The sequence below is a fragment of the Streptomyces sp. NPDC093801 genome (genome assembly GCF_040701585.1).
Taxonomy (GTDB): Bacteria; Actinomycetota; Actinomycetes; order Streptomycetales; family Streptomycetaceae; genus Streptomyces.
In genome coordinates, this window is sequence record NZ_JBFBDP010000001.1 from 341,757 (window position 1) to 385,424 (window position 43,668).

Consider the following 43,668-nt stretch of genomic DNA (forward strand, 5'->3'; position numbering starts at 1 on the left):
GCCCGTCGGGGCCCTGCACGGTGAGGTTGACCTTGACCGGGGCGTTGGTGTTGACCGGCTTGGCGTGGGCGACGGCCGGGACGGCGGTGAGGCCGGTGAGGACGAGTCCCAGGGCGGCCGTGGTGACGACGGCGTGGCGGGCGGGGCTCAGGCGCATGGAGTGGCCTTTCTGACCGGTCCGGTCGGCCGATGCGGCTCCCGCGACCGGGACGTCCCACCCGCGGCAGGCGTACGAGCGCGCTGACGTGGTGTTCCGGCGGTACCGGGCTTCGCTCTGCAGACCGTGACAGTGGAAGCGGATGCTGCCGCGCGGCGGGCATCCCGACTCGCGGCGCAGGTCAGCGCGCCACACACGGTTGCAGGTCAGCGCCGGATTCCCACCGGCTTCCCCCGATCGCACAGCCATTCGGTTGTGGCCCGGCCGCAGCCGGGCAGTGGCATCGTACGGTGCGCGCCGTTCGCGGCCAAGTACCTTTTGCAGAAGGGGTACTGAACCGCTCACCGGGCCCAGGACGGTCCGGGCGGTCCGAGGTCCGGAGCTGTTTGGCTAGCCACGAGGGCCGATGACCGCGCGGGCGAAGGGGTGCGGCGGACACCACTCCGCCGCACCCCTTCCTCCACACGCTGCCGGGCCCCTCAGCCCGGCGGCAGCACCGGGTCCCTCAGCAGTCCCGGTCGTAGGTGTGGAACCCCCGGCCTGTCTTGCGGCCCAGCAGCCCTGCCTGCACCATCCGCATCAGCTGCGGCGGCGGGGCGTAAAGGGGTTCCTTGAACTCGTCGTAGAGCGACTCCGCGATGGCGGCGACCGTGTCGAGGCCGATGAGATCGGCCAGCTTCAGCGGGCCCATGGGGTGTGCGCAGCCGAGCTCCATGCCGGCGTCGACGTCGGCCGGGGTGGCGAAGCCGGACTCGGCCATCCGGATCGCCGACAGCAGGTACGGGACGAGAAGGGCGTTGACGACGAATCCGGCCCGGTCCTGGGAGCGGATCGTCGTCTTGCCCAGGGCCTCCCGGGCGAAGGCCTCAACCGTCTCCACGGTCTCCCGGGAGGTGTGCAGCGACGAGACCACCTCCACCAGCGGCAGCACGGGCACGGGGTTGAAGAAGTGCAGGCCGACCACCCGGTCGGCCCGCCCGGTGACCATGCCCAGGCGCATGACGGGAAAGGAGGAGGTGTTCGTCGCGAGGATTGCCTCGCGATCCTCGACGATCTTGTCCAGGGCTGCGAACGTCTCCGTCTTCACCTCCGCGTTCTCGGTGACGGCCTCGATGACGAGCTGCCGGTCGGCGAGGTCGTCGAGGCTGCCGGTGAAGACGAGGCGGGCGAGGGCGTCCTCGGCGGAGATCCGGTCGAGCTTGCCCCGCTGGACGGCGCGCTCGAGGGAGACGGCGACGCGTTCGCGGGCCGCCCGGGCGGCGGTGCCGTCGGCCTCGCAGACGACGGTGTCGAGTCCGGCGCGGGCACAGACTTCGGCGATTCCGGCGCCCATCTGACCGCCTCCGACGACCCCGACCCGGCGGATAACGGCGCTCATGACCGCACCTCCGCACGGCGGACCAGGTGACGGCTGTACGTGTCGGGGGTGAAGAAGGCCGGCAGGTCGCGCCCCAGGGCGGCCCGCTCCAGTACGGCCCTGGCCTCCGGTACGAGGGCGTACGGCCGCTCTGCGGTGAGCGCGTCGCATTCCTCTTCGAGCACGGCGAGCAGGTCGTCCCGGTCGATCCTGCGGTGCCGCAGCCATTGCCAGAGCTGGCCGCGGGCGATCTCGGCGGTGGCCGCGTCCTCCATGAGGCCGTACAAGGCGACCGCTCCCTGGCCGCGCAGCCAGGCCTCGAAGTAGCGCAGCGAGACGGCCAGGTTGGCCCGGACCCCTGCTGCCGTGGGCGGCGCGCTGATGCGGCGGACGGACAGCAGGTCGGCGGCTCGGACGTGGACGTCCTCGCGGGACCGGTCGAGCTGGTGCGGCCTGCCGTCGAGGACCGCGTCGAAGACCTCGCGGCAGACGGGGACGAGCGCCGGGTGGGCGACCCAGGAGCCGTCGAAGCCGTCCTCGGCCTCGCGTTCCTTGTCCAGCCGGACCTTGGCGAGGGCCGCCGTGTTGGCGTCGGGGTCCTTGGCCGGCACGTGGGCGGCCATGCCTCCGATGGCGTGCGCGCCGCGCTTGTGGCAGGTGCGGACGAGGAGTTCGGTGTAGGCGCGCATGAAGGGTGCGGTCATCGTGATCTGGGCGCGGTCGGGGAGCTGGAAGTCGGTGCGGTGGCCGAAGGTCTTGATGATGCTGAACAGGTAGTCCCAGCGGCCGGCGTTGAGGCCGGCACTGTGCTCGCGCAGGGCGTGGAGGATCTCCTCCATCTCGAAGGCCGCGGTGATGGTCTCGATGAGGACGGTGGCGCGGATGGTGCCGCGCGGGATCCCGAGGAGTTCCTGGGCGAGGACGAAGACGTCGTTCCACAGGCGGGCCTCGCCGGCGTTCTCCAGCTTGGGGAGGTAGAAGTACGGGCCGTGTCCGGCGTCGATCTGACGCTGCGCGCAGTGGAAGAAGTACAGGCCGAAGTCCACGAGCGACGCGGGGACGGGCCGTCCGTCGATCTCCAGGTGCTCTTCGAGGAGGTGCCAGCCCCGGGGCCGGACGACGATGGTCGCCAGGTCCTCGCCGAGGCGGTACTCCTTGCCCTCGAGCGTGGTGAAGTCGATGCGGCGCTCGATCGCGTCGAGCAGGTTGAGCTGGCCGCCGATGACGTTGTTCCAGGTGGGGGCGGTGGCGTCTTCGAAGTCGGCCATCCACACCTTGGCACCGGAGTTGAGCGCGTTGACCGTCATCCGGCGGTCCGGCGGGCCGGTGATCTCCACCCTGCGGTCCTCCAGGCCCGGGGCCGGTGGGGCCACGCGCCAGTGGGGGTCGGCGCGGACGGCGGCGGTGGCGATGGAGAAGTCCAGCGGGGAGCCTGAGATGAGGCGGTCCTTGCGGCGGAGCCGCTCTTTGAGGATGTCGGCGCGGCGGTGGGCGAAGGCCGCGTCGAGGCGGCCGATGAAGTCGAGCGCCTCCGGGGTGAGGATCTCGTCGTGGCGGTCGCCGGGTGCCGCAAGGACGCGGACCTGGTGCGTGGTGGCGGTGGTGGTCATGCGGTCTCCTGACGAGGCGACGAGGGTGGGGCGGGAGCCGGACGGAGACGGTCCTCCGGCTCCCGCTGAACACGGGCCTCCGGCCACGGCCGGGCCGGGAGGGGGCAGAGCGTCCTAGTGGAACTGCTCTACCTCCGTGGAGCCGGCGAGGGCGGTGGTGGAGGAGGCCGGGTTGACGGCGGTGGAGACCAGGTCGAAGTAGCCCGTGCCGACCTCGCGCTGGTGCTTGACGGCGGTGAAGCCGTGCTGCTGGGCGGCGAACTCGCGCTCCTGCAGGTCGACGTAGGCGGTCATGCCGTGTTCGGCGTACCCGCGGGCGAGGTCGAACATGCCGTGGTTCAGGGAGTGGAAGCCGGCCAGGGTGATGAACTGGAACTTGTAGCCCATCGCGCCGAGCTCCCGCTGGAACTTGGCGATCTGGTCGTCGTCCAGCGCGGCCTTCCAGTTGAAGGACGGCGAGCAGTTGTAGGCGAGCATCTGGTCCGGGTGCCGGGCGTGGATCGCCTCGGCGAACTCGCGGGCCTGGGCGAGGTCCGGGGTGCCGGTCTCGACCCAGATGAGGTCGGCGTACGGGGCGTAGGCGAGGCCGCGTGCGATGACGGGGGCCATACCGTTCTGCACCCGGTAGAAGCCCTCCGCGGTGCGCTCGCCGGTGCAGAACTGCGCGTCGCGGTCGTCGACGTCGCTGGTCAGCAGGTTCGCGGCGAGGGCGTCGGTGCGGGCGATGATCAGGGTCGGGGTGTCCGCGATGTCAGCGGCCAGACGTGCGGCGTTGAGGGTGCGGATGTGCTGGGACGTGGGGACGAGGACCTTGCCGCCGAGGTGGCCGCACTTCTTCTCCGAGGCCAACTGGTCCTCGTAGTGGATGCCCGCTGCACCGGCCGCGATCATCGCCTTGGTGAGCTCGAAGGCGTTCAGCGGGCCGCCGAAGCCGGCCTCCGCGTCGGCGACGATCGGCGCCAGCCAGTCCGTCGTGTCCGAGCCGCCTTCGGCGGTGGCGATCTGATCCGCCCGGAGCAGCGCGTTGTTGATCCGACGGACCACCTGGGGGACTGAGTTGACCGGGTAGAGGGACTGGTCGGGGTAGGTGTGTCCAGCCTGGTTGGCGTCGGCGGCGACCTGCCAGCCGGAGAGGTAGATCGCCTGAAGGCCGGCGCGGACCTGCTGGACGGCCTGTCCGCCGGTGAGCGCGCCCAGGGCGTGGACGTAGTCGAGGTCGTGGAGCTGCCGCCACAGCCGTTCGGCGCCTCGGCGGGCGAGGGTGTGCTCCTCGCGGACGCTGCCGGAGAGCCTGACGACGTCCTCGGCGGTGTAGGTCCGCTCGATGCCCGCCCAGCGCGGGTCCGTCGCCCACCGCTGCTTCAGCTGCTCGGCCGCCGCCGTCGTGTTCGTGTCTGCCATGACCGTCACCGTCTCCATGAATCGCTTGGTCTGCCAATGCCGCGTCCGTCGCGACGAGAGATTGGCACTGTGTGCCGTGTTCTTGGGTTTGCGGCCGCCGGCCCCCACCTGGGGAGGAGCTGGGCAATGCTGCAGGTCAGCCGGGGCGGACGGCCGGAATCTCCGACGTCAGGGCGCGAGTCGGGCTCCGTCCAGTCGGCCCGGCCGCCGGGGGTCCGGCGGGCCGCACGACAGACTCTGACAGCGGCACGCAGTGCCATCAATGCCGCACATCTGCCAACTTCTGCGAATCTTCTGCGGCCGAATTGCCAAGCTTGCAAAGGTTGGCGTGGGCAGGATCGTGCGTACGCTGAAGCCCTGGCGGGAGCGGCTGAAGGAGCCCAGGTGAGCAAGACGTACGCGGGAGCGCGGCTGCGGCGGCTGCGCGAGGAGCGCCGGATGAGCCAGGCCGAGCTGGCCCGGGTCCTGGCCATCTCCCCCAGCTACCTGAACCAGATGGAGCACGACTCCCGGCCATTGACCGTGCCTGTCCTGCTGCGGCTGACCGAGGCGTTCGGCGTGGACCCCGGCTTCTTCTCCGAACGCGACACCAGCCGGCTGGTGGCCGATCTGCGCGAGGCACTGGCGGGCGAGATCGCCGGGGCCCGCGTCTCTTCTTCGGACCTCGCCGAGCTCGCGACCCGGATGCCGGCGGTGGCCTCCGTCCTGCTGGACCTCGGTCGGCGCAGCCAACTCCTGGCCGAGCGGCTGGCCGACACCGCCGACGGCCGGGACGGTGGACCGGCCGCGCCGCGTTCACCGCACGAGGAGATCCGCGAGTTCTTCTACCGCCGCCAGAACTACCTCCACGACACCGACGTCGCCGCCGAGGGCCTCGCCCGGGAGATGGGCATCCGCCCGGGAGAGGTCGTCCGGCTGCTGTCGAAGCGCCTGGCCGACCACCACGGGATCCGGCTCACCTCGGACTCCGACCGCCTGCACCACTTCGATGCCGGAACGCGGGTCCTGCACCTGTCCGGTCGGCTCCGCCCCGGCCAGCAGGCGTTCCGCATAGCCACCCAGCTGGCGCTCCTGGAACACGGGGACGAGCTGGACCGGCTGGCCGCCGAGGACTTCGATCCGGGCTCCCCCGCCCACAGCCTGGCCCGCATCGGCATCGCCAACTACTTCGCCGCCGCACTGATCCTCCCGTACCGCGCCTTCCACACGGCCGCCGAAGAGTTCCGCTACGACATCGAACGCCTCACCGACCACTTCGGCCTCGGCTACGAGACCGTCTGCCACCGCCTGAGCACCCTGCAACGTCCCAGGCTGCGCGGGGTGCCGTTCTCCTTCGTGCGGGTCGACCGGGCCGGGAACATGTCCAAGAGGCAGTCGGCGACCGGGTTCCACTTCTCCCGCGCGGGCGGCACCTGTCCGCTGTGGAACGTGTACGAGGCCTTCGCCGCGCCCAGCCGGATCCACGTCCAGGTCGCCGCCATGCCCGACGGCCAGCGTTACCTGTGGACCGCCCGGGCCGTCACCCGGCACCGCGGCGGCTGGGGCGAGCCCGGCAAGACCTTCGCCATCGGGCTTGGCTGCGAGATCCGGCATGCGTCCCGGCTCGTCTACTCCGACGGCCTCGACCTGGACAACGCCTCCGCCGCCACCCCCATCGGCATGGGATGCCGGCTCTGCGAACGCCTCGACTGCCCCCAGCGCGCCGTCCCGCCCCTCGGCCGGACACTCACCGTTGACGAGAACAGCAGCACGTTCATCCCCTACCCCGTCGCCCGGGACCGGGGCTGAGGATCCGGCTCACCGCAGCCGCCGAGCCTCCGCCTCGGTCACCGGGTCCCCCGCCCGTACGCCGTGGAGCACGTGGGCGAGCACCTCGGCGCCGCGGACCACGCGGGGGCCCGGCCGGTTGAAGTACGCAGGTCCGTCCAGGACCCACACCTCGCCGGCCGCCACGGCGGGCAGTTCGTGCCAGCCCGGCTGGGCGGTGAGCAGGTCGAGCTCCGTCATGGTCCGCTCGGGCGGGAAACCGCACGGGAGCACGAGGATCACGTCCGGGCGGGCCTCGCGTACCGCCTCCCACGTCATCGGCTTGGTGTGCTCACCGGGCTCGGCCAGGAGCGCTTCGCCGCCGGCCGCGGCGATCTGCTCCGGTACCCAGTGGCCGGCGGGCCAGAGCGGGTCGAGCCACTCGATGGCGACGACCCGGGGCCGCGCTCGCCCCGCCGTGCGGCGCCGGACCTCGGCCAGGCGGCCACGCAACTCCGTGCGTCGCCGCTCGGCAGCCTCCCCCACCCCCAGCAGCTCGCCCACCGTGACCAGGCAGTCCAGTACGTCGTCCAACGTCCGCGGCTCCAGGCTCAGCACCCGGGGGCCGGCGTCCATGACGCGCACCGCGTGGGAGACCGCCTCGTAGGACACCGCGCAGACCTGGCAGAGGTCCTGGGTGAGCAGGACGTCCGGTGCGAGGGCGGCGAGCGCCTCCGTGTCCAGGGTGTAGAGCGAGGATCCACTGTGTGCCGCGCCGCCCACCGCGGTGGAGATCTCCCGGCTGGTGAGCACGTCCGCGTCGAATTCGGCCCGGGTCACGACGGGTACGGAGGCGACCGCTGCGGGCGGCCAGTCGCATTCGTGGGTGCGTCCGACCAGGTCGGAGACGAGTCCGAGGTCCGCCACGATGTCGGTGGCCGCCGGGAGCAGGGAGACGATGCGCATACGGCGACTCTAGGCCCGCCCGAGCGGTGAGTCTGGACTTACTAGGACGTCCAACTATATGTTCCTGGCACAAGGTCCGCGGTGCAGGGAAGCCGGTGTGAATCCGGCACGGTCCCGCCACTGTGACCGGGGAGTGTGCTGCCATCCACACGCCACTGACGAAGTCTGTCGGGAAGGCGGGCGGCGCGCGGGGATCCGGGAGTCAGGATACCGGCCGCGGATTGTTCCCGCGTTTGTCCACGAGGATGGAGCAGACACGCATGGCACCGGTTTGTACCCACGACCCTGGTGATCCGGCGGAGCGCACGCACACCACTTCCGTGCGCTCGTAGTTCCCACGGCTTTCCGCAGCGGCACACCCCCATCAGGGTGTCGTCCGCCGGTCTGCCGTGCCATCCCCGGATCCAACCTGACGAGAGCAGGCACCCATGGTCCGTGAACTCACCCATTTCATCGGCGGAAAGCACACCACCGGCACCTCCGGACTCTTCGCCGACGTGTACGACCCCAACACCGGCGCCGTCCAGGCGCGCGTGCCCCTGGCCGGGCGCGCCGACACCGAGGCCGCCATCGCCAACGCCGAGGAGGCGCAGGTCGATTGGGGGCAGTGGAACCCTCAGCGACGCGCCCGCGTGCTGCTGCGCTTCCTCCAGCTCGTCGAAGGCGAACGCGAGAGCCTGGCCAGGCTTCTGTCTTCCGAGCACGGCAAGACCGTGGCCGACGCCCACGGCGACCTGCAACGCGGCCTGGAGGTGGTCGAGTTCGCCGCCGGGATCCCGCACCTCCTCAAGGGGGAGTTCACCGACAACGCCGGAACCGGCATCGACGTGCACTCCCTGCGCAGCCCGCTCGGCGTGGTCGCCGGCATCACGCCGTTCAACTTCCCCGCGATGATCCCGCTGTGGCAGGCCGCGCCCGCGCTGGCCTGCGGGAACGCGTTCATCCTCAAGCCGTCCGAGCGCGATCCGTCGGTACCGCTGCGGCTCGCGGAGCTGTTCCTGGAGGCGGGACTGCCGCCGGGCGTGCTCAACGTGGTCAACGGCGGCAAGGAGTCCGTCGACACCCTCCTCGAAGACCCGCGCGTCCAGGCCCTCGGCTTCGTCGGCTCGACCCCGATCGCCGCGCACATCTACGCCACCGCCGCGTCCCACGGCAAGCGCGCCCAGTGCTTCGGCGGCGCCAAGAACCACATGATCGTGATGCCGGACGCGGACCTCGACCAGGCCGTCGACGCCCTCATCGGCGCCGGCTACGGCTCGGCGGGCGAGCGCTGCATGGCCATCTCCGTCGCCGTACCCGTCGGCGAGGAGACGGCCGACCGGCTGGTCGCCGCCCTCAAGGACCGCATCGCCACCCTGAAGATCGGCCGGTCCGACGACCCGGAGGCCGACTTCGGGCCGCTGGTCAGCCGGGACGCCCTCGACCGGGTCCGCCGCTACGTCGACATCGGCGTCAACGAGGGAGCCGAACTCGTCGTCGACGGCCGCGGGTTCACTCTGGAAGGCCACGAGAACGGCTACTTCGCCGGCGCCTCCCTCTTCGACCGGGTCACCCCGCAGATGCGCGTCTACCGCGAGGAGATCTTCGGCCCCGTCCTGTCGGTCGTCCGAGCCGCCGACTTCGAGGAGGCCCTGCGCCTGCCGAGCGAGCACCCGTACGGCAACGGAGTGGCGATCTTCACCCGCGACGGGGACACCGCCCGCGAGTTCACACGCCGCGTCAACACCGGCATGGTCGGCGTCAACGTCCCCATCCCGGTACCGGTCGCCTACCACACCTTCGGCGGCTGGAAGCGCTCCGGATTCGGCGACCTGAACCAGCACGGCCCGGACTCGATCCGCTTCTACACCCGCACCAAGACCGTCACCTCGCGCTGGCCCTCCGGGGTCAAGGAAGGCGCGAGCTTCACCATCCCGACGATGGGGTGAGCGCCGTGACCACCGCCCTCACCGAGGACCAGCTCGCCCTGGCCGAGGTCACCCTCGACTTCGCCCAGGAGCAACTGGCCCCCCATGCCCTGGCATGGGACCAGGACAAGCACTTCCCCGTCGACGTCATCCGACAGGCCGCCGCCCTCGGTCTCGCCGGTGTGTACGTCCGCGAGGAACACGGCGGCTCGGGCCTGTCACGCAGCGACGGCGTCCTCGTCTTCGAAACCCTCGCCACCGGCTGCCCGTCCATCGCCGGCTACCTGTCCATCCACAACATGGTCGCCTGGATGATCGACCGCTACGGCGACGACGCCCAGCGCGCCCGCTGGCTGCCCGGCCTGTGCTCCGCGGCGACCCTGGGCAGCTACTGCCTGACCGAACCGGGCGCGGGATCGGACGCCGCCGCGCTGCGCACCCGCGCGGAGCGGCAGGGTGACCACTACGTCCTGACCGGCGTCAAGCAGTTCATCTCCGGTGCCGGATCGGCCGGCGTGTACGTGGTCATGGCGAGGACCGGCGAGTCGGGCCCGGGCGGGATCTCCGCGTTCGTCGTCGAACGCGAGGACCCGGGGGTCTCGTTCGGGCCGAACGAACGGAAGATGGGCTGGAACGCCCAGCCGACCCGCCAGGTCGTCCTCGACGGCGTCCGCCTCCCCGCCGACCGGCGGCTGGGCTCGGAGGGCGACGGCTTCCGCATCGCCATGAGCGGCCTCAACGGCGGCCGACTCGGCATCGCCGCCTGCTCGCTCGGCGGCGGCCAGAGCGCCCTGGACCGGTCGCTGTCCTACCTGGCGGACCGCGAGGCCTTCGGCAGTCGGCTCCTGGACCGCCAGGCGCTCCAGTTCCGGCTGGCCGACATGGCCACCGAGCTGGCCGCCGCCCGCGCCCTGGTCCGGCAGGCCGCCGAGGCCCTCGACACGGGCGATGCGCTGGCCCCGCGACTGTGCGCGATGGCCAAGCGGTTCGCCACCGACACCGGGTACACGGTCGCCGACGCGGCCCTCCAGCTGCACGGCGGCTACGGCTACCTCAGCGAGTACGGCATCGAGAAGATCGTCCGCGACCTGCGCGTCCACCAGATCCTGGAAGGCACCAACGAGGTCATGCGCGTCATCGTCGCGCGCGGACTCACGGAGACCCTGCGATGACCAACCACACACCGACCGATCACGACCACGTCCTCACCCGCACCGAGGACCACGCCGCCTACATCACCCTCAACCGCCCCAAGGCACTCAACGCCCTCAGCCACCCCATGGTGCTCCGCATCGAGGAGGCACTCACGGCCTGGGCCGACGACCCTGCGATCGAGCTGGTCGTCATCGACGGCTCCGGTGACAGGGGCCTGTGCGCCGGCGGGGACATCCGTGCGATCCACGAGGACGCCCGCACCGGCGGCACCGCCTCGGCGGCCTTCTGGCGCGACGAGTACCGGCTCAACGCCCTGATCGCCCGCTACCCCAAGCCGTACGTCGCCCTCATGGACGGCATCGTCATGGGCGGCGGCGTCGGGATCTCGGCCCACGGCAGCGTCCGCATCGTCACCGAACGCTCCCGCGTGGCCATGCCCGAGACCGGCATCGGCTTCGTCCCGGACGTCGGCGGCACGTACCTGCTGGCCCTCGCGCCCGGGGAACTCGGCACCCACCTGGCCCTCACCGGCGCACCCGTCGGCGCCGCCGACGCACTCCTGTGCGGGCTCGCCGACCACTTCGTCCCCTCGGCCGACCTGCCCGCCCTGGCCCGAGAGCTGGCCGCGGAACCCGTACACGCCGTACTGGAGCGGTACGTACGGCAGCCGCAACCCGGCGCCCTCGCCCCGGCGCGCGAGTGGATCGACCATTGCTATTCCGCCGACACCGCCGAGGAGATCGTCGCCCGGCTGCTGGCCTCGGGGGAACCCGCCGCCAAGGCCGCGGCGGACACCCTCCTGTCCAAGTCCCCCACGGCGGTCAAGGTCAGCCTGGCCGCGCTGCGCCGGGCCCGCCGACTCGGACCGCTGGAACGCGTCCTGGAACAGGAATACCGCGTCTCCTGCACGGCGCTGTCCTCCCCAGACCTCGTCGAGGGCATCCGCGCCCAGGTCATCGACAAGGACCGCACCCCGCACTGGTCCCCCGCCACCCTCGAAGAGGTCAGCCCCGCCGCCGTGGACCGGTTCTTCGCCCCGCTCGACGCGCACGAGCTCCGGCTCGGCGCGACCGCTCCGTCTCAGGAGGTCGTCTGGTGACCAGCACCACCGTCGCGTTCATCGGGCTCGGCCACATGGGCGGCCCGATGGCCGCCAACCTCGTCAAGGCCGGCCACCGCGTCCTCGGCTTCGACCTCGTACCCGAGCTGCTGGCCACCGCCGCCGCCCACGGGGTCGAACCCGCTCCGTCCGCAGTCGGAGCCGTAGCGGACGCCGAGGTGGTGATCACCATGCTGCCGGCCGGCCACCACGTCCTCGCCCTCTACCGCGAGCTAGGCGTCCTGGCCGCAGCCCGGCCCGGCACCCTGTTCGTCGACTGCTCCACCATCGACGTCTCCGACGCCCGGGCCGCCCACGAGGCCGCCGCCGCGGCCGGTCACCGGGCACTGGACGCCCCGGTGTCCGGCGGGGTGGTGGGTGCTGAGGCGGCCACGCTCACCTTCATGGCGGGCGGCGGACCCGAGGAGTTCGCCGCCGCCGAGCCGCTGCTCGACGCCATGGGCAAGAAGGCCGTGCACTGCGGCACGGCAGGCGCCGGCCAGGCGGCGAAGATCTGCAACAACATGATCCTCGCCGTCTCGATGATCGGGGTCAGCGAGGCCTTCGTCCTCGCCGAGAGCCTGGGCCTGGACCACCAGGCCCTCTACGACGTCGCTTCCACGGCATCGGGCCAGTGCTGGGCCCTGACCGTCAACTGCCCGGTCCCCGGCCCCGTTCCGGCCAGCCCCGCCAACCGCGAGTACCGCCCCGGCTTCGCGGCCCCGCTCATGGCCAAGGACCTCGGCCTCGCCGCCAACGCCCTGCGGGCTGGCGGGGTGGACGCGCCCCTGGGCCTCAAGGCTGCCGAGCTCTACGCGGCGTTCGCCGCGGGCGACGGCGCGGAGCTCGACTTCTCGGCAATCGTCCGCACCCTCCGACCGGCCGGACCGAACCAGAACGGAACCACCACATGACCACGTACGAGACCATCCTCCTCGAGCGCAAGGGACGCGTCGCCGTCCTGACCCTCAACCGGCCCCAGGCGCTCAACGCCCTCAACCTCCAGGTCATGACCGAGGTCGTGGCCGCCACGGAGGCACTCGACCGGGACCCTGACGTCGGCTGCATCGTCCTCACCGGCTCGGCGAAGGCGTTCGCGGCCGGGGCGGACATCAAGGAGATGCGCCCGCAAAGCTACATGGACATGTACCTCAGCGACTGGTTCACCGCGTGGGACCGGCTCGGCCAGGTCCGTACACCCACCCTCGCCGCGGTCTCCGGGTACGCCTTGGGCGGCGGATGCGAGCTGGCCATGCTCTGCGACATCCTTCTTGCCGCCGACACCGCGAAGTTCGGTCAGCCCGAGATCAAACTCGGTGTCATCCCCGGCATCGGCGGCTCCCAGCGCCTCACCCGCGCCGTCGGCAAGGCCAAGGCCATGGAGCTGTGCCTGACCGGCCGCACCATGGACGCCGCCGAGGCCGAGCGCGCCGGGCTGGTCTCCCGGATCGTCCCCGCCGACGAGTTGCTCGCCGAAGCCCTCGCCGTGGCCACGACCGTCGCCGAGATGTCCAAGCCGGTCGCGATGATGGCCAAGGAGGCCGTCAACCGCGCCTTCGAGACCACCCTCACCGAAGGCGTCCGCTTCGAACGCCGCCTCTTCCACGCGGTGTTCGCGACCGCCGACCAGAAGGAGGGCATGTCCGCCTTCGTGGACAAGCGCCCGCCGCACTTCACCCACGGCTGAGCACACCGGGTGACCCGGGGCGGCACACCCACCGCCCCGGGCCGCCTGCCCCGCCGGGAGGAACAGGCCCATGCCGTCTCGCGTCCCGGGCACCACGTGTGATCAGGGACTCATCCGCTTGGACCAGCAAGGTCGCGGACTGTAGCGTCACGCCGACATCTGCACATAGCAGCGACGGCGAGACGGAAGCCCGGTGTGAATCCGGCATGGTCGCGCCACTGTGTGCTGCGACGACACTCCCCATCCGGGGTGGCGGCCGCGGCAAGTCAGACTCGTCAGCCGCCCCGTCCAGTCCACCGACGGCCTCGCCACCGGTGTCCTGGTCTGCGGCGTCGCCCTGGGCGGCATCGCCTCCCTCGCGTTCTCCTTCGTCCTGGGCCGCGTCGGCGGCTTCAGCCCGCGGGCCACGGCCGCGCTCACGGCAGCCGGCGCCTTCACCACGGTCTACTTCGTGCCGTTCCTGAAGTACCCGGCCAACCCGCCGGCCGTCGGGAATCCCGACACCATCGGGCAGCGCACCACGCTGTTCTTCCTGATAATCCTGCTCAGCGTCCTGCCCGGCGTCGGCGCGCTCATCGCGGGCCGCCGGCTGGCCCCGCGGCTGGGCAACTGGAACGCGACGCTGACGGCGGGCGCCGCTTTCGTCGCCGCCGCGGCGCTGGCCTGACAGGTACTCCCGGACAACACGGACGCCGTCAAGCCCGAGTTCCCCCCGGCCCTGCTGTGGGAGTTCCGGGTCGCATCGGTGACCGTCCAGGTCGTGATGTGGGTCGTGTTCGCCGTCGTCTTCGGCGTCCTCGCCCAGCGGCTCCTGGCCCACCGCGCTGACCGCGCCGGTAGGGAAGCTACGGCCCCGCAGCCGGTCTCGCCCTCGGCTGATCCTCGCACCGAAGCCACCTTCAGAGCCCTGGCGCCCCGGACAACCGGGACGCCAGGGCTCTGTTCGTGCAGGTCAGGCGTGGTCGCGGGCAAGGCCGGCGCGGACCTCACGGGCAGCGACCACCAGGTTCTCCAGGGACGCACGGGTCTCGGGCCAGCCACGGGTCTTCAGCCCGCAGTCGGGGTTGACCCACAGCCGCTCGGCCGGAATGGCCTCCAGGCCCGTCCGCAGCAGAGCGGCCGCTTCCTCAGAACTGGGGACGCGCGGGGAGTGGATGTCCCACACGCCCGGCCCGGCCTGGCGGGGGTAGCCGTGGGCGGCCAGTTCCCGAGCGACCTGCATGTGCGAGCGGGCGGCCTCCAGGCTGATGACGTCCGCGTCGAGGTCGTCGATGGCCTGCACGATGTCGCCGAACTCGGCGTAGCACATGTGGGTGTGGATCTGGGTATCCGGCCGGACCCCGGAGGTCGTCAGGCGGAACGCCTCGGTGGCCCAGGCCAGGTAGTCGGCGTGGCCGGCGGCGCGCAGCGGCAGGGTCTCACGGAGAGCCGGCTCGTCGACCTGGATCACCGACGTCCCGGCCGCCTCCAGGTCGTTCACCTCGTCCCGCAGGGCGAGCGCGACCTGGCGGGCGGTGTCGCCCAGCGGCTGGTCGTCCCGCACGAAGGACCAGGCGAGCATGGTGACCGGCCCGGTCAGCATGCCCTTGACCGGCTTGGCCGTCAGGGACTGCGCGTACGAGGTCCAGCGGACGGTCATCGGATCGGGCCGGGAGACGTCCCCGGCCAGCACCGGCGGGCGGACGTAGCGGGTGCCGTAGGACTGGACCCAACCGTGCTGCGTGGCGAGGTAGCCGGTCAGCTGCTCCGCGAAGTACTGGACCATGTCGTTGCGTTCGGGCTCGCCGTGCACCAGGACGTCCAGACCGGTCTTCTCCTGGAAGGAGATCACCTCCTCGATCTCGCCCTTGATGCGGGCCTCGTACCCGGCCGGGTCGATCCGTCCGGCCCGCAGGTCGGCACGGGCCGCGCGCAGTTCGTCGGTCTGCGGGAACGAACCGATCGTGGTGGTCGGCAGCAGGGGCAGACCCAGATGGGCCCGCTGGGCGGCGGCGCGCTCGCCGTAGGGCTGGGCGCGGCGGCCGTCGGCGTCGGTGACGGCCGCGGTACGGGCGCGGACGGCCGGGTCGTGCGTGATGGGGGAGGCTGTCCGGGAGGCGAGGGCGGCCCGGTTGGCGGAGAGCTCACCGGCCACCGCCGCGGTGCCGGACCTGAGGCCCTTCGCGAGGGTCGCGATCTCGGCGGCCTTCTGCCGGGCGAAGGCGAGCCAGCGCACGATCTGCGGGTCGACGTCCCGTTCCGCGGCGGCGTCGAGCGGGACGTGCAGCAGGGAGCACGAGGCTGCCACGTCCACCCTGTCGGCCAGGCCGAGCAGGGTCCCGAGGGTGGTCAGGGACCTCTCCAGGTCGTTGACCCAGATGTTGCGGCCGTCCACGACCCCGGCGACCAGGCGCTTGCCGGGCAGTCCGCCCACGGCCGCGAGGTCGTCGAGCTGAGCGGCGGCCGGGCCGGTGAAGTCGAGGGCGAGGCCTTCGACGGGCGCCTTCGCCAGGACGGGCAGGGCCTCCCCGAGCCGGTCGAAGTAGGAGGCGACGAGCAGCTTGGGCCGGTCGGTGAGTGCGCCCAGGTCACGGTAGGCGCGGGCGGCCGCGTTGAGATCGGCCGGGGTGCGGTCCTGCACCAGGGCGGGCTCGTCCAGCTGCACCCACTCGGCGCCGGCGGCACGCAGGGCTGCCAGGACCTGGGCATATACGGGCAGGAGCCGGTCGAGCAGGGTCAACGGCTGGAAGTCCGCCGCCACGCCGGGTGCAGGCTTGGCCAGCAGCAGGTAGGTGACAGGACCGACCAGGACGGGACGGGCGGTGTGACCGAGGGCGAGGGCCTCTCCGAGCTCGGCGACCTGCTTCGCGGGGTCGGCGGTGAAGACGGTGTCCGGCCCCAGCTCGGGGACCAGGTAGTGGTAGTTGGTGTCGAACCACTTGGTCATCTCCAGCGGCGGCACGTCCTGTGTGCCCCGGGCCATCGCGAAGTAGCCGTCCAGTGGGTCGGCGGCGACCGCGGCCCGGTGGCGTGCGGGGACCGCGCCGACCATGACGGTGGTGTCCAGGACGTGGTCGTAGTACGAGAAGTCCCCGGTGGGTACTTCGGTGAGGCCGGCCGCGGCGAGTTGCTGCCAGGCGGTACGGCGCAGGCCGGCAGCGGTGGCGTGGAGGGCGTCGGCGGTGACGCGGCCCTTCCAGTAGCCCTCGATCGCCTTCTTCAGTTCACGGTTCCCGCCCTGACGGGGGTAGCCGTGGACGGTGGCACCTGCTGCCGCTGCTGCAGACTGGGTGGTCACGGAGATCTCCTTCGCGAGATGAATCCCTGAGATCCCGATGGGACACGTCAGGCACGAAGGGGTACCGGAAGCGGACGGCCCCGACCCCTACGGCCGGCCGTTCTCGCTCTGTACGCCGACCCGCCCACGAGGTCACCGGGATGTCCGCACACGGAATCGTCCGCGTGCGGGCAACGGGCAGGTCTTCGGACTCGCGGGCACGCAGGCCACTGGGCCGGCACCTACTGGCCGTCGCTTCCCAGGACCTCACGGTCCCAGTGCGTATGACGGCGGTCGTTCCCGCTCACCGCTGCGGGGCAGTCCCGGATTCCCACCGGGTTCCCTCTTACGACGCATCCCGCCTGGCGGACGGGGCGAACCAGCTGCCCGGCCAGCCTAGGCCGTGCGCCCGCTGGGCGACGACCGCCGTCCATTATTCGGACGAGCGAACGAGACACAGCCGCCCGGAGCGCAGCTGGTCACCGAGCAGAGATCGCACATGTTTTCGGCATATTCAAACAGGCGATAACCCTCTCAATGTTGCACGTGTGCCAGCAGGGGGCGAGATGAAGTACGACCTGTCCGACCGCCTCGTCATCGGGATCGCCTCGAGCGCCCTCTTCGACCTCACCGACTGCGACACGGTCTTCCGGGAACAGGGCGAGGACGCGTACCGGTCCTACCAAGAAGACCATGTGGACGACATCCTGACCAAGGGAGTGGCCTTCCCCTTCGTCCGGCGCCTGCTGTCGCTCAACGACCTCGCGGATCCCTCCGATCCACTGGTCGAGGTCATCATCCTGTCGCGCAACGACCCGGATACCGGACTCCGCGTCATGCGCTCCATCGCGGCGCACGGCCTGCACATCAGTCGGGCCGTCTTCCAGCAGGGCCGGCCGTCACACCGCTTCATGCCCGCCTTGAACATGTCCTTGTTCCTCTCGGCCAACGGATCCGATGTTCGGGAAGCGGTGACCGACGGAATGCCGGCGGGACACGTACTCGCGACGGAGCGGGTCGATGACGAAGCCGACCAGGAACTCCGCATCGCCTTCGACTTCGACGGCGTACTGGCCGGGGATTCCTCCGAGCAGGTCTTCCGCACGGTCGGCATCGAGGGGTTCCGCGCGTACGAGGTCCTCAATGTGACCACCCCTCACGACCCCGGACCCTTGAAAGAATTCCTTGCCGGCATCAACCGCATCCAGCGTCGCGAAGAGGAGGAGCGCCACAAGGATCCCGCCTACCAGCCCCGTCTCCGGGTGTCCCTGGTCACCGCCCGGGACGCCCCCGCACACGAACGTGCCGTGCGGAGCCTGAAGCAGTGGGGCCTGCGCGTCAACGACGCCTTCTTCCTCGGCGGCATCGACAAGGCCGCCGTGATGAGCGCCCTCGACCCGCACATCTTCTTCGACGACCAGGTCTCCCACCTGAACGGCACGGCACCGGCCACCCCGAGCGTCCACGTGCCGTTCGGAGTCGTCAACGCTCATCCGTCGGGGCCGGCATGAAACGCGGGCTGTTGCAGCCGGCTGCTGACGGCGGGTCGAGCCAGCTCAGGCAAAGCCTGCCTCGCGTCCGGGCGGCGTGGCTGTCAGTGGTTCCTGTCACGATCGGAGTTCGGACCATCGCATTGCACCGGGGGAATGGGCCGGATCAGAGCAGCGACCCTGCGTGGTCGCGTGAAGAGCGGAGGCCAGCATGCCCAACCGGTACGTAGGGCTCGCAGGCTTCGGCCAGCCACTGGATCTCACGAAGCATGACCTCGGAGTGGCCGGCGGGGCCGTCCTGCTCGAACAACTCCTCAGCGACCGACGGTTGCCCGTGCCTCTTCGCGGGCTCTCGTGCGCGGAGGTGTGCGAGGAGCGGGGCTTCATCGAGCCGATGTCGGTGTACCGGCGGCTTGGCAAGGTCGTCGCCGCCCACATGCGCAGCGCCGCCGAAGACCGGCACCACGGTGGCGGGGAGCAATCCGCGTGAGATTCAGGCCCGAAATGCGGCGGCCCGCCGGGCTGGCGTGCTGGCCTCACCTCCCGTCGGGCTCCCCACTCAATGATGTCGCGGTAGGGGGCATCGACGGAATCATCGTGCCGGCAGTACACCTGTCCCTGCGGCAATGCTTCACCGTCCCCAAGGCCGCGCCACTGCCTCTCGCTCGGCGGGGTGCGGTCGTCCGGCGAAATCAGCTCCTTGTTGCAAGCGCAATCCAGCTGGACCCGCCATCGGTAGTACCGGTCCGGGTCCGGCGCGAAGAACGGCCACAGCACGGGAGGAATCCCCCTGCGTCGCTCGGAATTGAATTCCTCGTACTCGCGCAGGACGGCCGTGCGCCGCTTTGCCCGGCCGGGAAGCCGGCGCGCTTCGGCGGCGGTCGCACACCTGCGGCAGGGTCGGTCACGTTCGAGTCCTCTCGCACAGCGAAACACTGCTGCCGACGCTAGAAACTCTGAGGTCGAACCGCTGCCGGAATAGCGATCGCTTCGCTTGAACGAAGGAGACGAGGCTGTCGCCGCTTCGCCGTCCGGTGGATGACTGCACCCGTGTCACCGGCAAGGACGGCCGGGCGCGACCCCAACGACGTCGGGTTCCACGCGACAAAGTCCGTGGTCACGACGCATCGGCACGCCATGCGCCAGCAACATGCGCGACCGCCGCCGGGTGTGCCTCCGTGGTCAGCCCCAGGGGCTGATGCTGACCATTTGCTGACCAAGAGCTCGTCATCACGCCGCTGACCTGCGGAAACGTCCAGATGTCAGATGTAGGACTTGAACATGGTGCGAAGCATGTTGGACTCCCGTAAGACAGCTCCCTGCCGGCTTTCTGCAGGTCAAGGGCGTCCTGCACTCTACACCGGCAGGCGTCTGATCGGAGATCCAAAGGAAAATCCACCGCCTCGGACGAGAAGACTCCTGGCCTGCACTTCCGTGGGCACGAGGCCGCTGTGACGCTGCCGGCCAGACTTCGCATCGGCCAGCCTCTTCGGAACATGGGGGGACTGATGCTGACCAGATGCTGACTTTCCTGACAACACGTCACGCGGATCGGAGGGGCACAGGCTGGCCCGCTTCCCCAGGGAGCACCTCAGGCTTGCCCACCGGGTGATGGAGCGACCGGGCACCGCGAGCCAGGTCGCACCCTCTGCATCCGGGGCCGGTTGCCGTATTGCCATGACGCAGTTCCACCAGTCCTTCGCTCGCTGCAGACGGTACTGGCCCAGTCGTCCGGAACCCGAACTGGATCCGGCTCAGCCACGCGCGCCCGCGCGAACGCCTGCCGGACCAACGGGCGCTTGCAGGCACGGTGGCGTCGATAGAGTCGGCTCGTGACGTACATAGTGACCCTCACCTCGGCCCAGATGGCCGAGAACGAATCCGACTGGCTCATCACAGAACGCTTTACAAAGGGGCTACCCACAGGGCTCGACACGTCCGATACCGGTACCCGGTTAGCGTTTCTGGTTTGCGACAACCGGACTTCTCCCACGAACAATAGCCGCGGCGAGTTTTCCGAACGCGGCCGCTTCATCACCTGGGTCGGATCGGTTCAGCGCTTCAACACCGTAGGACCGGTCGACAGCAGCATCACCATCGAGCCCATGCGCAGATGTCCGCGACTGGTGCCTCTGGACGGTCCCGACGGGATCTTGGCCTCCCTTTCATCGACGCATCGATCCCACGTGGAGCAGGCCCTCTCGGGAAGCGCGGGACACTTCGGCAAGAGAACCTGGCAGGCTCTCCAGGAAGCACTCCTGAGGCGTCACCCCGAGTTGGCCCCGTACATCGACTGGCTGCTCGCCAATCTCAACCCGATCCGCTTCGATACCGAGGACGCGGCGGACCGTGCGTGGCAGGAACAGAGAGACGCGGCTCAGTCCCTCACTCGTGTAACCGATTTCCCTTACTCTGCACTGTCGGCCTGGGGACGCCCCGCCTCACGGGACGCTCCTTACCTCGCGGGCCTGATCCCGGATCCTGTGGAGAACAGCCTTATCGACCACGACGTACGAGCCGGCCTGGGAGGCCAAAACCTGCTTTTCGACGACTGGCGACGCCTCAGTGGCGTGCGATGCGACATTCACGTGCTGGAAGACTCCACCGGACGCCGCCTCGAGGTCGTCAACGTAAATGCCACTCCGGTCGAGAGCCGGCTGGGCACGGACATGATCTACTACCATCACCCCACCCACAGCTTCGTCCTCGTCCAGTACAAACGACTAAGCTCCCGGGCCAAGGAATACCGGGTGAACAAGCAACTCCTGGACCAGATGGACCGCTTGGACCAGGTTGCAACGCTCAGCTCGAAACCTGCACGCCCCCACGAGTGGCGCCTTTCGCAGGACTCGTGCTTCCTGAAGTTCGCACACTGGCGGGAGTCAGCAACTCCTACCTCCGAACTGGCCCACGGCATGTATATTCCCGTCTCGTACGCCCGCGTTCTCCTGAACGACGACTGCACGCTCGGAAGTAGGGGCGGGCGCATCTTCAGCTACGAACGGGTGGGCCGCTACCTCGTCGGCTCGGAGTTCGCGGATTTGGTGAAACTGGGCCTGGTCGGAACTGTGGGAACCAGCGTCGAGCAGTTGCGGGACTTCGGGCTGCAGCGCGCCCGCGAGGGATACAGCGTCGTGTTGGGGTTCGAAACGAGCGAGGAGACACCCCGTGCACGGGCGACACGCGCCCGCAGCCGCAGCACGAAGAAGAGACCGAAGGTGAACTCCTACGTCCCCCCTGCCTCACAGCCGCCCTTGTTCGACATTCCGGGTTCCTGATCCACTGCGGACCAACAGCGGTCGCTCACTCCCATTCCGCCGGAGCGGCCGCACAGGGCGCCCGCCTCCTGGATGTAGCGGGACCACGATCGACGGAACGGCGCTGCACCGCACGTCACCGACCTTCACGGTGACGTTGCGTACGCGGCGAGCTGCTGGCACTGCGCACCTCATGCCCGTCACCGTGTCCCTGCGGAGATAGCAATACCCCATCCTCCGCAGAGGATAGAGACGTGCACACCGCAACTGCCGTCCACACTCCGGTGTCCCCTCCATGCCCGGCTCTTCCACCCAGTTGGGCGTACGTCCGTCCATTGGGACATGGCGGGAGCCACCCGCACCATCGAGCTCTCACCGCTCCTCGGCTGCCGGTCGACCCGCACCTGGTCGGCACGCTCCACCCTTCTCTGCATCCGCTGCACGCTCTGCCCCACACCGACCAGGTCAGGCGGATCGGTCCCGGGGAACCAGGTCCTCATTAGGCAGTTCCTGAGCTTTCGCCGGCGCCTCTCACGCCGACTGTCGACTGCTCAGAGTGCAGTACGCGACGTTATGCCTGTTCCGCGCTTGGGGTTGGGTGGGGTGCTGGTCAACGGGACGGGGCGGTGGTCATGGGAGGGGCTGGCCGAACAGGCCGGGTTCGGGTTCGGTGAGGATGCCCCCTGCTGCTGGTAGGCGGGGCGGTCCGGCACTTCGGGGCGGGCCTTGACGGAGGTCATCGCCCAGAACCCGCGTGAGCGGGAACTGGCGGTCCGGTGCTCGTGGTCACAGACCAGGCGCTGGTAGAACATCAAGATCCCGTTCGTCTGTTCCACCACCCAGCGCTTGGCCTGTGGAACAAAGCCTTGTCAGCGGGGTCGCGCTCGACGATCTCCACGTCGATGCCGTGCTGCTTACCCCGATCGACTACGCTCTTCTTGAACCCCTGGTCGACCAGGGCCTTTCGTACCGTGCCGGTCTGTGCGGCGACGCCGTCCAGCAGGGCGATACCCGCGGCGTTGTCGTGAGCTGAGGCCGTCAGCACGACGACCTCGATGACCAGGCCCAATACATCCACTGCCAGGCATCTTTTCCGGCCCGGCACCTTCTTCGCGGCATCCCGGCCTGTCGTGGCGGCCGGCACTCCGACGGCGGCGTGAACACTCTGCGTGTCCAGAACGACAAGGCTCGGGTCGGCTAATCGCTGCTTCTTCTCCCGCAGCTGCCACCACAGAAGATCGTGGATGGTCTGGTCGTTACCGTCGTCGCGCCACTTGCAAAGGAGTACTTCACCGCACCGGCGGGCGGCAGACCGTGGGGCAACAGGTCCCACTGCCAGCCGGTGCGGTTCTGGTACAAGATCACGTTCACGATCTCCCGCATCGCGTATCTACCGTGGTGGCCACTGGCCGACGGGCGCCCGGCCTTCCAGGCGCTGATCACAGGCTCGATCAACACCCACTGCTCGTTGGAGACATCACTCGAGTACGGCTTGCGATCAACCATCCCGCCACCTAGCGAATCCCGAACGCTTGACCGGCCGCGATGCCCCAACGTCACCCTTTCGGGCGATGGAAAATCAGCCATTACGTCACGCACCGCACTCTCACAAGGCCCTGAAGCTCCACCGGCAACTCTGCCTGTGGAGCTTCAGGGATGGCGGGCATGGATGCCCTACGGTCCGAACGTTATACTCGGCCAGAATTTTGACCGGCTAGCTAGGAATCGAGACTGGGAAATAGGTCGCGATCTTCCCAATCGGCAGAGAAAGCTTCCAACATTCTCTCGTAGTGACGGATCTTCCTTCGATCCCCATTCGTGACGCTCTCCACATAGCGCTGCCGAACTTCGATCTGCAGCCAATTCCACCTGAGGCTCTGGGCGAAATATTGAACAATTTCCACAGCCGCAGACATATCTCGAGAACCGAGCACCTGCAATAATGCCAGCTTCACTCCATCCGACGACGGATCTTGAGCCGCAATTCTCACCAGCTCAGCCAAGATCGGATCTGCAACGAGGGTCGAATTCTTCTCGTCGAGAATCCTGGAAACCTCAGAGAAGCCGTTCATGAGCAGTTCGTACGTATCTGATTCAGACACTTGCAATCCTCTACACGCCCCCAGGCGCAGCCAAGTTGATCGCCGTCAAAGCGCTACCAACGCTCTTTGTACGTCTTTTCGCCGACTTCGAAACCGGCCTCGCGAAATACATCCTCGGCGATCTTCTTCGGCCCCGCCCCCTTCGGTTGATAGTGACCAGACCTATTGTCGATGGACTTGAGACGTCCTTGCCACAACTTGATCTCACCGGCCGCGGCCACATCGGCACCCTGCGCAAGGTCGATATGGCCATAGACACTGCCCAGCCTAGTCACTCGCAACTCGCCACCCGGCAGCACCACGTAGACGAACCTACCCGTCGCCTCATGCAGCTCCGAGGTGCTCACCATGGGTACTCTCTCAAGGGGAATTGGGACGTCGTCCTTTTCGAGATTCGACCAAGTCTCGCACGGAACGTCATTGTGGACAAGGACTGGAGTTGTGCCGGCCAGCACATAATACGTGTGCAAGTCGTTGACAGTGAGGTTGTAAGCGGGCTGGAGGCTGATCCAGTGACGGACGCCGGCGATCTGCGTCGGGTCGCCAGCGTTGGCGCGGAGGGTGTCCTGCGGTGTGAGGTCTGCCGCGTTCTTCCATTTCTTTTCATTTTCCGACCAGAAGGGGTGGTGGTCGGTGGTGGTGAGGGTGCCTCCGTCGTGCTTCTCGTCGAGGGTGAGAGTGGTGAACTCGCGGTCATCCGGGGTGTAGATGGTCGCGTCCACGCGTCGTGGGCCAGTGACGCCGGTCTCGGGGTCGGTGGCAAGGACTTGGTCGCCCACGGCAAGCTGCTCGATCGAGCGAGTCGTGTTGTCGCCCATCAAAACGCGTGTCCCGGCGGGGAAGCTGTGCTTCGGCTTCACAGCGCAGGTCGGAAGGTGCTTTCCGACTCGTGACCCCTTCACGGCGTCTTCGATGCCGTCGGCTACCTTCTTGACGAGCTTGAGTTTGCCGACGGGGAGGACACCCGCGATGGCCAGGGCGCAGTCACCCCAGGCGGGTTCCTTGATGCATTTTTCGATGTCGGCGCCGCCGGAGAGCTCCCAGACGACCTTGCCGACGATTTGCAGCACTTCCTGGGTCGGTTTGGCGAAGATGATCTCGTCGGCATCGGCCCCCATCATGCAGGGGGGCAGGCTGTCCCGGTTGTAGGGGACGATGCACTTCGGCTTCTTCTTCTTCGCAGCCTCGGCCTGCTTCTTCCAATCTTCCTCGTACCGACGAAGCTGTTCAGCGATCTCCGCCTCACGCTTTGTCTTGACGTCGACCCAGGCCTGACCGGCATAGGCCTCAGCCTCGTCTTTACTCTTGCCCGCGGCGAGGGCGGAGGCACGTGCCCGCAGGGCGGCGTTGTCGGCCTTGCTCGCCGACTGGCGGGCGTAGCCAGCGGAGAAATCCGCCTGGGCAGCGGAGGCTTCGGCAGTGTCGGCGTCTCGGTTCGCCGCAGCTGCCGCGTTGCGTGCAGTGTTGGCCGACTGCTTGGCCTTGGCCGAGCTGGCTTCGGCGGCTTCGGCCGACTTCTTGGCGCTGACCGCGTAGCCTGCCGCGGCGTCGGCGGACTTCTTGGCCTCGCCAGCGGCCTGGGCAGCCTCGCCAGCGGCCTGCTTGGCCGTAGCGGCTGCTTCGGCTGCGCGCCAGCGGTTGGCCTGTGCCTTGGCTGAAACGATTTCACCTTCGGAAAGAAGGCGGTCGATCTGTGAGCGGTGATGGTCCGTAAGGTCGTCCTTGCGGGTGGCCGTGTACTGGCCCACGGTGACGAACTCGTGCAGCTTCTCCGGTGTTCCGGCCAGGGCCGCCTTGGCCGCGGCCTTGACCTCGTCGCCGCCGCTGTTGACGAGCTTGGAGGCAATGACCTCCTCGTCGGTCAAACGGGCCGCGTACTGGCCCATCTCCAGAAAGATGGCCAGGTCCTTACCGTTCCCCGTCGCCAGGGCGGCCTTGGAGGCCTCCTTGACGCTCGGCCCTCCCGTGTTGTTGACCTTCGAGACGGCGACGGCCAGGTCGTCCTTGCCCGTCTCGTACTGGCCCTTCGCGTAGTAGTCGGCGATCTGCTGCGGGGTGCCCTTCAGCGCCTCCCCCGCACCCTGCCGGATGGACGGGTACGGGCTGGCGACGCTCAGCTGCAGGACCTTGTCCCTGGCCTCTTCCTCGCCGGCCTTCTGCCAGCCGGTCCGCAAGTATTCCAGGATTTCGGCATCCGAGCCGGCCAGAGCGGTGGCGGCGGCCTGCTGGCTCCAGGGACCGCGCAGCTTAAGGGCGTCCAGCGCGAGCTTGCGGCCCTTGGTCGCAGTCGCCTTGACGTCGACATCGGGCTTGGCAGCCTCAGCGGCCAAAGCAGCGGCGGTGGCATCGAGGGTGCGGTCCTGAAGGGCCACCTCGGCCGTCGCGGAGACCAGGCGTTCGCTCTGGGCCTTCTCCGAGCGGGAGCGCTCGAGAGCGGCCTCGGCTCGGCCGGCCAGTTCCTCGGTCTCGACCGCCAGAGCGATCTCGTGGACCGTCCTCGCCGTGTTGACGGCCGTGGTCGCCGCTTCGGCAGCCTCCTTGGCGGCTTCTGCGTACTTGCGGGAGTCTTCTGCCGCATTGGCGGACTGGCCCGCGTACTTCGCCGCCTGTTCGGCTGCCTGAGCTGCCTTCTCGGCGTGGTTCGCGGCGGTGTTCGCCGCGTCCCGCGCCGCGAAGGCCGCATTGGCCGAGCGGCGGGCGAGCGCGCCGGCGTTGTTGGCGGCACGGTTGGCGGCATTGGCGTGGCGCCGGGCCTCTGCTGCCGCGTTGCGGGCCTCGGCCGAGTGCACACCCGCGGCGTCCGCGTACCCGTTCGCCGCCTCGGCCGCATCGGCTGCCGCGGTGGCGTTGGTACTGGCGCTGCGGGAGGCGTCCGCGGCACGCCCGGCCGCCTCCGAGGCCTTGCCGGCCTGCTCCGCGGCCTTGGCCGATTCCCGCGTCAGGAACGCCATGTTCCGGGCAACGGCCGCAGCCTGTTTGGCGGCTTCGGCCTTGCCTGCGTCGGCGCCCGCGGCGATGGCGGCGTTGTAGGCATCGTTCGCCGCTTTCGCGGCCTGCGCAGCCGCATTCGCGGTCTGGGCGGCGGCCAGGGAAGCGATCCGGGCCGACCGGCTCGCGGCATTGGCCGAACTGATGGCCTGCTGAGCCGCCGCAGCAGCGGCCCGGGCCGCGTCCGCGGCCTGCTGGGCCTTCACACTCGCGCGGCCGGCATCCTTACGGGCCGCCTCCGTTTCGCGGGCGGCCTTCTGCGCAGCCTCCTTCGCCAGGCTGGAGGCGGCGACCGCACGCGCGGAGGCCTCCTCCGACTTCTTCGTCGCCTCCTCGGCCTGCTGGCCGGCCTGCTTGGCCTGCTCGGTCAGCTGCTCGATGGTGGCGTGTTCCTGGTCCCGGTTACGGGCGACGAACTGCCCCACCTCCAGGAACTCGGCGACATCGTCGGGCGTGCCCTGCAGTGCCGCCTTCCCTGCGGCCTTCATGTTCGGGCCACCAGAGTCGATCAGCTTGGAGACCTCGACCTCGTTGTCGGTCTCCCGCTCCCTGTACTGATCCTCCTCAAGGAACTTCGTCACAGCCGCAGGCCCGGCCTGGAGCGCGGCCTTGCCCGCTGCCTTGACACCATTGCCACCGGAGCTGATGGCGCGGGAGGCCTCGACCTCACGGTCCTCCTGGAGCGGCTTCTGCCACCCACTGCGCAGGAACTCACGCAGCTGCTCCGGCGTTCCCTGGAGGGCTGCCTTCGTCGCCTCACGGACTGCTGTGCCACCGACGTTGAAGACCCGACTCGCGTCGACGTAGTCATCGTCGTACTGGATGGCGTCAACACCATCGAGGAACTTCTGGATGTCGTCGTCAGTACCCAGGAGCGCCCGCTCGGCCGCCTCCCGCACTCCGGCGCCGCCCGTTTTCCAGAGGTCCACCACTTCTTCCCGGTCTAAAGACGCCTCATCCAGCCCCTGTGCCGTCGCAGACGACGTACTCAGCAGGCCGGCGGTCAGGACCACTGGAAGGACGGCACCGCAGATGCCTCGGAGTGTTCTGCCCCTCGTTCGGAATGACGTTGCGGAGCCCAATGCTCCAGAACGGAATGCTCGCCGTTTCATGCGGCGCCCCCCTCTCGCTCGACATCAAGCCAATGCGCATGCAATTGGCCATTCGGAATTAATGACTCCACTTAGCCCCCATATTGAAACACCTCGGCAGATGATCGATTACCAGCCACTCCCCAAGGAGAGTGTGGCTAAATGCCTTCGATCCTTCGAGATTCGGGACAACGAGTGGATCATACATGTGGTTTACTTCTGAGAATTCCAAAGGGAGTCCTTATGTGGACTCCTCTATTCCCGTTTTGAAGGAAAGCCGTGGCGATATCCCGTTCCCGTAGTGCACTGTTCGTTACCCTCATCGGCGCGACCGCCGTCCTCGGCGGGTTCGCAACCCTTGGTGTGGCCTATGCCGGCCCGCAGTCCCCCTCGGGCGTCACCGCCGGCGGCGAGATGCCTGACGCCGTCGAGGACTTCGCCTACCCCAACGCCGCGAAGATCCAGGCCGAGCAGCAGATCCTCCTCAAGAGGGGCGACGGCCACATCACGCTCGTCGACTGCGCCGCTGGGACCCCGGACATCACGGTCAAGTCCCGCAACGGCCAGAAGCTCTACTGCTTCGACGTCAACGCCCCCAAGGGCTACGTCACGCTCGAACTTCCCGCGGCCTTCGGCATCTGGACCAAGGACTACCCGGTGAAGGCCACCGTCACCGCGGCCGGCACCCAGACCGTCATCGACGCGCCCGCCAACGACTACAAGCCGGTCGGCGAGGGGACTGCCAACGGCGCCCCCTCCGTGCTCGTCGAGCTCCGCGTCACCGGCTGACCACCGGTCCGTGTCCGGAATCTGATCCTGTACACCTCAGCCATCCCGCCCGGAATCTTCAATTCCATAGATGGATCAGGATGGCGGGCCGGACAGCCGAATGGGTAGACCTCACCCGTCGCCCGACTTGCGCATTCCCCCACGCGCGCCGCGTGCGCATTACGCCGCGGCCCTGGCCAAATATCACGCGCACCCCGGTCGCGGTCGTCCATCACCAACGACCACTACCGCGACCGCGACCGCGACCTCGCAAGCCACGCACGCACTCTTCCGAAAGACATTGTTGATGCCTTCCCACCGTTCCCGTCACCCCCGGGTCGCGGCCGCCGCCGCAGCCGCCGCGGCCACCGCCGTCGTGCTCACCGCCACGCCCGCCTCCTCCCTGTCCGGCTCGCCCGTCACCGATGGAAGCCGTGCCTTCACCGCGAAGATCGTCATCGGTGATCACCTCAAGGGCTGCTCGGGCGTCCTGGTCGACAAGAGCTACGTCCTCACCGCGGCCAACTGCCTTTCAGCCACCGGAGACCGGCCCGTCGGCGGCAAGCTCCAGGAGAAGACCACCGTCACCGTAGGCCGCACGGACCTGAACAACGGCACCACCGGGGCCGTCGTGGAGGCCACCGACGTGGTCGTCCACCCGGATCGCAACGTCGCCCTGCTCAAGCTGGGCGTGCCGGTCGCCAATGTCGCCCCGGCGGTGCTGGCCGGCCAGGCCCCTGCCGCCGGGCAGGCGCTGCTCAGTGCCGGTTTCGGGCGTACCAAGACCAGCTGGGTCCCGGGGGTGCTGAACAGTGGGCAGTTCAACGTCACCGCCACCACCGCCGACGCGGTCGTCGACCTCGAACCCGCCGGTGACTCGGCGATCTGCCAGGGCGACGCGGGCGGACCGCTCACGCGGGACAACGCCGGGCAGCAGGAGCTGGTCGCGCTGACCACCGGTTCATGGCTCGGTTCCTGCCTCGGCGCCCCCGAGGGCGAGACCCGCCGGGGGGCCCGTGCCGTCCGCGTCGACGACCTCGGGCAGTGGATCAAGGGCAACGTCACCGTGCCGGGCCCCGACACCGGCAGCCTGACCGACCACCGCGTCCTGGCGGACTTCAACGGGGACGGGAAGGCCGACCTGGCCGCCGTCGACAAGAACGGCACCCTCCAGGTCTACCGCGGCCGCGCCGAGGGCACCTTCGAGCCGACCCCGACGGCCGTCGGGACCCCGGGTGTGTGGAAGACGGTCCAGCGGGTATTCGCCGGTGACTTCAACGGTGACGGCAAGCGCGACATCGCCGCCGTCTGGGAGAGCGACCGCATCCTCCTGCACGCCGGCAAGGGCGACGGCACCTTCGCCACCACCGTCACCCTCAGCCCGCAGAACGCCACCTGGGCGCAGCTCAAGCACCTGACCCGCTACAAGCTCGACCCCGCCAGCCCGAAGGACGGCGTCCTCGCGACCCGCCCCAACGGCGACCTGTACGCCTACAAGGTCGGCTCGAACAACCAGCTCGACTTCAGCGGCGGCAAGAAGATCTGGCCCGACGCCTCCTTCCAGAACGTCATCATCCTCGGCACCGGTGACTTCAACGGCGACGGCCGTGACGACGTCGTCGGCGTGTGGGAGAACGGCGCCCTGGTCCGCTGGACCGGCAACGCCAACGGAACCCTGGACTCCGGCGGTCTGGCCGCGGCCGGCACCTGGACCAACCTGAAGATCGTCACCGGTGACGTCGACGGCGACGGAAAACTCGACATCGTCAGCTGGAAGGGCAACAAGATGTCCTTCCACCGCGGCAGGGGCAACGGCACCTTCGAGGGCGTGGGCGTCCAGCTCTGACCCGGCGGCCCGCCGCCGCACGCAGCAGTCGGGACACCTCCTTCGGTGCGGCGGCACCCATTCACCGGATGCCGGCGGCTTCGGCTGATACCGACGCCGGGATCCGGGCGTTCTCCCGGACGGGGGCGCCCTCGCGGCGCCTCCCGTCCGGTGTTCTTCAACATGATCAAGGACTGAAGTGATCTCCACCCTGATGCGGCGCGCCAAGGGCACGCTCGCAGTGACCATCGCCACCGGTGCCCTGCTCACGGCCACGGCTCCCGCCCAGGCCGCGCCCGCGCCGACCCTCACCGCGGCCGGCGCGATCGTGATCAACGGCACCAACGGGGCCACGCTCATGGCCAAGGACGCCGACGCCAAGCGCCCGATGGCGAGCACCACGAAGATCATGACCGCTGTGGTGGTCACCACCCTGCCGGGCCTCGACCTCGAGCAGAAGGTCACGGTCAAGCAGGAGTACCTGGACTACGTCTACCGCCAGGGGGCGAGTTCGGCACAGCTGAAGGCGGGGGCGACGCCGACGGTCCGTCAGCTGCTGTACGGCGCGATGCTGCCGTCGGGCTCCGACGCCACGTACGCCCTCGCCGACACCTTCGGATCGGGTACGACCATAGCGGCCCGCACGGCGGACTTCATCGCCAAGATGAACGCCAAGACGAAGGAACTGGGTCTGACCAACACCGAGTACGACTCCTTCGACGGGATCTCGCCGACCGGCAAGAACCTCACCAGCCCGCGCGACCTGGCGAAGCTCGCCCAGCACGCGATGACCATCCCCCTGTTCCAGACCCTGGTGAAGACCACCACCTACAGCACCGGCGGCACCGCCACGGTCGGCAGTTGGAGCAACACCAACCTCCTGATGCAGCCCCGTCCCACCGGCTACGCGTACCCGGGTGCCATCGGCATCAAGACCGGCACCACCACCCCTTCCGGCAAGTGCCTGGTCTTCTCCGTGACCCGCAACGGCAAGACCATCATCGGTGTCCTACTGAACGACGAGGAGCGGTACATGGACTCCATGGCCCTCTCCGACTGGGCCCTCGGCCCGGCCGCCGGCTCCAAGAACGCCCTCCAGCGCAGCAACACCGAGCCGATCCCCGACGTCCTCGACTAACGGCAATGACGTTCGTGGTGACGGCGGGGGACCGTAGGACGGCAGCACTCGTCATCACATAGGGCAGAGGTCATGGCTCCATCAGCCGTCGCGGTGCGCTTGGCCTCGGCTGTGCCTCGGGGACGCGGGCCGTCTTCCCTAGTCAAGGCTGCGTTATCGCAACCGTGCCCGGCCGGGTGGCAGCCCATAGGTCCGGCTGGTACCGACGTTCCTGACGTCCATTTCCCCCTGGCCGAGGTTCCTTCTGTCGGCCCGGCCAGGGGGTGTCAGCGCGGTGTGAAAACCCTCCGGTGCAGGTGTCCCGAGGATGGACAAGCCGCTCACTGGACGATGTGCACTCCTTCGCTCTGCCCACGTCTTCCCGCCTACCTACAACGAAGAGATCTCACCTTGAGCTTCAGCGATCCGAACAACCCGTACGGCCAGCAGCCCACACAGGGACAGCCCGGTTACCCGCAGCAGGCCCCGCAGGGCGTGCCGCCGCAGTACGGGTACCCCCAGCAGCCCCCGCAGCACGCTCCTTACGGGGCCGACCCCGCTCCCGGTATGCCGGGCGGGATGGCCGAGCTGGCCCACTGGGGACTGCGCGTCGGCGCGGACCTCCTCGACACGCTGATCGTCCTCGGCCCGATGTACGCCCTGGGCTTCGTCGACCTCGCCACCGCCGCCGACCCGGACACGGCCGAACCCGGCGTCTTCTTCATCGTCGGCATCGTGTACGCGGTCGCCGTGGCCTTCTTCCAGCTCTTCAAGGAGGGCTCCACCGGGCAGTCGATCGGCAAGAAGGTGGTCGGCATCAGCCTGCGCCGCGAGGTCGACGGCAGGACCTGCGGGTTCGGCCTGGCCTTCGTCCGCAAGCTGGCCCACATCCTCGACAGCCTCCCCTGCCACATCGGCTGGCTCTGGCCGCTGTGGGACCCCAAGAAGCAGACCTTCGCCGACAAGGTGTGCAGCACCGTCGTCATCCGCGTTCCCAAGGGCTGAGGCGGCTCCTCCTTCCCCCCTCCACACCCATTGCCCCCGGCGGTCTCCGGGACGGTAAGACGTTCGTGTAACTCCCCATCACGGACGATGCGCCGATGACCAGTGAGAACGTGACAGAAGCCGAGATCCACGAGGGGGGCGAGTCACAGCAGGCGAGGGGAGGCCGTCCCGGTTGGAAGGGGCGGTGCATTCGGCTGCTGGCTCTCCGCGGCGCCGTTGGCCTCGGCCGCGGCGTGCCGCGCGCGGGCAGGGGGTGCGGTCGGCGTGGTTTTGCTCAGCCTGGGCCTCTACGAGTGCCGAACGGACGGTCCGCGAGTCAGCCGGCGGTTTCACCATGACCGGTTCGCCGTAGGCGTTGGGGCGAACGTTGGTAGGGCCACGGACGAGCTTGCGCGGGTACGACTCCTCACCGGGCTTGGCCAAGGACCCTGTCCCGACCCTTTCAGTTGTAGTGATCGATTTCAGAGCGAAAGATGAGGCTTGCGGTGGCGAGCAGGGCAAGACGTCTGGCGGTATTGGGCGCGGCGGCGGGGACGGTACTGGCTCTGACGGCCTGTGAGAGCGGGGCGGGCAGGGCGGGCAGGGCGGGCAGGGCGGGCAGGGCGGGCAACACCAAGCAGAGCACCGACGGCGCGCTGCTGTCCCGGTCCATGCAGTTGTTCAGGGATGCGCCGTCGGTACGGGTCGCGGCCAAGGCCGCGGTCGCCTTCGGCAGTGGAGTAGAGATATCCGTCGACCGCGACAAGAACTGCCGCGTCGATGCCCAAGGTGGGTTCTTCCAGGTCGCCGTCGAACGTGGCGGCCGTACGTGGATGAAGTGGAGCGACGACCACCTTCAGAAGTCCGCGACCAAGCCGAACGGCAAGCGGCTGGAGAAGGAGCTGCGCGGCAAATGGCTGGAGCTCGGCCAGGAGGGCCGGATCCGCAAGAGCATGGTCGACCTGTGCGCCTTGACCGCCCTGCGCACCGTCACGGACCAACTGGCAAAACCCGGCCGACGCGCCACCCGTGAATCCGAGATCACCGAGGATGGCCTGCGCATCGTTCCCGTGCGCTGGGGCGAGGACGGCAACTCGGTGACCGCGTACCTCTTGGCCGGCGAGGAGCCGTACCCGCACAAGATCGTTGTGGACATACCAGGGTTCGCCCTGGAGCCGGTCGACTTCTGGCTCGCCGACTACGGCGAACCGGTCAGGGTGGAGCCGCCGGCTGCCTCGCAGACCGTCCGTTCGGCGGCCATCGAGGCCTTGGCGGAGCAGGACCTCGCGCTCGGCCTGCCCAGCCGCTAAGGCTTTCGGGTTGTCGTCGGGTGGTGAGCTTTGCAAGCCGGTGGCGCTGACAGAGAGCTGGAAAGTCCTGCGCCGCAACGAGGAAGCTCCTGGTAGGCGGGTTCTCGACCAAGATCACCCCTGCCCGCCAGGAGCCGCTCACACTTGTCCCCCCGCCCTCGATCGATCTGCCCAGCCATATGTTGCGGTTCCTCATGGCACAACCGCTGCTGGCCACGACAGCCACTCTTGCCTGGTGGTGTCGGCCAGGCGCAGCCTGGTGCACGAGGCAGCCGGCCGAGACGGGGTCGTGTGCGTGGGCTATGAGGTTCCCAGCTTCCCACCAGGTGCCTCCGGCGTGGGTGCGCAGATGCTGGATGGTGGCGCGTGCTCCAGCGCACACCGATTCTTTGGCTGGACCGCTGACCTGCAGCTCGGGAAGTGATGTTGTCCGTTGGGGGAACGACAGCCCCAGCGGTTCGCTGAGCGGGCAGGTCAGGCAATTCCGTGGGTTGACCCTATCCGTGGTTTCGGCGGGTCCTGGCCCGACCACCGCCGCCGGCCTGACGGCCTTCGCCGGAGACGGCACGACCACCGCGCAGTACCTGACCACGAGGCAAGGACAGCGCTACTTCACGGGCCTGATCCATGCCGCCACCGACAGCGTCCAAGACGCGCACGCACAGCTCCACGGCAAATCGACTCCGTCGGCACCGATCACGTCTTCCGTCTCAACAGGACCCGGGTCGAGGCGTTCTCCGGAGTCGCGAAGGACCTCTTCCACCATCGCGAGAACGGCCAGTTGCAGCGGGACCGCACCGAGGTCCACACCCAACGGAAGACATGGCCGCTGCTCGGATGCGACTCGAAGTGGGACGGGCTCGGTCTCCGTCCATCAAGACGGCTCCGTACTCGGGATGCACATACTGACCTGAACCTGCCAAATGAGGGGTGATGGTGTCGCGCCCGGGCGCACTCAGGCGCGACACCCATCCATCGCCGCCGGTGTGAGTGGGAGCGGAAGGGCTCCGATCCGGAAGAGTGCCGGCAGCTCACGAGGCCCGGCTGTCAGGCGTCCCGTCACTCCTCGTGCCCGGCCAGCTGTACTCGTAGCCGCTCAGCCTCAGCCTCGGCCCGGCGCAGTCGGCGTTCCAAGACAGCGCGAGCCGGCGGCGGGTTTTCGGACTTCGGCGCCTCATCCCGTGGAACGAGCCAGCCCACGCGCTGATACGCGACAATCGCGCGAGCTTGGGGACACGCATGGCAAGACCGTTCCGGCCTCGGACGTGGCCAGCCTGCCGCCAGCATCCGGCGGATGTGTTCACGTTCGGTTTCGGGTTGAAGCATCGGCTCTGAGGCCCAGGCCTGCTCGAATTCCTCGATCATCTGTTTCACCCTTGTGGCCTCGGCCAAGCGCGGCCCGTCATCGGGTTTCCAGTCGAGGGTTGGCGCTACGACCTCTTCGACGCGTCCGCAGGCCAGCGTTACCTTCCAGAAGGCCGACGTGTGTGCTTCATGGTGGCGGATCACGGCCCACACGTCGGCTTCGGCCCATTCGGGTGGCTCCACCGGGTCGGCGGGAAAGCTCACCTCTCGCCGTTCTCCCCACTCAATGATGTCGCGGTAGGGGGAATCGTCGTGCTGGCAGTACACCTGTCCCTGCGGTAATGCTTCACCCTCCCCAAGGCCACGCCACTGCCTCTCGCTCGGCGGGATGCGGTCGTCCGGTGTCAGCAGCTCCTTGATGCAAGCGCAATCCAGCTGGACCCGCCATCGGTAGTACCGGTCCGGGTCCGGCGCGAGGAACGACCACAGGACCGCAGGAATCGCCCTGCGGCGATCAGAATTGAATTCTTCGTATTCGCGCAGGACGTCCATTCGCGGCTTTGCCCGGCCGGGAAGCCGGCGCGCCACAGCGGGTGGGCGCACACCTGCGGCAGGGTCGGTCACGTTCGAGTCCTCTCGCCCAGCGAAACACTGCTGCCGACGCTAGAAACTATGCGGTCGAACCGCTGCCGGAATAGCGATCGCTTCGCCTGAACGAAGGAGACGAGGCTGTTGCTGCCTTCGTCGTCGGGTGGATGACTGCACCCGTGTCACCGGCGAGGACGGCCGGGCGCGGCCTCAACGACGCCGGGTTCCACGCGACAAAGGCCGTGGTCACGACGCACCGGCACGGCCCTGCGCCAGCAACATGCGCGACTGCCGACTGGTGTGCCCCGTGAACAACCCAAGGGGCTGATGCTGACCATTCGCTGACCAGAGCCCCAGAGCCATGCCGCTGACCTGCGAAAACGTCCAGATGTCAGATGTGGGACTTGAACATGGTGCGAAGCAATGTGAGCTCCTAGAAGACGGCTCCCTGCCAGCTTTCTGCAGGTCAAGGGCGTCCTGCACTCTACACCGGGAGGCGTCGGATCGGAGATCCCAAGGAAAATCGAGCGCCGCGAGGACCAGTACGCCGGTGTCCGCGTCGCCCCCGTAGCGCACCGCGTCGGTCAGACAGTGGAGCAGGTACATGGTGCTGATGGAGTACGACAGGTTCATCAGGAACCGGGTGAGCCAGGCCCAGGAGCTGGCGGCCGGGGGCGTGTTCACCTGGTCCGTGAGCGTTTTCAGCTTCGCCACTCCGGGGTGACACCGTGGCCCCCGCTTGAGTCCTGGAAACTCTTCGGCCGGGCCCGCCGGGCACAGTGGCTTGTCTGTGAAAAGTCGCGGGCGGGCACTTCGCTGAGGGGCCGACCCTGCGCTTCGGGGCGGAAGACGATCGCGGGGAGGGATGGAACGCACGCTCGAAATACCATCCCTGCAAGGATCTCCGGCCGGTACTTCTCAACCTCCGCCGTGGCGTAGTCGGACGGAGACATCCCTGCAGAGAGGGCAGAGGGCGATGAGTGTGGCTGAGAGTTGGTCGCGTGTGATGAGTCTTCTTCGGGAGCACGCGTCGGCCGATCACGCGGATCTGCCGGGGCCCGCTACGGAGCAGATGCTCGCGGCAGCCGAACAGCGGATGGGGATCTCCCTGCACGGGGACCTGCGGACGTGGCTGCTGCAGAACAACCTGGATCTGCCGGAGGAGGACGTCGACGACGAAGTGGCATGCTGCGGCTTCGACGGGTTCCCCGACGAGGGAAGCTTCTTTCTGGGTATCCGGGCGATGGAGAGGCTTCACGCGAACCGCTCCACGTCCTGCGGATTCGACCCTCCGGACCAGCCGGACCACCCGTTCTGGCGCAACGAGTGGATCCCGTTCCTGTCGGACCAGGACGGCTGGAGGGGAAAGTTCATCGATGTGCGGGACGGGCGTGTCGGCAGCTGGTTCGTGGGTGAGATCACGGTCACGGGCCAGTACGAGTCGATGGCCCAGTACTTCGACACCGTGGCGGAGACGCTGACGAGGATCGCCGAGGGAGACTCGCCGGTCTGTCGGTTCACCGAAGGTCGACTCGTCTGGTCGTGAGGCGGTCCTCAACTGGATGACGGCCATCGCCGAGCCGCCCTCACCCTGGAACGGCAATGAGCCTCGTCCGCGTTGACGTTCCAGCGGGAGAACGGCTGCGACGACGACGGTCATCCGGTTGGGGCTGCAGCGGGCCCGGCGGAGGATCTGCCAGGACCTGAGTCGCGCGATGCTTCGTTCGACCGGTGCTCGCGCCGCTGACAGGGCTCGGTTGATCGTCCGCTGGGTCGTGGTGGGGTCCCGGCCGGGAAGCCGTCTGATCGGTGTGGTCACCCAGGGGCCGGCCCCGATGTGGGCGCGGTCGGCGAGCACGGGGACGCCCTGGCGTTCGCAGATCCGGATGATGCGGTGGGCACGGGCCGCGGTCAGGTCGTGGGTGCGGCCGGGCGGCGCGGGTGAGATCCACGGCGGCTTGCCGGTGGGATCGGCCACGACCTGCACGTTCACGCCGTGACGGCGGTGCTTCTGGGAGAAGTCGGCACGGCTGTCGCCGACCCGGTCGCACTCGGCGAGCGTCCCGTCGAGCAGGACGTGATCAGGTTCCGTCTCGCGCAGGACCCGCAACAGGCCGGGTGCCCGGCGGGACAGGTGCTCGACGACGGCCGTGACGCAGGCGGGGGCGGTCCCGAGGGACATGCCGAAGCCGGCGGCGATCTGCGCGAGCGTGTCGTGCCGGCGCGGGTAGACCAGGCCGACGAGAGCACGCTGGTGAGGCGGCAGCTTGCACCGTCGGCCGCCCTCACGGGTGACGATGAGCATGGATGCCCACTCGACCAGAGCGTGCGGCAGGACGGGGAACCAACGAGGCACCTGCGCTGCTGAATTGAGACGTCGAGCACATCTCTCAACGGCGCGGCAGCCTCGTGTGTTGCGGGACGCCGGCCCGTCACCCGATCAGTGGCCACTCTGATAGAGCTCCGTATCCGAGGAGGCTGACCTCGGCGGGGTCGTTGATGGTGATCAACATGGGCACCCCCAGGCCGCCACCACGGGGGAACACTCCTGCACGGGCCGGCCACCGGACCCGGCGCCGTGGACGGCCGGCAATCGTCGACACCGAAACGCCGACTCGGCGTGACGACCGTCAGCCGCGGAAGCGCCGCCTCCGGGGCCACGCAGTCCCTGCGGTCGGGGTGTCCCCCTCCGAAGCCGTCGACATGGCCGAGGACCCCTCCGAACGCGCGAAGGTCCAGCCCGCTCTCGCGGTCCTCGCCCGCGTACGGGTGACGATTCAACTCCATTCGGCAGGGCCCGTGTTCATTCGGTCACCGGGTTCCACTCCGAGGCAGTCCGCGGCCGCAGCCTGCTAATCTGCTGCCGCGACCACACCACCGAATCCTTTGACACGGGGATACTCGCCGGCGATCGCTCCCGTCCTCCATCCCGGATCGGACCGGTACGCCCTTGCCAGTTGACGGCGAGTGCCATGTCGGCGGGTGTTCCCAGACGGGATATCCCTATGACGACAACGATAGGCGCCACCGAAGCCGAAGCCGTGGACCTGGCGGATCCCCGACTGCACGGCGAAGGGGATCCTCATCCCTTCTGGAAATGGTTCCGTGAGAACGATCCGGTCCGCTGGACCGTTCGGCCCACGGGCACCGAATACTGGTCCGTCACCAGCTACACCGAATCCGCCCAAATCCTTCGGGACAGTACGACGTTCAGCTCGGCACAGGGCATGCGGCTCGAGGGTGATCCCGCGGCGGCCGCCGCGGCCTCGGGCAAATTGCTGATCGTCACCGATCCCCCTCGGCACGGCAAGATCCGACGCATCATCAGCTCCGCCTTCACCCCGCGCACGGTCCGCCGCCTCGAAAGCAACCTGCGCCGCACGGTCAGCGACATGCTCGACCGTGCGATCGAGCAGGGAGAGCACGACTTCACCCGGACGGCCGCCCGCCTGCCCGTCGCGGTCATCTGCGACCTCCTCGGTGTGCCACCCGAGGACTGGGACTTCATGCTGGACCGCACCAGCGTCGCCTTCGGTTCGGTGGAGGAGGACGGCGCCGCGGGCTGGGACGCCATTGAGGCCCACGCCGAAATTCTCTTGTATTACTCGGAATTGGTGGAGAAGCGGCGCCGGGACCCGCAGGACGACGTGATCTCCGCGCTCGTTCTGGGGACGGTCGACGACAAACCCCTCACCGACGAGGAGATCTTCCTCAATTGTGACGGCCTGATATCCGGCGGTAACGAGACCACGCGGCACGCGGCGGTCGGTGGACTCCTCGAGTTCGCCGCCGACCCGGGGCAATGGCGACGACTGCGCCAGGAGCCGGAGCTGATGGGAACCGCGGTGGACGAGATCCTGCGATGGACCACACCCGGTACCCACATTCTGCGGACGGCCACCCAGGATGTGGAGTTGGGCGGGCGGCAGATCGAGAAGGGCCAACGGGTCGTCGTCTGGAACCCGTCGGCGAACCGCGACGAATCCGTGTTCCAGGACGCCGACGCATTCCGTATCGACCGCACGCCCAACCGTCATCTCGCCTTCGGTATCGGCGGACACTACTGCCTGGGCAGTGCCCTCGCGACGAGCGAACTCCGTGTGCTGTTCGAGGAGCTGGCCAAGCGCGTGGAGGCCGTGGAGCCGGCGGGGACCGTCCGGAGGGTGCGGTCCAACCACATCTCCGGGTTCGAATACGCACCCGTACGCCTGGTTCCCTCGCACCGCGAGAGCCGGTGATCGCGATGACCACCTCGGTGCCGGAGGAGGTGTGCCACGAAATCCCCAGCGCGCACTACTCGCTTGTCTGCACCCGATGCGGACTGCGGGCGGATGACGACGGGCTGAGACTGCGATGTCCGGACTGCCACGACGGAGCACTGCTCCGCACGGAATACCGGGCGGCCGCCTTCACCGTCACACCGGCAGCGTCCGGGATCTTCCGGTACCGCGACTGGCTGCCCGTACGCCGGGAGGTCCCCGGATCCAGCAGGCCGGCCGTGTACCGGAGCCAGGGCCTGGGCTCGGCGCTGGGGCTACGCGACTTGTGGATCTCGTTCAGCGGTTACTGGCCCGAACGCGACTGCCACATGACCTCGGGCACGTTCAAGGAGCTGGAGGCCTACACGGTCCTGGGGAGGCTCCCGCGCCGTCCGGGCGTGATGGTCGTCACGTCGGCGGGCAATACGGCGGCTGCCTTCGCCTCTGCGAGCCGGTTCCTGGAGTTTCCGTGCGTGCTGGTGGTCCCCGATCGATCCCTGCCGGTCCTCGCCTCCGCGGGGCCGGTCCCGGGGAACGTCAACGTCGTCGGCCTGGAGGGGGCAACCTACAACGACGCGATCCGGTTCGGCGAGGAGATCGTCGCCGCTGCCCCCGGGTTCTTCGCGGAAGGCGGTGTCCGGAACGTCGGCCGACGGGACGGGCTGGCCGTCGTCGCGCTGACGGCGTATGAGGAAATGGGCAGTCTGCCCGATTTCTACTTCCAGGCCGTCGGCAGCGGTGCCGGGGCGATCGCCACGTACGAGGCGTCCCGACGGATCGCCGAATCCGGTACGGGCGGCCAGACCATCCCCCGCTTGTTCCTCTGCCAGAACGCCGAGTTCGCTCCGCTCCACCGTGCGTGGAACGAACGGCGGACCGCCCGGCCCGATCCGGCGGCGCAGGGGCACGTGTACGCCCCGGAGTTGGTGAACGCGGCCCCGCCGTTCACCGTTCACGGCGGCGTCAAGCACATCCTCGAAGACAGCTCCGGCGATGTCCTCGTGGCGGACCACGGCTCTGCCGCATCGGCCGCGGCGATGTTCGAGGAGCTGGAGGGGATCGACATCGCACCGGCCGCCGCCGTAGCCGTGGCGTGTCTGCGGCGCGCCGTCGCCGACCGGCGAATCCCCCGTGACGCGCGGGTCCTCCTCAACGTCACGGGTGGTGGTCGGCAGCGGTTGCTCGCAGCGGCTGCCGACGGCGCCCGGGACTCGGAAGGGTGGCTCGTCGGTCGTGGGAGCTCACCCGACGTCGTCGCATCCGAGATCCTCCGTGCCGTCCGCGCCCGCGGGCAGTCAGCCGGACCGGCCCTGGTCAGCGCCCGCCCGTAGCACCGTCCGGCCCCATCCCATCCCATCCCGGCCCGCCCCGTCCCATCCACAGCACAGCCCAGCCCAGCCCAGCCCAGCAGAAAGGCATCCCGCACGATGAGCAGTCACGGCGCTGACCCCATGGCAGCCGGACTCGAACTCGCGAGCCTCCACGATTCCCTGGAATCCCCCGTCAGCGAATCCATGAACTTCCTCAACGAGGTGTCGCACCGGTATCCGGATGCCATCTCGTTCGCTGCCGGGCGCCCGTTCGAGGGCTTCTTCGACCTCGACGGGATCCACCACTACCTGGAAACGTACCGCCGGCACCTGATGGACCGGTACGGCGGTGACGAAGCAGCGGTGAGCCGCACGATCCTCCAGTACGGACGTACCAAGGGGATCATCCACGACCTGATAGCGGCACATCTCCGGGTGGATGAGAACATCACCGTCGACCCGGAGTCGATCGTGGTCACGGTCGGGTGCCAGGAGGCGCTCTACCTGACGCTGCGCGCCCTGCGCAGGAATGACCGGGACGTCCTGCTCTCGGTCATGCCCAGCTATGTCGGGGTGCACGGGGCCGCACAGCTGGTGGACATGCCGATCCTCCCGGTCAGGGAGTCCGGGGACGGGATCGACCTCGACGACCTGGTGTCCGTCGTCGAGCGTGCCAAAGCCTCCGGTCTGCGCCCCCGGGCCTGCTACGTGGTTCCGGATTTCGCGAACCCCAGTGGGACGCGGCTGAGTCTGGAGAGCCGGAAGCGGATGCTGCGGATCGCTGCGGAGCACGACTTCCTGATCCTCGAGGACAATCCGTACGGTCTCCTCGGGGACCCCTCCGGCCCTCCGACGATCAAGTCGCTGGACGGTGCCGGGCAGGTCGTCTACCTCGGTTCCTTCGCCAAGACCGGCATTCCTGGCGCCCGGGTCGGCTACGCCGTCGCGGATCGGCTGGTGAGGGGACCCCACGGCGGTACGGAGTCACTCGCCGATCAGCTCGCGAAGATCAAGAGCATGCTGACCGTGAACACCTCACCGATCGCGCAGGCCGTCATCGGAGGCAAGCTGCTGGAGAACGACCACAGTCTGCGCGCCGCCAATACGCTCGAGATCGAGACCTACCGGAGCAACCTCCGTCAGATGCTTGACGGCCTCGGCAGTCGTTTCGGCGGCGATGGTTCTGCGCGCGTCTCCTGGAACACGCCCGCCGGCGGCTTCTTCCTCCTGCTCACCGTCCCCTTCGCCGCCGAGGACGACCTGCTGGAGGTCTGCGCGCAGAGGCACCAGGTGCTCTGGACGCCCCTGCACCACTTCTACGCGGACTCGACCCCGCGCAACGTCATGCGGCTGTCCTTCAGCCATCTCCTCCCCCACGAGATCGAGGAGGGTCTGGACAGGCTCGCCGGATTCATCCGCGAGCAGTCCCAGGACTGACGCGAGCGACGGCACACGGCCCGGCGGCGGCGTCGGGTCACCGGAAACGGCACGCCGCCCCGGAAGGCGAGGACCTCTTCGCCTTCCGGGGCAGTGTCATCGGGCGGAGCCGGAACTCACGCCGACTGCTCCTCCCCGTTCGCCTTCAGCCACTCCGACACCGCCTCCCAGACCTTGGGCAGCATGTCGGGCCGCGTCATGTCCTCGTGCTTGCACGGGAGCAGGGATTCCGACACCTCTCCGGAGATGTGGGGTCCCCATCTCCCGGCGAGACGGGCGCCCTCCGGCTTGTCGGCCCCCGCAACGATCAAGAGGGCATCGCCTTCGAACGTTCCGGGTACGTGCGTCGCCACGATCGCGGAATTGTTGCGCATGACGCGGACGGCAGTCGCGACCTCCTCGTCGGACAGCTCGGCGACGAGCCCGTCACCCTGGCCCACGAGGTCCGCCATGTACGCCGTGGCGGCGTCCTCCTCTCCGGGCGACGGGTGAGCGGGCTCTCCGTCGAGCGCGACGCCCGTCTCGTGCGGCGGGTAGGCGTCCATCAGGACGAGGGACGCCACGTCCTGTCCGGCGGCCTGGAGTTGAACGGCCATCTCCTGTGCCACGACACCGCCCGACGACCAGCCGAGCAGGTGATAGGGACCGGACCCCTGCACGGCGCGGATCTGCTCGATGTAGTCCGCCGCCATCTCCTGGACCGTCCCGGGAAGCCCGTCCCCACCGTCGAGGCCCCGCGCCTGGAGCCCGTACAGCGGGTACTCCGGGGGCATGTACCTGGCCAGGGGTGCGTACGCCCAGCTCACGCCCTGCACGGGGTGGACGCAGAAGAAGGGCGCCTTGCTTCCCCGGGTCCGGATGGGCAGCAGAACGTCGAGGGCGGAGTGCTCCGACCGGAGGCTCAGGCGTTCCAGGAGACCTCCGACCGTGGGTGCCTCGAACAGTGCGCGGATCGGGATCTCCACGTCCAGGAGGGTGCGGATCCGGCTGATCAGGCGGGTGGCGAGCAGGGAGTGTCCGCCCAGCTCGAAGAAGCTGTCGTCGACTCCCACCCGCGGAAGGCCCAGCACCTCGGCGAACGCCGCGCACAGGAGGCGCTCCTGCACCGTCACCGGCTCCCGGGCGCCGGCCGTCGCCGAGTACTCCGGCTCGGGAAGGCTCCCGCGGTCCAGCTTCCCGTTCACCGTCAGCGGGAGGGCGTCCAGCACGACGATCGCGGAGGGAACCATGTACTCGGGAAGCACGCCGGACAGGTGCGTGCGCAACGCGGCCACGCCCGGCGCTGCATCGGAGTCCGGGACGACGTAGCCGACGAGCCTCTTGTCACAGGGCTGGTCCTCACGCACCAGTACCGCGGCCTGCGCCACGGACGGATGCGAGGCGAGCGCTCCCTCGACTTCTCCCAGTTCGATCCGGAATCCCCGGATCTTGACCTGGTCGTCGGCCCGTCCCAGGTACTCCAGCACGCCTTCCGCGTTCCACCGCACCAGATCACC

General features: G+C 68.8%; 30 protein-coding genes, 2 pseudogenes and 4 riboswitches (1 of these 36 cut by a window edge). Of the genes and pseudogenes, 19 read left to right on the plus strand and 13 right to left on the minus strand.

Annotation, left to right across the window (positions count from 1 at the left end; genetic code table 11):
• The 4 genes from AB0469_RS01595 to aceA all read right to left on the minus strand — a co-directional run.
• Positions 1–157, minus strand: partial view of a DUF4430 domain-containing protein gene (locus AB0469_RS01595; RefSeq protein ID WP_366449246.1) — the 5' end (the start) only. Its footprint begins 338 nt before the window's first position; 157 of the gene's 495 nt are visible here — the first part of the coding sequence; the start codon lies at positions 155–157; the stop codon falls past the left edge of the window.
• Between the two features lie 136 nt (positions 158–293).
• A riboswitch (cobalamin riboswitch) is annotated at positions 294–441 on the minus strand.
• 221 nt (positions 442–662) lie between these two features.
• Positions 663–1,535, minus strand: coding sequence for a 3-hydroxybutyryl-CoA dehydrogenase (locus AB0469_RS01600; RefSeq protein ID WP_366449247.1), 873 nt, complete (start codon positions 1,533–1,535; stop codon positions 663–665).
• Complete coding sequence (aceB, locus tag AB0469_RS01605; protein WP_366449248.1) at positions 1,532–3,124, minus strand: malate synthase A; 1,593 nt, start codon at positions 3,122–3,124, stop codon at positions 1,532–1,534. The genes AB0469_RS01600 and aceB overlap by 4 nt, the downstream gene beginning before the upstream one ends.
• Positions 3,125–3,238: 114 nt before the next feature.
• Positions 3,239–4,525: an isocitrate lyase gene (gene aceA / locus AB0469_RS01610; protein ID WP_366449249.1), complete on the minus strand. Its 1,287-nt coding sequence runs from the start codon at positions 4,523–4,525 to the stop codon at positions 3,239–3,241.
• 384 nt (positions 4,526–4,909) lie between these two features.
• Here aceA and AB0469_RS01615 point away from each other — a divergent pair, with 384 nt between their 5' ends.
• Positions 4,910–6,313 carry a short-chain fatty acyl-CoA regulator family protein gene (locus AB0469_RS01615; RefSeq protein WP_366449250.1) on the plus strand — a complete coding sequence of 468 codons (1,404 nt, stop codon included), beginning with the start codon at positions 4,910–4,912 and terminating at the stop codon, positions 6,311–6,313.
• Between the two features lie 9 nt (positions 6,314–6,322).
• On the opposite strand, the gene AB0469_RS01620 is transcribed toward AB0469_RS01615, so the two are convergent.
• Positions 6,323–7,237, minus strand: a complete 915-nt coding sequence (locus AB0469_RS01620; RefSeq protein ID WP_366449251.1) for a cobalamin-binding protein — start codon at positions 7,235–7,237, stop codon at positions 6,323–6,325.
• A gap of 55 nt (positions 7,238–7,292) precedes the next feature.
• Positions 7,293–7,471, plus strand: a riboswitch (cobalamin riboswitch).
• Positions 7,472–7,665: 194 nt separating this feature from the next.
• Here AB0469_RS01620 and AB0469_RS01625 point away from each other — a divergent pair.
• The 6 genes and pseudogenes from AB0469_RS01625 to AB0469_RS01650 all read left to right on the plus strand — a co-directional run.
• Positions 7,666–9,165 (plus strand): CoA-acylating methylmalonate-semialdehyde dehydrogenase, encoded by a 1,500-nt coding sequence (locus AB0469_RS01625; protein WP_366449252.1) that lies wholly within the window; start codon positions 7,666–7,668, stop codon positions 9,163–9,165.
• Positions 9,162–10,316, plus strand: a complete 1,155-nt coding sequence (locus AB0469_RS01630) for an acyl-CoA dehydrogenase family protein (RefSeq protein WP_366449253.1) — start codon at positions 9,162–9,164, stop codon at positions 10,314–10,316. The genes AB0469_RS01625 and AB0469_RS01630 overlap by 4 nt, the downstream gene beginning before the upstream one ends.
• Positions 10,313–11,398, plus strand: a complete 1,086-nt coding sequence (locus AB0469_RS01635) for an enoyl-CoA hydratase/isomerase family protein (RefSeq protein ID WP_366449254.1) — start codon at positions 10,313–10,315, stop codon at positions 11,396–11,398. The genes AB0469_RS01630 and AB0469_RS01635 overlap by 4 nt, the downstream gene beginning before the upstream one ends.
• Positions 11,392–12,312 carry a 3-hydroxyisobutyrate dehydrogenase gene (gene mmsB, locus AB0469_RS01640; protein WP_366449296.1) on the plus strand — a complete coding sequence of 307 codons (921 nt, stop codon included), beginning with the start codon at positions 11,392–11,394 and terminating at the stop codon, positions 12,310–12,312. Before AB0469_RS01635 ends, mmsB begins: the two co-directional genes overlap by 7 nt.
• Positions 12,309–13,085, plus strand: a complete 777-nt coding sequence (locus tag AB0469_RS01645; RefSeq protein WP_366449255.1) for an enoyl-CoA hydratase — start codon at positions 12,309–12,311, stop codon at positions 13,083–13,085. The genes mmsB and AB0469_RS01645 overlap by 4 nt, the downstream gene beginning before the upstream one ends.
• Before the next feature lie 136 nt (positions 13,086–13,221).
• A riboswitch (cobalamin riboswitch) is annotated at positions 13,222–13,380 on the plus strand.
• A pseudogene (locus tag AB0469_RS01650) lies at positions 13,345–13,899 on the plus strand (CbtA family protein); the annotation flags it as partial. It overlaps the preceding riboswitch by 36 nt.
• A gap of 138 nt (positions 13,900–14,037) precedes the next feature.
• On the opposite strand, the gene metE reads toward AB0469_RS01650, so the two are convergent.
• Positions 14,038–16,362, minus strand: coding sequence for a 5-methyltetrahydropteroyltriglutamate--homocysteine S-methyltransferase (gene metE, locus AB0469_RS01655; RefSeq protein ID WP_366449256.1), 2,325 nt, complete (start codon positions 16,360–16,362; stop codon positions 14,038–14,040).
• Positions 16,363–16,541: 179 nt separating this feature from the next.
• Positions 16,542–16,690: riboswitch (cobalamin riboswitch) on the minus strand.
• Between the two features lie 217 nt (positions 16,691–16,907).
• Between metE and AB0469_RS01660 the strand changes: the two genes are divergently transcribed.
• From AB0469_RS01660 to AB0469_RS01670, 3 genes are all read left to right on the plus strand, one after another.
• Positions 16,908–17,852, plus strand: a complete 945-nt coding sequence (locus AB0469_RS01660) for a 5'-nucleotidase (RefSeq protein WP_366449257.1) — start codon at positions 16,908–16,910, stop codon at positions 17,850–17,852.
• Between the two features lie 190 nt (positions 17,853–18,042).
• Complete coding sequence (locus tag AB0469_RS01665) at positions 18,043–18,321, plus strand: hypothetical protein (protein WP_366449258.1); 279 nt, start codon at positions 18,043–18,045, stop codon at positions 18,319–18,321.
• A gap of 1,342 nt (positions 18,322–19,663) precedes the next feature.
• Positions 19,664–21,109: a hypothetical protein gene (locus AB0469_RS01670; RefSeq protein WP_366449259.1), complete on the plus strand. Its 1,446-nt coding sequence runs from the start codon at positions 19,664–19,666 to the stop codon at positions 21,107–21,109.
• A gap of 790 nt (positions 21,110–21,899) precedes the next feature.
• On the opposite strand, the gene AB0469_RS01675 is transcribed toward AB0469_RS01670, so the two are convergent.
• The 4 genes from AB0469_RS01675 to AB0469_RS01690 form a co-directional block, all read right to left on the minus strand.
• The gene (locus AB0469_RS01675; RefSeq protein WP_366449260.1) at positions 21,900–22,232 is read right to left on the minus strand and encodes a transposase; all 333 of its coding nucleotides are present in this window, start codon (positions 22,230–22,232) and stop codon (positions 21,900–21,902) included.
• Between the two features lie 53 nt (positions 22,233–22,285).
• Positions 22,286–22,594 carry a transposase gene (locus tag AB0469_RS01680; RefSeq protein WP_366449261.1) on the minus strand — a complete coding sequence of 103 codons (309 nt, stop codon included), beginning with the start codon at positions 22,592–22,594 and terminating at the stop codon, positions 22,286–22,288.
• 212 nt (positions 22,595–22,806) lie between these two features.
• Positions 22,807–23,190, minus strand: coding sequence for a hypothetical protein (locus AB0469_RS01685; RefSeq protein ID WP_366449262.1), 384 nt, complete (start codon positions 23,188–23,190; stop codon positions 22,807–22,809).
• A gap of 53 nt (positions 23,191–23,243) precedes the next feature.
• The gene (locus tag AB0469_RS01690) at positions 23,244–27,191 is read right to left on the minus strand and encodes a polymorphic toxin-type HINT domain-containing protein (protein WP_366449263.1); all 3,948 of its coding nucleotides are present in this window, start codon (positions 27,189–27,191) and stop codon (positions 23,244–23,246) included.
• A 357-nt stretch (positions 27,192–27,548) separates the two neighbouring features.
• On the opposite strand from AB0469_RS01690, the gene AB0469_RS01695 reads away from it, so the two are divergent.
• From AB0469_RS01695 to AB0469_RS01715, 5 genes are all read left to right on the plus strand, one after another.
• Positions 27,549–28,058: a hypothetical protein gene (locus AB0469_RS01695; protein WP_366449264.1), complete on the plus strand. Its 510-nt coding sequence runs from the start codon at positions 27,549–27,551 to the stop codon at positions 28,056–28,058.
• 286 nt (positions 28,059–28,344) lie between these two features.
• Complete coding sequence (locus tag AB0469_RS01700; protein WP_366449265.1) at positions 28,345–29,883, plus strand: FG-GAP-like repeat-containing protein; 1,539 nt, start codon at positions 28,345–28,347, stop codon at positions 29,881–29,883.
• Positions 29,884–30,061: 178 nt separating this feature from the next.
• Complete coding sequence (locus AB0469_RS01705; RefSeq protein ID WP_366449266.1) at positions 30,062–31,000, plus strand: serine hydrolase; 939 nt, start codon at positions 30,062–30,064, stop codon at positions 30,998–31,000.
• Between the two features lie 390 nt (positions 31,001–31,390).
• Entirely contained in the window at positions 31,391–31,984 is a 594-nt protein-coding gene (locus AB0469_RS01710) for an RDD family protein (RefSeq protein ID WP_366449267.1), read from the plus strand.
• A 485-nt stretch (positions 31,985–32,469) separates the two neighbouring features.
• Entirely contained in the window at positions 32,470–33,273 is an 804-nt protein-coding gene (locus tag AB0469_RS01715; protein ID WP_366449268.1) for a hypothetical protein, read from the plus strand.
• A 1,059-nt stretch (positions 33,274–34,332) separates the two neighbouring features.
• Here AB0469_RS01715 and AB0469_RS01720 read toward each other — a convergent pair.
• Positions 34,333–35,202: a hypothetical protein gene (locus AB0469_RS01720; RefSeq protein WP_366449269.1), complete on the minus strand. Its 870-nt coding sequence runs from the start codon at positions 35,200–35,202 to the stop codon at positions 34,333–34,335.
• A 970-nt stretch (positions 35,203–36,172) separates the two neighbouring features.
• On the opposite strand from AB0469_RS01720, the gene AB0469_RS01725 reads away from it, so the two are divergent.
• Complete coding sequence (locus AB0469_RS01725; protein ID WP_366449297.1) at positions 36,173–36,712, plus strand: SMI1/KNR4 family protein; 540 nt, start codon at positions 36,173–36,175, stop codon at positions 36,710–36,712.
• A gap of 69 nt (positions 36,713–36,781) precedes the next feature.
• Here AB0469_RS01725 and AB0469_RS01730 read toward each other — a convergent pair.
• Positions 36,782–37,471 (minus strand): annotated as a pseudogene (locus AB0469_RS01730) (transposase family protein); the annotation flags it as partial.
• A gap of 700 nt (positions 37,472–38,171) precedes the next feature.
• On the opposite strand from AB0469_RS01730, the gene AB0469_RS01735 reads away from it, so the two are divergent.
• From AB0469_RS01735 to AB0469_RS01745, 3 genes are all read left to right on the plus strand, one after another.
• A complete protein-coding gene (locus AB0469_RS01735; RefSeq protein WP_366449270.1) occupies positions 38,172–39,404 on the plus strand; it encodes a cytochrome P450 in 1,233 nt (410 codons plus the stop codon).
• Positions 39,405–39,409: 5 nt separating this feature from the next.
• Entirely contained in the window at positions 39,410–40,756 is a 1,347-nt protein-coding gene (locus tag AB0469_RS01740) for a cysteate synthase (RefSeq protein ID WP_366449271.1), read from the plus strand.
• A gap of 120 nt (positions 40,757–40,876) precedes the next feature.
• Entirely contained in the window at positions 40,877–42,172 is a 1,296-nt protein-coding gene (locus AB0469_RS01745; protein ID WP_366449272.1) for a PLP-dependent aminotransferase family protein, read from the plus strand.
• Positions 42,173–42,288: 116 nt separating this feature from the next.
• On the opposite strand, the gene AB0469_RS01750 is transcribed toward AB0469_RS01745, so the two are convergent.
• Positions 42,289–43,668: alpha/beta fold hydrolase (locus tag AB0469_RS01750; RefSeq protein WP_366449273.1), on the minus strand; the 1,380-nt coding region annotated here is incomplete at its 5' end.

Bases quoted from the DNA above. Each gene is read 5' to 3' on its own strand.
- AB0469_RS01600 (WP_366449247.1), bottom strand. From the start codon at position 1,535: ATGAGCGCCGTTATCCGCCGGGTCGGGGTCGTCGGAGGCGGTCAGATG.
- aceB (WP_366449248.1), bottom strand. From the start codon at position 3,124: ATGACCACCACCGCCACCACGCACCAGGTCCGCGTCCTTGCGGCACCC.
- aceA (WP_366449249.1), bottom strand. From the start codon at position 4,525: ATGGCAGACACGAACACGACGGCGGCGGCCGAGCAGCTGAAGCAGCGG.
- AB0469_RS01620 (WP_366449251.1), bottom strand. From the start codon at position 7,237: ATGCGCATCGTCTCCCTGCTCCCGGCGGCCACCGACATCGTGGCGGAC.
- AB0469_RS01625 (WP_366449252.1), top strand. From the start codon at position 7,666: ATGGTCCGTGAACTCACCCATTTCATCGGCGGAAAGCACACCACCGGC.
- AB0469_RS01635 (WP_366449254.1), top strand. From the start codon at position 10,313: ATGACCAACCACACACCGACCGATCACGACCACGTCCTCACCCGCACC.
- AB0469_RS01645 (WP_366449255.1), top strand. From the start codon at position 12,309: ATGACCACGTACGAGACCATCCTCCTCGAGCGCAAGGGACGCGTCGCC.
- AB0469_RS01660 (WP_366449257.1), top strand. From the start codon at position 16,908: ATGAAGTACGACCTGTCCGACCGCCTCGTCATCGGGATCGCCTCGAGC.
- AB0469_RS01665 (WP_366449258.1), top strand. From the start codon at position 18,043: ATGCCCAACCGGTACGTAGGGCTCGCAGGCTTCGGCCAGCCACTGGAT.
- AB0469_RS01680 (WP_366449261.1), bottom strand. From the start codon at position 22,594: ATGGTTGATCGCAAGCCGTACTCGAGTGATGTCTCCAACGAGCAGTGG.
- AB0469_RS01700 (WP_366449265.1), top strand. From the start codon at position 28,345: ATGCCTTCCCACCGTTCCCGTCACCCCCGGGTCGCGGCCGCCGCCGCA.
- AB0469_RS01725 (WP_366449297.1), top strand. From the start codon at position 36,173: ATGAGTCTTCTTCGGGAGCACGCGTCGGCCGATCACGCGGATCTGCCG.
- AB0469_RS01735 (WP_366449270.1), top strand. From the start codon at position 38,172: ATGACGACAACGATAGGCGCCACCGAAGCCGAAGCCGTGGACCTGGCG.
- AB0469_RS01740 (WP_366449271.1), top strand. From the start codon at position 39,410: ATGACCACCTCGGTGCCGGAGGAGGTGTGCCACGAAATCCCCAGCGCG.
- AB0469_RS01745 (WP_366449272.1), top strand. From the start codon at position 40,877: ATGGCAGCCGGACTCGAACTCGCGAGCCTCCACGATTCCCTGGAATCC.